At 71.0% G+C, this 57,671-nt stretch carries 30 protein-coding genes (1 of these 30 running past the window's edge); 19 read left to right on the top strand and 11 right to left on the bottom strand.

Going from position 1 to position 57,671, the window contains the following annotated elements:
* Positions 1-114: 114 nt before the first annotated feature.
* Both ACI3KY_RS09285 and ACI3KY_RS09290 read left to right on the top strand, forming a co-directional pair.
* Positions 115-27,189: a Calx-beta domain-containing protein gene (locus ACI3KY_RS09285; RefSeq protein ID WP_404929888.1), complete on the top strand. Its 27,075-nt coding sequence runs from the start codon at positions 115-117 to the stop codon at positions 27,187-27,189.
* 42 nt (positions 27,190-27,231) lie between these two features.
* The gene (locus ACI3KY_RS09290; RefSeq protein WP_404929889.1) at positions 27,232-28,659 is read left to right on the top strand and encodes a CCA tRNA nucleotidyltransferase; all 1,428 of its coding nucleotides are present in this window, start codon (positions 27,232-27,234) and stop codon (positions 28,657-28,659) included.
* 32 nt (positions 28,660-28,691) lie between these two features.
* On the opposite strand, the gene ACI3KY_RS09295 is transcribed toward ACI3KY_RS09290, so the two are convergent.
* Both ACI3KY_RS09295 and ACI3KY_RS09300 read right to left on the bottom strand, forming a co-directional pair.
* Entirely contained in the window at positions 28,692-29,228 is a 537-nt protein-coding gene (locus ACI3KY_RS09295) for a hypothetical protein (RefSeq protein ID WP_404929890.1), read from the bottom strand.
* Between the two features lie 23 nt (positions 29,229-29,251).
* Entirely contained in the window at positions 29,252-29,680 is a 429-nt protein-coding gene (locus tag ACI3KY_RS09300; RefSeq protein ID WP_404929891.1) for a helix-turn-helix domain-containing protein, read from the bottom strand.
* Between the two features lie 162 nt (positions 29,681-29,842).
* Between ACI3KY_RS09300 and ACI3KY_RS09305 the strand changes: the two genes are divergently transcribed.
* The 7 genes from ACI3KY_RS09305 (at position 29,843) to ACI3KY_RS09335 (ending at position 36,384) form a co-directional block, all read left to right on the top strand.
* Positions 29,843-31,045, top strand: a complete 1,203-nt coding sequence (locus tag ACI3KY_RS09305) for a globin domain-containing protein (protein ID WP_404929892.1) — start codon at positions 29,843-29,845, stop codon at positions 31,043-31,045.
* A 14-nt stretch (positions 31,046-31,059) separates the two neighbouring features.
* On the top strand, positions 31,060-31,857 hold the full coding sequence (locus tag ACI3KY_RS09310; protein ID WP_404929893.1) for a DivIVA domain-containing protein: 798 nt from the start codon (positions 31,060-31,062) through the stop codon (positions 31,855-31,857).
* Positions 31,858-31,908: 51 nt separating this feature from the next.
* Complete coding sequence (locus ACI3KY_RS09315) at positions 31,909-32,283, top strand: group 1 truncated hemoglobin (RefSeq protein WP_404929894.1); 375 nt, start codon at positions 31,909-31,911, stop codon at positions 32,281-32,283.
* Between the two features lie 104 nt (positions 32,284-32,387).
* Positions 32,388-33,761: a transcriptional regulator gene (locus ACI3KY_RS09320; RefSeq protein ID WP_404929895.1), complete on the top strand. Its 1,374-nt coding sequence runs from the start codon at positions 32,388-32,390 to the stop codon at positions 33,759-33,761.
* A 117-nt stretch (positions 33,762-33,878) separates the two neighbouring features.
* Entirely contained in the window at positions 33,879-34,115 is a 237-nt protein-coding gene (locus ACI3KY_RS09325; protein ID WP_404929896.1) for a hypothetical protein, read from the top strand.
* A gap of 135 nt (positions 34,116-34,250) precedes the next feature.
* Positions 34,251-35,801: an aldehyde dehydrogenase family protein gene (locus ACI3KY_RS09330; protein ID WP_404929897.1), complete on the top strand. Its 1,551-nt coding sequence runs from the start codon at positions 34,251-34,253 to the stop codon at positions 35,799-35,801.
* 190 nt (positions 35,802-35,991) lie between these two features.
* Positions 35,992-36,384 (top strand): DUF779 domain-containing protein, encoded by a 393-nt coding sequence (locus ACI3KY_RS09335; RefSeq protein WP_404929898.1) that lies wholly within the window; start codon positions 35,992-35,994, stop codon positions 36,382-36,384.
* Here ACI3KY_RS09335 and ACI3KY_RS09340 read toward each other — a convergent pair.
* From ACI3KY_RS09340 to ACI3KY_RS09365, 6 genes are all read right to left on the bottom strand, one after another.
* A complete protein-coding gene (locus ACI3KY_RS09340; RefSeq protein WP_404929899.1) occupies positions 36,381-36,986 on the bottom strand; it encodes a response regulator in 606 nt (201 codons plus the stop codon). The two genes, ACI3KY_RS09335 and ACI3KY_RS09340, sit on opposite strands and share 4 nt — an antisense overlap.
* Positions 36,983-38,170: a sensor histidine kinase gene (locus ACI3KY_RS09345; protein ID WP_404929900.1), complete on the bottom strand. Its 1,188-nt coding sequence runs from the start codon at positions 38,168-38,170 to the stop codon at positions 36,983-36,985. The genes ACI3KY_RS09340 and ACI3KY_RS09345 overlap by 4 nt, the downstream gene beginning before the upstream one ends.
* A gap of 181 nt (positions 38,171-38,351) precedes the next feature.
* Positions 38,352-39,185: an ABC transporter permease gene (locus ACI3KY_RS09350; RefSeq protein ID WP_404929901.1), complete on the bottom strand. Its 834-nt coding sequence runs from the start codon at positions 39,183-39,185 to the stop codon at positions 38,352-38,354.
* Positions 39,182-40,123 (bottom strand): ABC transporter ATP-binding protein, encoded by a 942-nt coding sequence (locus tag ACI3KY_RS09355; RefSeq protein ID WP_404929902.1) that lies wholly within the window; start codon positions 40,121-40,123, stop codon positions 39,182-39,184. The genes ACI3KY_RS09350 and ACI3KY_RS09355 overlap by 4 nt, the downstream gene beginning before the upstream one ends.
* Positions 40,124-40,366: 243 nt before the next feature.
* Complete coding sequence (locus ACI3KY_RS09360) at positions 40,367-40,855, bottom strand: FBP domain-containing protein (protein ID WP_404929903.1); 489 nt, start codon at positions 40,853-40,855, stop codon at positions 40,367-40,369.
* Between the two features lie 332 nt (positions 40,856-41,187).
* Positions 41,188-42,411, bottom strand: a complete 1,224-nt coding sequence (locus ACI3KY_RS09365) for a hypothetical protein (RefSeq protein ID WP_404929904.1) — start codon at positions 42,409-42,411, stop codon at positions 41,188-41,190.
* A 196-nt stretch (positions 42,412-42,607) separates the two neighbouring features.
* Between ACI3KY_RS09365 and ACI3KY_RS09370 the strand changes: the two genes are divergently transcribed.
* The 9 genes from ACI3KY_RS09370 to ACI3KY_RS09410 all read left to right on the top strand — a co-directional run bounded on the left by ACI3KY_RS09370 (position 42,608) and on the right by ACI3KY_RS09410 (position 53,913).
* Positions 42,608-43,873 carry an ABC transporter substrate-binding protein gene (locus ACI3KY_RS09370; RefSeq protein ID WP_404929905.1) on the top strand — a complete coding sequence of 422 codons (1,266 nt, stop codon included), beginning with the start codon at positions 42,608-42,610 and terminating at the stop codon, positions 43,871-43,873.
* Positions 43,874-43,987: 114 nt separating this feature from the next.
* Positions 43,988-44,938 carry a carbohydrate ABC transporter permease gene (locus ACI3KY_RS09375; RefSeq protein ID WP_404929906.1) on the top strand — a complete coding sequence of 317 codons (951 nt, stop codon included), beginning with the start codon at positions 43,988-43,990 and terminating at the stop codon, positions 44,936-44,938.
* Positions 44,935-45,897, top strand: coding sequence for a carbohydrate ABC transporter permease (locus ACI3KY_RS09380; protein WP_404929907.1), 963 nt, complete (start codon positions 44,935-44,937; stop codon positions 45,895-45,897). Before ACI3KY_RS09375 ends, ACI3KY_RS09380 begins: the two co-directional genes overlap by 4 nt.
* 2 nt (positions 45,898-45,899) lie before the next feature.
* Positions 45,900-47,861, top strand: a complete 1,962-nt coding sequence (locus ACI3KY_RS09385) for a hypothetical protein (protein WP_404929908.1) — start codon at positions 45,900-45,902, stop codon at positions 47,859-47,861.
* Entirely contained in the window at positions 47,854-48,645 is a 792-nt protein-coding gene (locus ACI3KY_RS09390) for a ribonuclease activity regulator RraA (RefSeq protein ID WP_404929909.1), read from the top strand. Before ACI3KY_RS09385 ends, ACI3KY_RS09390 begins: the two co-directional genes overlap by 8 nt.
* The gene (locus tag ACI3KY_RS09395; RefSeq protein WP_404929910.1) at positions 48,615-49,556 is read left to right on the top strand and encodes an aldo/keto reductase; all 942 of its coding nucleotides are present in this window, start codon (positions 48,615-48,617) and stop codon (positions 49,554-49,556) included. The genes ACI3KY_RS09390 and ACI3KY_RS09395 overlap by 31 nt, the downstream gene beginning before the upstream one ends.
* Entirely contained in the window at positions 49,553-50,350 is a 798-nt protein-coding gene (locus ACI3KY_RS09400) for an amidohydrolase family protein (RefSeq protein WP_404929911.1), read from the top strand. Before ACI3KY_RS09395 ends, ACI3KY_RS09400 begins: the two co-directional genes overlap by 4 nt.
* A 170-nt stretch (positions 50,351-50,520) precedes the next feature.
* Positions 50,521-52,725, top strand: a complete 2,205-nt coding sequence (locus ACI3KY_RS09405) for an alpha/beta hydrolase-fold protein (RefSeq protein ID WP_404929912.1) — start codon at positions 50,521-50,523, stop codon at positions 52,723-52,725.
* 141 nt (positions 52,726-52,866) lie between these two features.
* A complete protein-coding gene (locus ACI3KY_RS09410) occupies positions 52,867-53,913 on the top strand; it encodes a LacI family DNA-binding transcriptional regulator (protein ID WP_404929913.1) in 1,047 nt (348 codons plus the stop codon).
* A gap of 203 nt (positions 53,914-54,116) precedes the next feature.
* Here ACI3KY_RS09410 and ACI3KY_RS09415 read toward each other — a convergent pair whose 3' ends face one another.
* The 3 genes from ACI3KY_RS09415 to ACI3KY_RS09425 all read right to left on the bottom strand — a co-directional run bounded on the left by ACI3KY_RS09415 (position 54,117) and on the right by ACI3KY_RS09425 (position 56,652).
* Positions 54,117-54,800: a GntR family transcriptional regulator gene (locus ACI3KY_RS09415; protein WP_404929914.1), complete on the bottom strand. Its 684-nt coding sequence runs from the start codon at positions 54,798-54,800 to the stop codon at positions 54,117-54,119.
* Positions 54,797-55,444 carry an SGNH/GDSL hydrolase family protein gene (locus tag ACI3KY_RS09420; protein ID WP_404929915.1) on the bottom strand — a complete coding sequence of 216 codons (648 nt, stop codon included), beginning with the start codon at positions 55,442-55,444 and terminating at the stop codon, positions 54,797-54,799. Before ACI3KY_RS09420 ends, ACI3KY_RS09415 begins: the two co-directional genes overlap by 4 nt.
* Positions 55,445-55,617: 173 nt before the next feature.
* Positions 55,618-56,652, bottom strand: a complete 1,035-nt coding sequence (locus ACI3KY_RS09425; RefSeq protein ID WP_404929916.1) for a hypothetical protein — start codon at positions 56,650-56,652, stop codon at positions 55,618-55,620.
* A gap of 30 nt (positions 56,653-56,682) precedes the next feature.
* Here ACI3KY_RS09425 and ACI3KY_RS09430 point away from each other — a divergent pair, with 30 nt between their 5' ends.
* A protein-coding gene (locus ACI3KY_RS09430; protein WP_404929917.1) for an acyl-CoA dehydrogenase family protein crosses the window boundary here: on the top strand, positions 56,683-57,671 show its 5' portion. 211 nt of this gene lie beyond the right edge of the window; only the first 989 of its 1,200 coding nucleotides appear in the window; it begins with the start codon at positions 56,683-56,685; its stop codon lies beyond the right edge, outside the window.

The raw sequence follows: 57,671 nt of genomic DNA on the forward strand, positions 1-57,671 counted from the left end.
GCGTCCGACCCGGTGCCCGTCGTCACGGAGCCGACATCCGAACCGGCGCCCGTCGCGACCGAACCGGCACCCGCCGAGACGACCGACCCCGCGCCGGTCACGACCGACGCCCCCGTGGCCGACCAGACCACCGGCCCCGCCACCGACGGGCTCACCGTCGACCCGGCGGCGACGCAGCCTGTCGAGCAGGCGGCATCCCTCATCGTCACTCCGCTGGCCGTCGTGAGCCCGTGGTCGGTCTCGATCTCGGGCATCGTCACGGTGACCCTCGACGGCACCGACATCGTGATCGGGGCAGAGCGTCGCGCCCTCGACACGATCGGCTCGCTCACGATCGCCGGATCGAACGGCGACGACACGCTCGTGTTCGACGCCGCGGCACTCGCGGCACTCGCCGGCCTGGGCATCGCCATCTCGTTCGACGGCGGCGCGGGCAGCGACAAGGTCACCGGCCCGTCGGGCACCGTGCACTGGACCATCACCGGAGCAGGCGCGGGCGTGCTCGCCGCCGGTGGCGCAGCCGTCGGCTTCACCGGCGTCGAGCGGCTGCAGGGCGCGGGCAACGACACCCTCTCGGGCGGCTCGGCCGACGCGCAATGGATCATCGACGGACCCGGCTCGGGCCTGACGGCGGACATCGCCTTCGGCGGCATCGATGCCGTGGTCGGCGGCAGCGGGGCCGACGCGTTCGCGGTGCGGGCGACCGGCTCGATCGCCTCGATCGCGGGCGGCGGCGGTGCGAACACGCTCGTCGGTCCGGACGTCGCGAACACCTGGACCGTGACGGGAATGGATGCCGGCACCCTGGGCGCGACCGCCTTCACGGGCATCGGCACCCTGGTCGGCGGCACCGCGAACGACACCTTCAAGGTCGGCAGCGCCGGTGCGCTGTCGGGCGGCGTCGAAGGCGGCGCGATCGCCGACACGTCGACGCCTCCCGTGGACGTGCTCGACTTCTCGGCCCGCGGCGGGCAGATCGTGGCGATCCTCGCCGGCGGCGCCGTCGACATCGCGACCGCCTTCTCGACCGCGACCTCGGGTGCCCCGCCCTCGGGTACGGTGCGGCTCGACACCCCCGTGCAGAATCAGGCGACCCACGTCGTGATCAGCACGACCGACGCCGCGGGCGCGTCGGTGGCCGCATCCATCGATCGCATCGATGCGGCGAACGGGGGCGGAGAGCTGCTCATCAGCGGCACCGCCGATCCGTCGGCGTGGCTCCTGTTCCGGGTGCTCGGCATCACCGCGCCGGGCCTGCCGGGCGAATCGCGCACCGTGACGGTGCAGGTCATCGCTGCCAGTGCCGCGTCGCCCTTCGCCGGCGGTGCGGACGTGACCCTGTCATACGTGCCGCCCGCCAACCTGGTGTCCGGGTTCGGCACGTTCTCGGGCATCGACAGGCTCGTGGGCTCTGCGAGCTCGGGCGACAGCATCCGCGGCCCTCCCGACGCGAGCGTGCGCTGGAGCATCACCGGCGCGAACTCCGGCACCGTCGCCGGCATCGACTTCTCGTCGATCGAGAACCTCGTCGGAGCGGCGAACAACGCCGATGTGTTCGAGGTCACCACCGGTTCGATCGGCTCAGTGGCCGGCGGCAGCGGCGGCACCGATGTCCTTGTCATCTCGTGCCTCTCTTCGTGCGGCAGCATCACCGCCGCCCTCTACAACGTCAGCGGGATGGATGCCGCCGGCACCGCCTCGCTCTTCGGCCGCACCATCGCGTACAGCGGCCTGGACGCGCAGACCCCCATTGCCTACGTGGGCGGCACGGCGGCCGACCCCGACACGGTGCGCATCACCGGCACCCCGTCGAACGACACCATCACCATCTCGGCGCACCCCACCGACCCCGACCGCATGCGCGTCGACTACGGCTCGCGGGGCTGGGCCGACGCGATCACCCACGTGGTCGCCACGGTGCTCGAGTTCGTCGTGCCGAACACGTCGCTCGTCGTCGAGGGCCTCGACGGCGCCGACATCATCGTCATCACCGGCCTCGCCGCCGGGTGGGTGAGTGGAGCGACGTTCGTCGTCTACGGCAACCGCCGCCTGAGCGATGCGATCCCGATCTTCGTCGACGACCCCGAGGCCGACAGCGTCACCTTCACCGGCGACGTGTCGACCAACGACGGGGTGATGGAGATCTACGCGGCCCACATCACGGTGGACGCGGGTGTCGCGATCGACACCGGCGCGGGCTGGGTCACCTTCCGCGTGCGGCAGATCGGCAGCGCGTTCGCCGAGAACCTCTCGCCCGGCCGTGTGAGCGACCGCAACGTGTCGATCACGATCGGCGACGGCGCCACGGTGCACGCCACCGGGATCTTCTTCATCGCACAGGCGGAGGACCGCAGCCTCGTCGAGTATCTCGGCGTGAGTCGCGAAGTCGCGAACTTCGTGCTCAACCCGCTCACCGACCTGCTGGGCAGCATCATCGCGCTCCCGGTCAAGGTGCTCGTCAAGCAGTCCACCGCCACCATCACGATCGGGGTGGGCGCCCAGCTCATCGGTGACGACACCGTCGGCATGTACGCGACCGCCGTCGCCGTCGCCGGCGGCACCGTGCGCGGCAGCCTCGTGAGCGTCGGGTTCGTCCAGGCGGCCGCGACGGCCACCGTCACGGTGAAGCAGAACGCGCTCATCACCAGCACCGCGGCGATCGTCATCACCGCCACCGCGAACGCCGGCGCCTCGATCAGCGCGTCGACCGAAAGCGAGCTCGAGAGCCTGGCCGACTTCGGCGGCGACCAGGTCGCCATCGCGGTCGCGGTGAGCAACGCGGTGTCGAACTCGCACATCCTCATCGCCCAGGGCGCCGTGATCGAGGCCGGCAAGACCGCCAACATCATCGCCGGCGGCGCGGTCGAGTCCGAGGCCGAGGCCGAGTCGGGCATGTACGCCGACGGCTCGGCGGGGCTGGCCTTCAGTATCGAGCTGTCGAACGCCGACATCACGACCGTCGTGAACGGCACCGTGATCGCCCACATGACGCCGTGCGAAGACGTCACCGGGACGCTCACCGGCTGCTCGACCGTGAAGATCGAGATCGATCCGCTCGTCGCGAACCTCAAGGACGTCGGCTACGTCGACTACGCCAACGACCGCATCCACGTCGGCATGCACGGTCTGGTCACCGAAGACGTCATCACCTACACCTCGCGTCGCGGGAGCAACATCGGCGGTCTCGTCGACGGTCGCACGTACTTCGTCATCTGGATGGCCGACGATGTGACGACCCTCGACCTGAACGAGTCCGAGTTCATCGCGCTGGCGGCATCCGAGCAGGCAGCCGTGCGCGCCGCCACATGCAGCGCGGGCGAGGACCACGCGGACTACCTTCTCTACCTCGTGTGCCTGCAGCAGTACACCGTGGATCTCACCCAGGCGGGGTTCCCGGCGACCACCGACAACACACGCGAATTCACCGCCGCCGACGTCGACGCGGCCACCGACACGGTGACGCTGCACTGGACCGGCGGAGTCTTCAACACCTTCGAGCTCGGCCAGGCGGTCGTCTACCACCAGAAGGGCACCACGAAGATCCAAGGGCTCGACGACGGCGCGACCTACTACGTGATCGCCAGCACCAGCCAGACCAACCTGCAGGGCAACACGCGCTTCACCGACGCCCAGGTGATCGGGCTCGCCGAGAGCGAGAACGAGGCCCGCGCCGGCGTGTTCATCGACATCGGCCCCGCCCAGGCGGGCAGCTACTCGTTCTCGGCCAAGCACGTGCTCGACACCGGCTTCGCGACGGGCGTCGGCATCCTCGCCAAGCTCGACGCGAAGGACTCGTCGAGTGCGGGAGCGGGACTCGCCGACACCGGGCATCCCGTGACCTGGTGGGCGAAGCTCAAGGAGCTCTTCGGCTACAGCTACGCCGACCAGCTGTTCACCTCGCTCACGTCGAAGTTCGCATCGACCGCACCTGCCGCCGGCGTGAGCTCGCCGCCGGCGCTGAGCGTCGCCGGCGCGCTGGCTTTCATCTCGGGCGTCCACCACGTCGAGACGACGATCGGCGCCACGGCGGTCGTGAAGTCGGGCGAAGACCTCGAGATCAAGGCCACCATCGCGCAGGGCTACACCATCAGCGCGAACAGCAGCATCGAGCCGCAGACCGACGACGCCGGCAACCTCGCCGGCTCGAGCGCCGACACCGCCATCAGCGTCGCAGCCTCCATCGCCGTCTTCGAGAACACGGCCATCGCGACGGTCAGGACTGGGGCGAAGGTCGACGGGCTTCGCGCGACCCGCGTGATCTCGGACGTGAGCTACCCCTTCCTGGTGCGCTTCGACGAGTACATCCCGCTGTCGTGGAGCGAGTTCATCGACCGGTTGCGCACCGAGGGCCCCGCGGCCGTGCTCAAGTACCTCAACGGCACGCTGGGTCTGCAGGGCATGTTCAACGCCTGGACGACCGCCACGGCCACCGCCGACATGATCGCCCTCGCCGGCTCGCTCACGGTGCTCGTGCTCACCAACGTCTCGACGGCGACGGTGCAGGGCGGCGTCGACATCAACCAGAACGAGAAGTGGCGCTCCACGGACGCCACGGACCCCGAGGCGATCAACGCCACGCACTACAACAACAGCGGCGAGCAGACGGTGTCGGTCGAGGCGACCAACTACCAGCAGCTGCTGTCGATGACCGGCAACTTCTCGCTTCCCGACCTCGATCTCGACACGCGCGACGCGAAGTTCCAAGAGCGGCTGAAGACCCCGGCTATGAGCGGCGGCGGCGAGAAGGGCGGCGCGGGCGGCGCGTTCCTCATCTTCGTGCAGGACAACACCACCCACGCGATCGTCCAGGACGGCGCCCGGATCTTCAGCGGCTTCGACGGCGGCTTCAACATGAAGGCCGAAGAGGCGCTGTTCCACATCGACCTCGTGCAGTCGGGCAGCAACGGGGGCGCGTTCACGATCTCGGGATCGGTCGCCTACGTCGGCCAGCGCAGCGACACCCTGGTGCGGCTCGGTGCGAACGCGATCGTGCGCGGCCGGGACGTCCGCCTGTACGCCGGCGACCTCACGACGCAGGTGACCTGGGTCGGCGCCGTGGCCTTCGGCACCGGACTCGGTGTCGGGTTCTCGCTCGCCGTCAACGACCTGCACCGCACGACCAAGGCCGTCATCGGGGATCCGGATGCCTCGACCTCGACCGCCGCGACCGCGCGGTCGGATGCGAACATCGTGGTGTCCGGCGTGGTCGACGTGCTCGCGAAGATCGACGGCGACCTGTGGGCCTTCACCGTGGCGGGCGCCTTCTCGGGACCTGCGGCACCGAAGCCCACCCCGCCGGCGGGGACGTCGCCCCAGCCGCTGCAGCTGCTCGGCGGAGCTGGACAGCCGGCCACCCAGTCGCAGGCCGCGGTGGCCGCCGCGGTGGCCGTCAACGTCGTGGTCGACACGGTGCAGGCCTCGATCGCCGACGCGGGTCGCCTCACTGCGGGCAGCGTCAAGGTGACCGCGGTCGACGACTTCTGGCAGCGGGCCATCACCGGCGGCGCCGCGCTCGTCGCAGGTGCGAAGACGAATGCCGCGGCGCTGGCGGGCGCCCTCAGCGTGAACCTCATCGACGCCACGACTCGATCCTTCATCGTCGCCACCGACATCACGACGACCGACGGGTCGCTCGTGGTGCAGGCTACGCGCACGGGTGACCTCTTCAGCCTCTCGGCCGGGATGGCCGCGGCAGCGGGCACCGAATCGGTGTCGATCGCCGGATCGTTCTCGTTCAACACCGTCTACGGCACCACCGAAGCCGTCGTGCAGAACGTCCGGGGCACGATCGCCGCCGACGTGGTGGCAGCCGGTCACGACGGCACGCGCATCGTGGCGGTCGGCGGGGGCATCGGCTTCGGCGGCGCCGTCGGCATCGGCCTGGGCCTCGCACTGAACCTCCTCGGCACGGAGGCGCGCCCGCTCATCTCGAGCGCCCGCATCTCGGGCTCGACCCTCACCATCGGCGGCAAAGTGCTGTCGGTCACGGCGAAGAGCCTCAACGATGACACCGGCCAGCGCATCTACGCGATCGGTGCGGGCGTCGGGCTGGCGGCCGACGCGAAGGCGCACATCGGCGGCGCCTTCCAGTTCGCCGTCAACATGCTCGTGTATCGCACGGTCGCGGAGATCACCCGCAGCACGATCCTGCGGACGCCGGACTCCACGAACACCCTCGACGTCACCGTCACCGCGACCGACGACTCCGGCATCGTCGCCATCGGCGGCGCGATCGCCGTGACGACCGGCAACGCGCTCGGCGCGGCCGTCGGCTACAACGAGGTCCAGGGAGACGTCCGCGCCCGTCTCGACGACGTCGACCTCACCACCAACGGCAAAGTCACGGTCGAAGCCACCTCTCGGGCAGAGATCGGCGGCGTCGCGGTCGGCGTGGCAGCCTCGGCGGCGACCGGCAACAGCCTCGCCGCCTCGGGGTCGCTCCTGATCAACATCATCGACAACCGCATCATCGCCGAGATCGTCGACACGGTGTCGGCCTCGCCGATCGGGGCGTCGGTCATCGATGCGCAGGGTCCGGTGTCGGTGAATGCGACCGACGCGTCGCTCATCGTGTCGCTCGCGGGCGGCGTCGCCCTCGCGACCGGGGGCCCGGCCGTCGGCGCCGCGATCAGCTACAACCTCATCTCGAACGTCATCTCGGCCCGTATCGACGGCGTCTCGGTCTTCGCGCGGGGCGCGGCATCCGACATCACGGTCGCCGCCCGTTCGACCGCCACGCTCGTCGCGATCGCGGTGGGCGGCGCGCTCGCCGGCGACAACGGCTTCGCGATCGGCGGGGCGATCACGGTCAACTCGATCGCGAACACGCTCACGGCGGTCATCGCCCACAGCCCGGCGGTGCAGGCCGGTCGCGACGTGCTCGTCACGGCGGCCGAGTCGGTGACGCTCATCGTCGTCGCCGGCGGCGTCGGCATCGCGTTCGGCGGCGTGGCCGTCGGCGCGTCGTTCGCCTACAACTTCATCGGGGGCAGCTTCGACGCCGCCAACCCGGACCACACCAACAGCGACACCGCCACCGTCGACGGCGAGCTCGACCAGATCATCGCCGCGATCGACGACGCGCAGGTCACCGCGGGCCGCAACATCGTCGTGACGGCCGGCTACCTGCCCGCGAACACGGGAGTGCCGAGCGGCGTCACCCTCGACATGGGCACCGGCACGCCCCTCGCCATCGCGATCCCGGGTGATCCCAGCACCGAGGGCAGCCCGGCCTTCACCTCCACCATCGTGAGCGTCACGGTGGGCGCCGCGGGCGGCAACGACCTCGCGGTCGGCGGCTCGATCTCGATCAACGTGATCATGCACGACATCGTCGCCCGGATCACCGGCAGCCGGCCCGTCGCCGCGGGCGGCAGCATCCTCGTCGCCGCATCGGACGACCTGACCGCCGTCGCCGTCGCGGGCGGGATCGGCTTGGGCGACAACGCCGCCGGCGTCGCCGTCCCGCTGCAGATCGACGTGAGCACCGTGCACGCCTTCATCGGCGACGGCGCGGTCGTCGACGCCCGCGGCAGCGCCGCGCTCGCAGTGCCGGACGGCCGTGGCCAGACGGTCGTACGCCGCGGTGTCGCGGTGGTCGCGACCGCGACCGAGGACGTCGTCACGGTCGGCATCGGACTTGCGGGCGCGGGCGAGGTCGCCGGTGCCGGCGGCGGCGCGGTCACCGTGATCGACCGCGAGACGCACGCGTGGATCGGCGCCGGCGCCCGCATCAACACGACGGCAGGCATCGAGAACGTCGCGCAGGACGTGCTCGTGCTCGCCTCCGACCGCACCCTGCATGTCGCGGTCGCGGGTGCGGCGGCCGGATCGGGCAGTGTCGGCATCGGGGCGGGACTCACCGTCGCCGTGCTCACGAAGAACACGCAGGCGTGGATCGGAGCCGGGGCCGACGTGCAGGCGCAGGGCGACGTGCGGGTGATCGCCGTCTCGACCGAACTGGTCGTCGGCGTCGCGGTGGCCGGCGCCGTGAGCGGCGACGTCGCCGTGGCCGGTGCGGGCGGTGTGTACGTCATCGATGTCACCACCCGGGCTGCGATTGCCGGCACCGACGCGGGCGCGACCCCGACGACGGTGCGCGCCGACGGGAGCGTGCAGGTGGCGGCATCCTCGGCTCTGCAGGTCGACGTGGTGTCGGGCAACCTCGCCGTCGGCATCGAGATCGGCGGCGTCGGCGGCGCCCTCGTCGTGCCGGTGGTGACGAAGACGACGGATGCCACGATCGGCGCCCGCGCGGTGATCGTGGCCCGCGGCCTCCGGCCCGGGATCACGGTCGAAGACGGACTGTCGGAGCTGCTCGCGGCGAACGCCTGCAGCGGCGGTACCCGCGACCCGCATCAGGTGACCGCGCCGTGCCTCACCGCCCAGGACGTGGGCTACGACCAGTCGCAGCACGGCAGCGACACCTCTCAGAGCCCGCTCACCTCGCCGCAGCTCACGAAGGACCGCACCGTCCAGGAGCACGCCCGCACCGGCTTCACCGGTGTCGCGGTCACCGCGCTGAGCCACGACGACATCGGCGCGTTCGGCATCGGCGCCTCGGGCGGCCTCTTCGTCGGGGTTCAGATCTCCGCGCTCGTCCACGTGCTGAACGCCACCACGAACGCCGAGATCGACGACCTCGCGCAGGTCTCTTCGGGCGGCGACGTGCTCGTGATCGCGGCGAACGACTACCAGCTGCTGGGCATCGCCGGCGGCGCGTCGGTCGGCGGGGTCGCCGCGACCCCCGGCATCCAGGTCGCCGTCGTCACCGTCGACACCACCGCCCGCATCGGCAAGAACGCTGTGGTGACGGCCCAGGGCGACGTGATCGTACGAGCCGCAGCGAGTGAGGAGACGCTCGTCATCGTCGTGGCCATGGGTGTCGGCGCCACCGGCTTCGGAGGCGCGGTCGGCGTGCTCGTCATCGACGCCACGACCTGGGCGTCGATCGACGACGGCGCCGTCATCACCGCGGGAGGCAGCGCGCTCGTCAGCGCCTTCGACGCCACCGGCATCGACCTCATCACGATCGGCGCCGGCATCGGCCTCGGCGGAGCGGGCGCCGGTGCAGGCGTCGGTGTCACGGTGCTCACGAAGTCGACACGGGCCTGGATCGGCGCCGCCACCGTCGACGCCTCGGGCAACGGCGCGGCGATCGACGTGTACGACGGCACTCTCGGCGCCGACGGGGCATTCGGCCACACCACTGCGACAGGCGTGGTCGTGACCGCCGTCAGCAGCGAGGACGTCGTGTCGGTCGCGGTCGCCGCGGGCGGGGGTTTCGCCGCCGGCATCGCGGGGGCCGTGACCGTCGAGGTGATCAACGCCGACACGCGGGCGTACATCGCCGGCGGCGCCCGCATCAACACCGCGACGCCGAACGCCTCGGCGACCCAGGACGTGCGGGTCGCGGCCGTCGACGACCTGACGGTGCTGGTCATCGCGGGCGCGCTCGCGATCGGCATGGTCGGGCTCGGCGGCGGCGTCGACGTGGGCGTCGTGAACAACGACACCACGGCGTGGATCGCCGGCGCCGACGTGCGGGCCGAGCGCGACATCGCCGTGGCCGCCCTCGCCGACCGCCACATCCGCACCTACGCGCTCAGCGCGTCGGGCGGGGCCGCGGCGCTCAGCGCGGCGATCTCGGTGTGGGTCATCGCCGGCGACCTGGTCAGCACCTACGCGTACGCCGACAAGGACGAGAACGGCAACGCGACCAACCCGACCTACGACGCCCTGGGGGACAAGGGCGCGGGCGCGACGCTGGCGAACGCCGACGCGCTCATCGGGGGCGGCTCCGCGTCGACCGAGATCGGCAAGGTCGGCGGTGCCGGTCACGGCCGCGCGAACGCGGGAGTGCTGCAGAGCGCCGCCACCTCGGCGAACGGCTCGCTCAGCGGCGCGTCGCCCGCGGGCAAGATCGGCGCGGCTCGCACCGCACCGGCTCCTGAGGCCGGCATCCCGGCGGGTACGGCGGCGTTCATCGGCCGCAACGCGACACTCACCGCCGGGCGCGACATCCGCGTCGACTCCCGCAGCCGCCTCGACCTCACGCAGGTGACCGGCGGCTTCGGCTTCGGCGCATTCGGCGGCGGCGTCTCGGTCTCGGTGCTCACGGTCAACGAGAACGTCACGGCCTTCGTCGGTTCGGGCGCCACGCTGCAGGCCGGCCGCGACGTCGCCGTCGCAGCGCATCTGCGCGACGCGATGAACGTGCTGGCGATCACGACGGGCCTCGCGCTCCTCGTCGGCATCGGCGTGACGGTCGCGGTCGTCTACGACGGCGGCACCGCCGCCGCGTTCCTCGAAGACGCCGTGGACGGGGACGGCGTCACCATCCGCAGCGCGGGTGCCGTGAGCCTCACGGCGGTGAAGGAGTTCCTCCTCACCATCTCGGCCTACGCCATCGGCGGCTCGTTCGTCGTCGGCGCCGGTGCGGGCGTCGTCGTCGTCACCGACGAGGGCAGCGCCACCGCGTACCTCGGCACGAACTCGCGCATCGGCCAGCCCAGCAGCCCGGTGGCATCGGTGTCGCTGTCCGCCACCCACACGGCGAGCGTGCATGAGTTCGCGAACGCGTCGGTGAACGTGCTCGCGGTGGGCAACGGCGGCATCGGCGTCGGCATCGCCGCGGGCGTCCTCGTCATCACGATCGGCGCCTCGGGCGCCGCCGTCGGGTCGGCCGAGGTGCGCCGCGGCACCCTGATCTACGCGACCGGCACGGTGCGGGTGGCATCGGCGTTCACCCCGACCGTCGTCGCGCACGCCGCCGGCGGTGCGGGCGGGGGGCTCGTGGCCGTCGGAGCAGTCGTCGTGCACGTCACGATCGCGGGGCTCGTGCTCGCCGCCGTGCGCGACGCGGTGCGGATCGAGGCCGGCGCGCTCGAGGTGTCGGCCACCGACACCGTCGACGCCAGCGCCGAGCTCGTCGCCGTGGCGATCGGCATCTTCGGCGGATCGGGCGCCCGCGTCGACGTCGACGTCGACGTCGACACCCACGCGCTGCTCGGCTCGGCCACGGGCGCCACCACCACGATCGCGATCGGCGGGGCGATCTCGGTGCTCGCCACCTCGACCCGCACCCTCTCGGCCTACGCACACGGCGGTGCCGGCGGCGCCGCCGCGGTCACCTTCATGATCGCCAGTGCCGCCCTCACCGGATCCACCCACGCCGGCATCCTCGGCAACACGGTCATCGTGCGCGCACTGGCGGTCGCCGTCATCGCCGACCTGCGCTCGGCGACGGCGACCGCCACCGTCGTCGTCGGCTCGGGCGGCCTGATCGACGTCCGCGGCACGGCGGCGTACGCCACGACGAAGCCCGTCGTGCGGGCCTGGATCGGCGACGGCGTGATCATCGGCGACGTGAGCGTTCCGTCGGCGCCCGTGCCGATCACCGGCGGCGTCACGGTGGCCGCCCGCGCCCGCGCCGAGGCCGACGCCACGGGCAACGCGTTCGGCGGCAGCGGCGTCGGCGTCGGCATCCCGTACGCACGCGCCGAACTCGGCCCCGACCTCGACGCGTACCTCGGCACCGCGGGCGCCACCGCGCGCACCGTCATCTACGCGGGCGGCACCGTGCACGTGGAAGCGACGCTCAAGGACGACGCCGGAGCATCGCAGCCCGTCACCGACCGCGTGACCGCCGTCGACGCCTCCAAGGACACCGTCACCTTCACCTACCCCGGCGTCGTCGAGGGCAGCGTCGTGAGCTACCAGGCCACCGCCGACGGGATCCTCGGCCTCAACAAGGGTGCCCGGTACACCGTGATCGACACGGGCGTGGCCGGGCAGATCCGGCTGGGCGCCATCTTCGACGCCGCCGCGATCGACCCCGTCACCGAGATCATCACGTTCGGCGCGGCCCACGGGTTCAAGAACGGCGATTGCGTCGTGTACGACGCGCGTGGCGGTGCGTCGATCATCGCGGGCGCCGGCGCCACCACGGGAACCTGCGCGGGAGCCGGCCGGTTCTACGTCCGCCGGATCGACGACTTCCGCATCAAGCTCATGACGACGTATGCGGCGGCCACCGCCGCGACCGAGACGCCGCTGGCTCCCGCGATCGCCGACGGCCGTCTGCAGGATGCCACGCTCGGCGCCCTCCCGAACGGCACGGCCGTGCAGTACCACGCGTCCTTCGTCGCCGACTTCATCGCAGCAGGCGTCGACGTGACGGTGCACCAGGTGGAGGATCCCCGCGACCCCACGAAGAAGATCTGGGCGCCGGTGACGACGACGACCGCCGACAACAAGACCGTCGTCGCGCACGTGGCCGGGGCGAACAACATCTTCCTCGGCATCGAGCTCACCGCGGCGCTGCACACGGGTGACGCCGTCGTCTACTACGGCACCGGCATCACGGGGCTGCAGAACGGCCACACCTACTACGTGATCGTGCAGGCGAACGGACTCATCCAGCTCGCCGACAGCCACTGCCACGCGGTCGGCTGCACCGACGATCCCGCGCATGCGCTCGACATCGCGCCCGGCGCGAACGAGAACGTCACCGTGTCGCTGCAGAAGGCGCTGCCGGGACTCCGCGACGGCTACACGTACTACACGGTCGACCGCGCCGCCGACGGGTCGAGTGTCGCACTCGCGGCCTCGGCGGGCGGCACCGCGATCGCCCTCGGCGACGCGGCCGCCGCCATCCACCGCTTCGGCATCGTGCAGGTCGACCTCAAGGCGGGCTCTGGCAGCCAGGTGGTCTACGCGCACCTCACCAGCCCGTCGCTGCCGGCCGGCATCCACACGCTCGGCGGCCCCGGCGGCGAACCGCTGGCCGATCTCGCACCCGCCGCGGGCGACGGCGCCTCGGGGGCGACCGTCAACGGAGGCTCGGTCGGCATCATCGCCGACATCTCGGTGCCGAGCGCACGCATCGACGGCACCCCGACGGTGAACGCGAGCCTCGGCACGGTCATCGTGCGGGCGGGCCAGTCGGTCGAGGTGGTGGCATCCAGCCGCACCCGCGCGGTCGCCTACGCCAACAGCGCCGGCGCAGGCGGCGTCGCCGTGGGAGAGGCGCACGCCGACACCGTGTTCGACACCGCCACGACCGACGTGTCGATCGCAACCGGCGCCGACATCCGCGCCGGGGCGGATGTGCTCGTCGCCGCCTCTTCCGATCACCGCATCTCGGCCAGCGCCACCTCGAAGGGCGGCGGCGTCATCTCGGCCAAGATCGCCGAGACGACCGCGCGCATCGACAACGACACCACGGCGACGATCGGCGCGAACGCCGTGATCGTCGCCGGGCACCACATCATCGTGCGCACCGATCTCGCCACGAACGGCAAGACGCTGTCCGACACCGAGTCATGGGGCATCGGGGCGGGCGCGGATTCCGACAACACCAACGACGACCGCGGCGTGCGGATCGGATCGTCGACGGATGCCTCGACCTCGCGCGTCGTGATCGGCTCGGGTGTGCGCCTCACCGGCGAGACGGTCGACCTCGACGCGTTCGTGTCGCGCATCACCGCGAGCGCCACGGCGAAGGCGCTGGGCGTCAACCCGATCCTGCTGGGCGTCGCGACGGCGTTCGCCAACGCCGAGGTGGACCTGTACCTCACCGTCGCGGTCGAGGTCGCCGGCGGCGGAACGATCATCCGCGGCGACCGCGGCGTCGACCTCAAGGCGCACACCGCCGGCATCGTCATCGAGCGCAACGCGATGCGGCTCGCGGTGGCCCTCATCCCGCCGCAGCACGCCGAGAACAACGGCGCGGGCCGCATCGACACCACCGTCGACACGGCCAAGGGCGCGCTGATCATCGCCGGGGCGCGGCGCACCGACCCGGCGTCGGGGCTGGCCGCGGCATCCGATCCCGGTCATGTCGCGCTGTACGTGCTCTCGACCAACGCGAGCGTCACCTACTCGAACCCCGACACCGACAGTGACCGCTACCGCGACGGCGACGGTTCGCCGTTCGGCGAGGCGCGCCTCATCCAGTGGGATGCCGACGTCATCGTGCTCGGCGGACTGAACGGCGCGCCGCTGCTCGTCGTCGGCGCCGACGGCCGAGTCATCGCCGTCAATGCGATCACCATCAACGGCGGGGTCGCCCCGCAGGTCGGCGACCTGGTCGATCCTGACGGCGACGGCGCCTACGTCATCGACCCGATCCGCAACGACGGGTACGCGAACGTGCTGTTCGAGGCCAAGTGCACGCCGACCGACGAGGTGTCGTGCTCCATCGAGAACGGCGAGGGCTACGCGTCGAGCGTCGACGGCCGCGCGAACGACCCGTGGCCGACGTTCGAGTTCCGCGACACGCTCGAGTCCGTGATCATCGTCGACCGGTCGGGCAAGAGGGTCACGATCGGCGACATCGACGTGGTCAACGCGTTCGGCTCGTGGCCGTACGTCGTGCTGCGCTCGTCGGGAGGCGCGCTGGAGTCGCACGTGGAGCTCGAGTTCGATCTGCGGCACGCGGCAGCCCCGAGCCTCGTCGACATCGAGAAGCGCGGCGACAACGACGTGCTGCTGAACGGGCACATCGACAACCCGGTCGGCCTCACGCGCATCGTCAACCTCTTCGGCGACATCCTGGCGTCCTCGTCACTCACGATGATCGTGACGAACCTGCTCGACATCGAGGCGACGCAGGGCACGATCGGGTCGGCGCAGCGCCGCCTGCCTGTCGACCTGGTGCGCTTCACCGCCCGCCCGAGGCTCGATGCGCCCACCGCGTCGGGGCCGCGCGACCCGCGACTGGCCGCCGTCGCCGGCATCGACGCGTACCTGAGCCTGCGCGGTGTCGACCGCACGCAGACCGGTGTCACGTCGATCGAGGTGACGCTCGACCTCGTGCGCGCCGGGCGCGACGTCGACCTCGAGCTGCGCACCGGCATCCGCCAGGGCGCATCGACGCGCACCGCCGACGTCAACGTGCAGGTGCCCCTCGAGGTCTCGATCTGGGCGACGGCCCGGCCGCACCGTCACCACTTCCGGGGCGTGAACAATGCGCTCGGCGCGTACGATCCCGCCCGCGCCGGAACGTCCGACTTCGTCGACCCGGCGATCGACGTCGCCGGCGCCGATGTCGAGATCGACAGCGTGTACCGCCTGCTGGCCCGCAACGCCCCGCGCGTGCGCACCGAGGTGCCGGTGGGCGGGTCGAGCGACACCATGTTCCTTCCGCTGATCGTGGCCGGCTGGTTCGTCGTCTTCGACGACGCCCCGCTCGCGCCCGGCACGCCGGGTGTCGTGGCGGGCGACCACCTCCGCATCCGCGACACCGAAGCGCTCGCCGGCGGACCGGATGCGGTGGATGCCGGGACTCCGCCCCAGATCGATGTCACCGGCTTCATCGACCTGACGTCGGTGAGCGCGGGCGGCACCGGCACCGGCTGGGTCGACGTCGACATCGACGGCTCGATCACGCTCGAAGAGGTGGCCGACGACTTCCGCATCGGTCTCATCCGCTCGCGCACGTCGGATGTCACCCTGGTGGCGGCCGCGAGCATGCTCGACGGCGACCCGGGCGACGCGGCCACCAACCCGGCCGACCCGCGCGACGTCGAGGGCGTGAACATCACCCTCACCGCCAAGACCGGGTCGATCGGCACCGAGGCGGATTTCCTGGAGATCAACCTGCTCGACACCGTGGGCGTCTCGCACACGCCGGTGAGCGGCATCCTGAACGCCACTGCCGCCCGCGGGGTCTACCTGTTCGAGACGATCGGCGACCTGCGCGTCGGCCTGGTCACCTCGAACCAGCTCGACGCGACGAAGGTCACGGACGTCTCGCTGGTCACCGGCGCCGGCTCGATCGTCGACGGACAGTCGGATGCCGCGGCCGACGTCGTGGCCGAGCGCATCGACCTGCGGGCCACGGGCGGCGGCATCGGCACGATGCTGAAGGACCTCGACGTGAACACATCGGCGATCAGCGGCACATCGGGCCGCCTCTACGCCTCGGCGGATGCCAGCGTCTTCGTCACCGAGACGGACGGCGACCTGCGTCTGCTCGCCGCCACCTCCCGCGACGGCCACGTGCGCCTCACGACGCCCGATGCCAACGGCGTGCGCGGCCCCCCGTCGACCGGCACGCAGGACCTCATCCTCCTCGTCAGCGGCACGAGCCTCGTCAGTCAGGGGCAGCCGCGCAGCACGACGCCCGACGCCGCCGACACCGCGACCGCGACGCGCACCGGCATCTGGGCCAAGCTCGACATCTCCCTGTGGGTGGGCGACGACCTCCTCGCCCCGGCGGGCTCCGACATCGTCGCCGGCCGCACCATCTACATCCACGGCGATGCGAACCGCGGACCCGCCGCCCCGACGGCGACCGATCCCGATCCGCTGGGCACGCCCGTCGCCGCGAACGCCGACACCCACTCCGACCTGGCCACGGCCCCGGCGGGCTTCGGCACGACGATGACGTTCGCCGGCCGCCTCGGCGGCGTCTTCGACCTCGACGGCGGCTCCGACCGCACGAACGGCGCCCTCGTCTTCGGGCACATCGACGTCGATCACTTCGACTTCGTCGCGACGCTGATCGGCACCGCCGTGCACGTCTACGGCAGCCAGAACCTGTCGGCGACCGACCGCACGGTCTGCGCCCCGGCGGTGCTCCAGGTCGGCTGCGGCGACGGCGAGGACGCCTTCCGCGTTCTGGCTCTGCGCACGCCCGATGACCCCGCCGCCCACACCCTCACCCTCGACGGCCAGCAGGGGACCGACTCCTACCGGGTCGAGACGACGACCGACGTGCAGCGCACGTACATCGTGAACCTGCTCGACACGGGGGCACCCGCCGACGGCGCCGACGTCGCGACCGTCGTCGGCACCGGCGGAGCCGACGTGTTCCTGCTGCGCCGGGTGTCGTACATCCCCGGTGAGAGCGCCCACAGCCCGGCCTTCGTCGCCCTCGTGCACGGCACGGCCGACGGCCTGCGCGCAACCCCCGCGAGCGGCACCGGCGTCGAGCGCATCAACTACGACGCCGCGCTCAACGGCCGCCTCTCGGTCGAGTCCGGCGCCGGCGACGACCTGTTCGCCGTCGACGACACCAGCACCACGGTGACCCTCGACGCCGGCGCGGGCGACGACGAGTTCCAGATGGGCCAGCTGTTCGGCACGCCGCGGGGCGCCTCCGCAGGTCTGCGGCCCGAAGACGTGTTCCCGCTCCTCATCGCCACGACCCGCGGCTATCTGAGCCCGGGCATCAGCGCGCCGCTCCTGGCGCTCGGCGGTGCCGGCAACGATCAGTTCACCGTCTACTCGAACCGTGCCGAGCTGCGCCTGGAGGGCGAGGACGGCAACGACCTGTTCGTGGTCCGCGCGTTCGCCCTCGCGGCGACCGACGCCGACGGCACGATCATGCGCGACGGGTCGGGCGCGGCGGTGCCGCTCATCGGCATCTCGACCGCCCACCCGCTCGACATCCGCGCCGGCGGCGGCGACGACGAGGTGCAGTACACGATGAACGCGCCCGTCTCGATCGACGGCGGCGGCGGGTACGACAAGCTCGTGATCCTCGGCACCGAGTTCGCCGACGATATCGTCATCACGGCATCCGCGATCTACGGCGCCGGACTCACCGTGCGGTACACGACCGTCGAGTCGGTCGAGATCGACGGCCTCGAGGGCGCCGACGAGTTCTTCGTGCAGTCGACCTCCGGTGGCGTCTCGTACCGCGTGATAGGCGGGCTCGGCAGCGACCGCATCAACATCGCGGGTGACATCTCGACCGACATCGTCGTGCGCGACATCGAGGGCGCCAGCGGTGCGATCGACCATCTCGTCACGTCGGGCGACGTCGACTACGACGGCATCGCCGCCCCCGGCATCGACCTGCACGTCGCCGGCACCAACGAGGGCCTCGTCGTCATCACCGAATCGGGCGGCGGCACGGCGGTCGCCGAGGGCGGCGGATCGGCCGCGTTCGACAGCTACACCGTCAAGCTCTCGCGCCGGCCCGTCGGCACCGTCTACGTCACGGTCACCGCCGCGCTGCCGGGCGTCGCCGAGCGGCTCGCCGCGCTCGCCGGCGACTCCGTGTGGCTGTGCGCGGGCAGCACCGCCCAGTGCGACGACGCGTTCGCCGAGTTCCGCCGCCACCTCGTCGAGATGGGCACGGTCGGCGACCCCGGTCTGCGCGCACTGGTGCTCACGTTCGACGCCTCGAACTGGAACCTGCCGCAGACCGTCCACGTCTACGCCGTCGACGACCTGCGCCCCGAGGGCGACCGCACGGTCGCGATCAGCCACACCACGTGGGCTGTGGATGCCGCCGACCGGGCCGCCGGCTTCGACGGCGCCGCGGTGCGCAACGTCGAGGTGCTGGTCCGCGACAACGACATGCCGGGCGTGACGGTCATCCAGGTGACCCCGGGGACCACGAACGAGGACCGCTCGACGGTCGTGCTCGAGGGTGCGAACGGGTTCTCCGACGAGATCCTCGTGGGCCTGTCGGCTCCGGCCGCCGGCACCGTGAAGGTGCGGCTCGATCTTCCTGACGGCCGCGTCCGCCTGGAGAGCAGCGACGGCCGCTTCGACACCGCGACCCGCACGATCACCTTCGCCGCCGGCGACATGACGCCGGTGCGCATCCGCATCGTGGCGATCGAAGATGCGGTCCGTCAGGACCCGACGTGGGTGCGCCTGATCGCTCACCTGCTGTCGGCGCCCGCCGGCTACGCCTTCGACGACCGCATCGTCTACGTCGACGTGCGCGACGACGACTCGGCCGGCGTCATCGTCACCCAGAGCGACGGGTCCACCACCGTCGTCATCGGCGGCACCGGCGACGACTACACGATCCGGCTCACGAAGCAGCCGACCGCCGACGTGCAGATCGCGATCCTCACCGACGGCCTCACCGACGTCGTCATGGGCGGCCGCATCACATGGCGCGCGATCGGCACCGACGGCGCGGGTCTGTACACCGGCGCCGTGACGATCGACGCGGCCACGCGTCGCATCACCCGCACCGACGGCGGCAGCTTCCTGGCCGCCGGATTCCTCGAGGGCATGCGCATCTCGCTCGACGGCGGCACGACGTACTTCAAGATCGCGGTGATCCGCGGCACGAACGCGACCCACGACGACGTGCTCGAGCTCACTGCCGACGGCACGCTGGTCGGCGCAGCCGGCACCGTCACGATCCGGCGGGTCGCGGCATCCCTCACCTTCACGTCGTCGAACTGGGCGTCGCCCGTGACCGTCGGCGTGGTCGCCGACCCGCAGTTCGCCGTGCCGCTCGTGCGCGAGGGCGTCAAGACCTTCGCGACGCAGCCGCACCTGCTGTCGCAGCTCGTCGGACCGGTGCAGGTCGAGGGCGGCACGACGCGCGCCGACCGGTCGCTGCGCCCCGGCATCAAGCTGCCGGGCGAGACCGACGGCCCGCTGCTGGGCATCGGCAGCGCCGCGTCGCTGCCCGAGAGCCAGAACATCGACATCCTGAGCATCTTCGACGACTCCAGCGTGCAGGACCACGTGCGCACGCTCACCTCGACGAGCCTCACCGGCACGGGACTGCCGGCCGGCTTCACCGTCGCCGGGGGCACCGCGTTCGGCGAGCCGGCCGTGGTCGCCGGGGGCATCTCATGGGGTCGGGTCGAGTTCACGACGGGCGCCGGCGGTGCCGTCACCGGGATCGACGCCGACGCGAACCTCTCGACGATCGAGGTGCTGAACCTGCTGCTGGGCACGGGCAACGACCGCCTGACGATCACCGGCACCCTGCAGCAGGCCCTCGAGGCCGACGGCCGCCCCGCCGCGTACGGCGTGCTGACGGTCGTCCACGGCGGCGGCAACCAGCTCGTCGGCGGCGTGGTCGGCGGCGACACGATCATCGTGACCGGCGGCGCCGGTCCCACCTCGCCGCTGGTCATCTACGGCGACACGTCGCAGGACGGCGTCTGGTACTCGGGCCACGCGGGCACGCAGGATCGTGGCGACTTCGGCGCGCAGCCGGTCGATCAGTTCCCGAACGTCCCCGACGAGGACGAGCGGTTCTGGCTGCCGCTCGCGAGCCCCTACGCGCACGCCGGCAACGACGTCATCGACGCCAGCGCCCTGTTCGCCGGGGCGGACCTGCCCACGATCGGTGTCGTGATCTACGGCGGCGCCGGCAATGACACGATCATCGGCACGCAGACGCACGACTACCTCGCGGGCGGCTCGGGCGACGACACGATCCTGGGCCAGCGCGGCAGCGACCAGCTCTACGGCGACTCCGGCGTCAACGTCGACATCCGCACGCGGCGGCTCGACATCCCGACTCACAGCGTCAGCGTGCACCCGATGGCCGACGGCCTGGTTCCGGGTGACGACGTGCTGCATGGCGAGGGCGCGGGCAGCGCGAGCGCGGGCGGCGCCGGTGCCTTCGACGACGTGATCTTCGGCGACCACGGCGTGGTGACGCAGGCCGTGACGCTGGAGCGCACCGACTTGCTCGGCCCGCCGGTGTTCGTGCGGCTGCTGACGGCGCGGCTCGTCACCGCCGTCGCGACCGCCGAGCCGCAGGCCGGGGGCGACGACGTGATCTCGGGCGACGTGGGCGACGACCGCATCGGGGGCGGCAACGGCGACGACGCGATCACCGGCGACGCCGGGGCGGACACGATCTTCGGCGACCACGGTCGCATCGACTACGCGACCCCAGACGGGCTCCGTCACCTCATCACGACGACCGACCCGCTGGTGGCGGCGGGGGACGACACCATCTCGGGCGGCACCGAGCGCGACGTGATCCTGGGCGGCAACGGCGCCGACACGCTCCGCGGCGACGCCGAGGCCGACATCATCCTGGGCGACCACGGGCTCGTCCGCGACGGCACCGCGACCGGCACCACCGACGGCACGTGGGACCTCATCACCACGACCGACCCGAACCAGGGCGCCGGCGACCTCATCTCGGGCGGCACCGAGAACGATGTCATCCTCGGCGGCACGGGCGGCGACACCGTCAGCGGCGACGCCGGCAACGACCTGATCTTCGGCGACCACGGCAAGGTCGAGTCGACCGTCGCGTACAACGGCGTGGTCGGCATCTTCCTCGAGCTGCTGCCACTGAACATGCCGCTCGCCGCCCACCCGTTCCGCTGGACCTCGATCGACACTCAGGTCGCCGACGGCGGCGACGGCGACCTCCTCCGCGGGAACGCCGGCGAGGACGTCATCATCGGCGGCCAGGGCGCCGACCGCATCACGGGCGGCGACGGCGACGACGACCTCATCGGCGGCCACAACGTGGCCGGCGGAGCGGACACGGGCGACTTCATCGACGGCGGGGCGCAGAACGACGCGATCGCGGGCGACAACGCGAACCTGCTGCGCACCGGCGACATCTCGAGCCGACGGTTCCAGGTGCTCACCGGCACCGGGATCTACGCGCAGGACACCGGGTGCGCGAACGTCGCCGGCGGCACCTGCGGCACGAACCCGGCGAACTCCTCCGACGACCCGCGGGGCGCCAAGGAGCGCGACGTCATGCTGTTCGACCACGACACGTCGACGCAGCCCGGGGTGTACGGCGACGACGTGATCGCGGGCGGTGCCGAGGACGACCTCATCTTCGGCCAGCTCGGCGACGACTGGATCCAGGGCGACGGCTCGGCGATCGACGACTCCGGCGCGGTCACCGTCGATGTGCGCACCACCCGCCAGTCCGCCGAGGACTGGGCAGGACCCGGGCGCGACGGTGACGACTACGTGGAGGGCAACGGCGGCAACGACGTCCTCTTCGGCGGCCTGGGGCGTGACGATCTCATCGGCGGCAGCTCCGAGCTGTTCAGTCTGACGACCGCCGCGCGCCGCCCCGACGGTGCGGACACGATCTTCGGCGGCGCCGGCATCCGTCTCGTCCGCAACAACTACGGCGACCTCGAAGAGGGCGGACACGCCGCCGACAGCGACGTCATCCTGGGCGACAACGGCAACATCCACCGCCTGGTGCGCGTCGTCGCCGGGGCCGCAGACGCGAACCCGTACACCCCGAGCACCGCCTTCCTCACCTTCACCTACGACACCTACGCCGGCGCGGTGCGGCTGCTCCCCCGCGCCTACACGTTCCTCGACTACACGCAGGGTTCCGGCGCCGGCATCGGCGCGGCGGACCTGATCCACGGCGAGGACGGCGACGACACCATCCACGGCCAGCTCGGCGACGACGTGCTCTACGGCGAGGGCCAGGATGACGACATCTACGGCGGATGGGGCAACGACCGCATCTACGCCGGCACCGGAGTCGACGGCGTCATGGGCGACGACGGCAAGCTGCAGACCAGCCGCAACGGACTGGCCGAGCCGCTGAACAACGTGAACACCGCGGATGCTCAGCAGTACGTCTCCATCCCGGGACCGTTCACCGGCGCCGAGGTGTACGTCCTCGGCGAGCTGCTCAAGCGCGCCGACTTCGCGACCTGGATCGAGGGACCCGTCAACAACGACGTCATCTACGGCGGCCTGGGCGACGACTTCCTGCACGGCGGCGAGGGCAGCGACTCGATCTCGGGCGCCGAGGCGATGCAGGCGTTCTACAACAGCGACCTCCGCATCGGCGTGCGGACGCGGCTCGCGACCGAGCTGCCGACGGTCGACACGAACCCGCTGCACTACGACGCCGACACGACGATGTTCGCGCAGTACGACGCCGACGACCCGCGCTCGATCATCCCCGGCTTCCTCTTGAACTTCGACGCCTACGTCCTCGACGAGGCGACGGGCCTGCCGATCGACATCGACGGGGTCAGAGTCAAGAGCGACGACGGTCGCGACCGCATCTACGGCGACCTGTGGCACGACTGGCTCGTCGGCGGCACGAACTGCGACTGGCTCTTCGGCGGGTTCGGCGACGACCTGCTGCAGCTCGACGACAACCTCGAGACGGCGGGCGGCGCCAACACGGATCCCGAGAACGACGACCCGCGCTTCCGCGACGGCGACTTCGCCTTCGGCGGCGCCGGCCGCGACGTCCTGATCGGCAACACGGCCCAGGACCGCATGTTCGACTGGGGCGGCGAGTTCAACAGCTTCATCGTCCCCTTCAGCCCCTTCGGTCTCCCCACCGTCAACCGCGTCTTCAGCCCGAACGCCCGCGACTTCATCCGTGCGCTGTCCGAGGCGGGCGGCTCGGACGAGGGCCCCGGTGTGCCGCCGGGTGAGCCGTACGACGAAGAGGCCCTGGTGGAGCCGAGCGACGGCGACCTGTGGCAGGAGCAGCACGGCGGCCCGCGCGACCCGCAGCCGGGCAACCTCCCGGGCGTCGGTCGTGACGACGTCGGTGGTCCGAACCTTCACTGCCCGTGCGACGGGCAGACCATCCTCCGGGTCGTCAAGTACGTGAACGGCGAGGACGCGAACGAGTCCGGTCCGACGGTCGCGGTGGGGTCCACCGTGGTGTGGACCTACACCGTGACCAACCCGGGCTCGATCCCCATCCGCCTGACGCGCATCCTCGACGACGCCGGCACGCCCGCCGACCCGTCGGACGACTTCGTCCCCACCTACCTGTCGGGGGACACCGACGGCGACGGCTTCGTCGACCCGGGCGAGACGTGGCTCTTCCGCGCCGAGGGGATCGCCCGCGCCGGCCGCTACATGAACGTCGTGATCGTCGAGGGTGTCGGCGACACCGGCCACTCGGTCCGCGACAGCGATCCCGCCGTCTACAACGGCCTCACCGGCCCGGGCGATGTGCTGCTCTTCGTCGAGAAGGCGGTCAACGCCGCCGATCCGCTGCATCCGACACCGACGGAGGATGCCGACACGGCGACCGGACCGGTGGTCACCGCCGGATCGCAGGTCGTGTTCACCTACCTCGTCACCTCGCTCAACGGCTGGGTGGCCGGCATCACGCTCGTCGACGACAACGGCACCCCCGGAGACCCCAACGACGACTTCGCACCGACCTACGTCTCGGGCGACACCGACGGCGACGGCATCCTGGATCCCGGCGAGGTCTGGGTGTACCGCGCCGTCCGTCTCGCGATCGTCGGCCAGTACACGAACAAGGCCACGGCGGGCGGCACGGGCGGCGGGCGCGCACTCGTGGCCACCGACACGGCGAACTACTTCGGCATCCCGGTCGGCCAGACCGTGCTCTTCGTCGAGAAGGCCGTGAATGCGGTCGATCCACTGCACCCGACGCTCGCGGAGGACGCCGATTCGCCGACGGGCCCGAGGGTCGCGGTCGGCTCGCAGGTCATGTTCACGTACCTGGTCTCGGCGGTCGGCGGGCCGGTCGCGGCACTCACGCTCCGCGACGACAACGGCACGCCGTTCGACCTCACCGACGACTTCACCCCGGTGTACCTCTCGGGTGACACCGACGAGGACGGCATCCTCGACCCGGGCGAGGTCTGGTTCTTCCGCGCCGTCCGTGCGGCGATCCTGGGCCAGTACACGAACATCGCGACCGCGCGCGGTGCTGCCGGCGACACGCCCCTCGTGGCGACCGACGCCGCGAACTACTTCGGCGTCCCGGTCAGCGACACGGCGCTGTTCGTCGAGAAGGCGGTCGACGCGGTCGATCCGCTGCACCCGACGTCGGCGGAGGACGCCGACATCGCCACCGGGCCGAGGGTGATCATCGGGTCGCAGGTCGTCTTCACCTACCTGGTCTCGGCCGTCGGCGGCCCCGTGTCGGCCGTGAGCCTGCGTGATGACAACGGCACACCCGGCAATCCGGGCGACGACTTCACCCCGGTGTACGTCTCGGGCGACACCGACGGCGACGGCATCCTCGACGTCGGCGAGGTCTGGCTCTACCGGGCGGTCCGCACCGCGGTGCTCGGCCAGTACACCAACGTCGCCACCGTCCGCGGTTCGGCAGGCGGCCTGGCGCTCGACGACACCGATGTCGCGAACTACCTCGGCATCCCGGTGGCGCTCGTGTCGATCGAGAAGGCGGTCAACGCCGCGTCGCCGCTGGGCCCGACCGCACAGGACGATGCCGACACGGCCGTCCTCGCCAAGCGCATCGCCGTCGGCTCCGCCGTCGTGTGGACCTACCTCGTGCGCAACCTCACGACGTTCAGCCTCCACGGCGTCACCGTCGTCGACGACAACGGCACCCCTGACGACGCGAGCGACGACTTCACTCCGGCGTATGTGTCGGGCGACACCGACGGCGACAACGAGCTCGATCCCGGTGAGGTGTGGCTCCTCTCCTCCGCCGGCGTCCGGGCCTTCGCGGCACTGGCCGGCCTGTACGGCAACACGGCTACCGTCACCGCCTACGACCAGGCGGGCGCGACCGCCACGGCTCGCGACTCCGCCTTCCACTTCGGCGCGATCGCCCGTCCTGAGATCGTGAAGTACGTGAACGGACAGGATGCCGCGACCGCACCCGGACTGGAGCAGCCGGTCGGCGCCACGGTGACGTGGACGTACACCGTGACCAACCCCGGCAACATCGCGCTGGCGATCACCGTGCGCGACGACAACGGCACGCCGCTCGACCCGTCGGACGACTTCACCCCGACGTACCTGTCGGGCGACACCGACGGCGACGGCCTGCTGGACCCGGGTGAGACGTGGCTCTATCGCGCCACCGGCGTCGTGGCGGCCGGCGCCTACGTCAACGTCGCGACCGTCGTCGGCACCGTGCCGGGAACGACGATCACCGGCAGCGACACCGACGACGCGCATCACGTCGGGGTGGTGGTGCCGCCCACGGGCATCGTCGTGATCAAGCGCGCGAACGGTCAGGATGCCGACACCGCCGCCGCGGCCGTGCGCGTCGTACCCGGATCCACGATCGTCTGGACCTTCGAGGTGCGCCTCATCGACGGCTCGCTGCCGCTCGGCGGCATCGTGCTCGTCGACGACCGCGGCACCGCGCAGACCGACGACGACGTGACGCTCGCGCTGCTGAGCGGCGACGACGACCTGAACGGCATCCTCGATGCCGGTGAGGTCTGGCGCTACAGCTGGACCACCGTCGCCACGGCGGGCGCCTTCCGCAACGTCGCCACGGTGAGGGGCGCCGACCGCTACGGCCGCGTGTTCACCGACGACGATCCGGCTCATGTGTACGGTGCGGTCGTCGGCATCGATGTCGAGAAGGCGATCAACGCGGCCGACGCCTGGCATCCGACGGCGCTCGAAGACGCCGACACCAGCGGGCCGCAGCTGCTGCCGGGCACCACGGTGACCTGGACCTACCTCGTCCGCAACACGGGCAACACGCCGCTGACGGTGAAGCTCGTCGACGACAACGGCACGCCGGGCAGCACCGCGGACGACGTCGCGCCGACCCTCGCCGGCGGCGACACGAACGGCAATGGTCTGCTCGATCCCGGCGAGGTGTGGCTGTACCGCTACGGCAGCACCGTCCGCGCCGTCGACTACACGAACACCGCCACCGCGACCGGCACCGACCTCGTCACCGGACAGACCACGGCCGATCGCGACGCCGCGGTCTACCGCGCCGCCACCGGCGGGGCCGAAGGACACACACCCGGCTTCTGGAAGACGAACGCGACCAACTGGGGCGCCGTCGCCTGGCCGCGCCTGCCCGACGGGTCGCTGCTGTACAGCCCGACGCAGACGGTGAGCAGCATCTTCTCGGCGGCGACCGGCGCGTACGGATCTCAGACGCTGCTGCAGGCGCTGGGCGGCAACGGCGGCGGCGTGACCGCTCTGCTGCGGGCAGCCGTGTCGGCGCTGCTCTCGTCGGCGCACCCCGACATCGCGTACCCGATCACCACCGCCGAGCTGATCGCCCGCGTGAATGCCGCGCTGGCGAGTGGCAGCGCGGCCCAGGTGAACGCGCTCGCCGAAGAGCTCGACCGCTACAACAACTACGGCTCGGACGTCGACCAGCACGGCAACGCGACCGGGTCACGGCTGTTCGACGCCGCGGAGACCGTCACGGCGCCGGTGCCGCCGACGCTGAGCGTGTCGGATGCGACCGTCGTCGAGGGCGGCAAGGGCACGACGGCGCTGGCGACGATGACGGTGTCGCTGTCACAGGCATCCGCCCTGCCGGTCACCGTCACCTTCACCGTCGTCGGCGGCACGGCGTCGGCCGGAAGCGACTACACCGGGCCGATGGTGGTCACGCTCACCTTCGCTCCGGGGCAGACGACCGCCACCGTCACGTTCACGATCATCGGCGACCGCACCAAGGAGGCGAACGAGACGGTGCTCGTGCAGCTCTCGAACGCCTCGGGCGCGACGATCGGCGACGGGCAGGGCACGCTGACGATCGTGAACGACGACTGACCCGGACGGGAGCGCGAGGGCGGGCTCGGTAGGCTGGAACCCATGCTCAACATGGCCGAGGGCGTGGCACGCCTCGGCGCGCTCGCCGAGTCCCCCGTCGTCGCGACGCTCGCACGCGCCTTCGCCGACGCCGGCTTCGACCTGGCGATCGTGGGGGGTCCCGTGCGCGATGCGCTCCTCGGCCGCCGCACGAACGACCTCGACTTCACGACGAACGCGCGGCCCGACGACATCCTCCGCATCGTGAAGCCCGTCTCGAGCGCGCAGTGGGACATCGGCCGTGCGTTCGGCACGATCGGGGCCCGGGTCCGCGGCGAGCAGGTCGAGATCACGACCTACCGGGCCGACAGCTACGACGGCGTGACCCGCAAGCCCACCGTCGAGTTCGGCGACACCATCGAGGGCGACCTCGTGCGCCGCGACTTCACCGTCAACGCCATGGCGCTGCGGGTACCGGGGCAGACGCTGGTCGATCCCACCGGCGGTGTCGAAGACCTGCTTCACGGCATCCTCCGCACTCCCGCCGACCCGGCCGTCAGCTTCGGCGACGATCCGCTGCGCATGCTGCGAGCCGCCCGCTTCGCCTCCCAGCTGGGCTTCGCGGTCGATCCCGCCACCGAGGCGGCCATGGCCGAGCTGCGTCGCACGCTCGAGATCGTGAGCCCGGAGCGCATCCAGGCCGAGCTCGTCAAGCTGCTGTCGACCGACGACCCGGTACGCGGCATCCGTCTGCTCGTCGAGACGGGACTGATGGGCGAGTTCCTTCCGGAGATCCCCGCGCTGCAGCTCGAGGTGGACGAGCACCACCACCACAAGGATGTCTACGAGCACTCGCTGACGGTGCTGCGTCAGGCGATCGATCTCGAGAAGGCGCGCAATCCCGGTGCCCCGCCCGACGTGCCGCTGCGGGTGGCCGCCCTGCTGCACGACATCGGCAAGCCCGCGACGCGGCGCCTCGAGCCCGGTGGTGGTGTGACGTTCTACCACCACGACATCAAGGGCGCGCGGCTGGCGCGCAAGCGGCTGCAGGAGCTGCGCTTCGACAGCGCCACCATCGCGAGCGTGACGCGGCTCATCGAGCTGCACCTGCGCTTCTTCGGCTATTCGGAGGGCGCCTGGACCGATTCGGCGGTGCGCCGCTACGTGCGGGATGCCGACGCCGAGCTGGACCGCCTGCACATCCTCACCCGCGCCGACGTGACGACCCGCAATGTGAAGAAGGCCACGCGCCTCGCCCGGGCCTACGACGACATCGAACGGCGCATCACCGAGCTCGCCGCCCAGGAGGAGCTCGACGCGATGCGGCCGGAGCTCGACGGCAACCGCATCCAGCAGGTGCTCGGCATCCCGCCCGGCCGCGAGGTCGGCGAGGCCTACCGGTTCCTCCTCGACCTGCGCCTCGACGAGGGCATCTTGGGGACGGATGCCGCGGAGCAGCGCCTGCGGGAGTGGTGGGCCGCCCGCTCCTGAGCCGGTTCGCGATTCCCGGGCGGTGCGTGACGTCAGCGCGACAGTGCGCGGAGGTGCGACGTGACGCGCTCCGCGAACGCGGGGCAGTCGGCGGCTGCGAGAGCGGCGGCGAGCGGCTCGGCGACGCGCCGGCGCGTCACTTCGCGCACGGCCTCGGGCGTGGCGTCGTCCGTCAGGCAGAGGAAGTCGTCGGGCGTGCAGATCTCGAACGGCAGGCCGTCGCCGTCCTCGCCCGGGACGGCGCTCGACGAGAGCAGCAGCTGGGCACCGGTGGTCCGGGCGGCGGCGACGGCACAGCCGCCCTCCGGGCGGCCGACGCGGGGATCGGCAACCGTGTCAGCACCCGCCAGGACCTCGTCGAGGCTGGCGGTGACCAGAGCGATGCGTCGCGGGATCGCCGCCTCTCGCGCGGCCGGATCCCGGCTGTGCCACAGACGCACGGCATCGGCCACGACGGCCGGTGAGGAGTGGAGCTGGAAAGCGTCGGTCTCGTCGCGCAGCAGCGCCAGCCAGTCGTACGGGGTGCGCGAGGCGAGGACGTCGGCGTCGACGAACACACGTTGCAGCACCAGGTCAGGCTACTCGCCGCCGGCTATCGATCCGCTCCGAATTCGTCGTCCAGCTCGCGGAGGGCCTCCAGAGCCGCCCGGCGCTCGTGCGCGCGCCGTCTGCGCAACGCCAGCACGTCGCCGGTGCGCAGCCGCGTGTGCGTTCCGACCTGCCGGGAGGGCAGCTCGCCGCTGCGCACCAGCTTCATCAGCGTGGGTCGCGAGACGCCGACGAGCTCAGCCGCGACGGTGGTGGTCAGCTCCTCCGGCAGTGCGGCGACGGCGAAGTGGTCCCGCCCGAGCCCGCGGAGCACCTGGAACAGGAAGCTGCTGAGCTCCGCCGAGACCGCCGTCGCCGAGCCGTCGTCGGCCGTCAGCGCGAAGTGCGGCGGGCCCGGGTCATCCGCATGCCGCAGGAGGTCGGCGGCCTGCTCGCGCAGGCGCTCCTCGACCAAGACTGTCCCGTTGGTCAACACCACGGTCATAAGGCCCCCCGACCCGTGACGCGCCACCGTTCCGGCGCTGTACGCCGCCATAGTATCCGGTTGCACTTGCACGTGCATGCTTTGCAGATACATGTGGAACGCGCTAGCGTCGGCCGATATCGACCGACCGATGGATGGGACACGACACTGGTGGATGCGGTAGCGCTCAAGCGGACCTGGGCTCAGGTCGCTGCACACGGGGACGCGGTACCCGGGTACTTCTACGCGCACCTCTTCCTCGCCCACCCCGAGACGCGTGATCTCTTCCCGGTCGCGATGGCGGCCCAGCGAGACCGGCTCGTCAAAGCGCTCGGCCACATGGTGAGCAACGTCGACCGCGTCGGCGACGTCGTCGGCTATATCGAGGACCTCGGCCGTGACCACCGGAAGTTCGGCACCATCGCCGGCCACTACCCCGCCGTGGGCGCGTCGCTGCTCGCGACGCTCAAGCACTTCCTCGGTGCCGCGTGGACCCCTGAGCTCGCGGCCGACTGGGCGGAGGCCTACGGCCTGATCGCCACGACCATGATCACGGCGGCGGAGGCGGTCGAATCCGAGCCCGCGACCTGGTCCGGTGAGGTGGTCGAGACCGAGCGGCGGGGGATGGATGTCGGGACCGTCACGATCCGGCCCGACAACAGGTATCGCTTCCAGGCGGGCCAGTCCCTCGCGATGGAGATCCCGCAGCGCCCGCGTCAGTGGCGCTACCTCTCGCCGACGCACGCGCCGCGCGCCGACGGCACGATGACCTTCCATGTCCAGCTGGTCGCCGGCGGCCAGGTCAGCGGAGCGCTGCTGCGCGACGTGAAGCCGGGTGACCGGGTGCGGCTCGGCCCGCCCATCGGCGAGCTGCTGACCCTGCGCTTCGACAGCGAGTGGCCAGACCTGCTGCTGATCGCCGGCGGCACCGGCCTCGCCCCCCTGCTCGCGGTGCTCGACCAGGTCGCCGGGCGCCACGCCGCACGGGGCAGCGGACCCCGTGTCGCGCTGTACCACGGGGCGCGGCATCCGTGGGGGTTCTATGCGAAGCCCGAACTCGATCGGTACGCCGACGCATCGTGGCTGGACGTCACCTACGCGGTGTCGGACGACCCGTCGTTCCCGGGTCGCCGCGGACTGATCGGCGACATCGCGGCCGCAGACGGCCCCTGGGACGACCGCCTCGCGATGGTCTGCGGCTCACCGCGCATGGTCGACCACACGACCGCCGTCCTCCGCCGGGCAGGGTTCGACGAGCACAGCATCCGCAGCGAGAAGTACGAAGACCCGTTCACCCAGCAACCCCGCACCACCGGCGATCCGGCAGCCTCCCCCGAACTCGTTCAGCCGGGCATCGCGCGGGGAATCCAGTAGAGGGCAGAAGCGAAATGACCGCGACCGAATCCGTATCCATCACACCGGAGCTGCTCCGCGGAGTGTCCTTCGCGGAGGAGCGCCACGGCTACGCCCGCGCCGAGGTCCAGGCGCTGCTCGCAGCCGCCGCCGACGCCCTCGAGGTCTCCTGGCGCGACAATGAGGCGCTGACCGCCAGCGGCGTGACCACCGAAGAGGGCGAGATCTCGAGTCGCGCGGTGCTGCTCCTCAGCAGTGCCCAGCGCATCGCCGACGACGCCGTGGCTGAGGCGGAGTCCTACGCCAAGGACCTCATCGAGACGGCGCGCAAGCAGTACCGCGAGATCATCGAGCGCGCGCAGCACGTCGCCCACTCGATCGAGAAGCAGGCTGCGGCTCACCCCGGAGCGATCGCTGAGGCCGCCGCTGCGCAGCCGGCGCAGGTCGCGGCACCCGCGCCCGGCGGCCGGCCGGCAGAGCCCTGGGCCGACAGATCGCCGTCGTTCGCGTTCGCCACCGACGATCTCGCCGCCGCCGGACCGGCATCGCCGGACGACGTCGTGCGCGCCCGTCAGTTCGCCCGCATGGCCACCGCTCAGGTGCACTCGCTGCTCGAGTCGATCGAACGCGAGCTCGGGCGACTGGGCGCGACCCCCGCGCAGACACCGCCGCAGGCCCCCGCGCCGTCCTCGGCGCAGCCTTCCGCCTCGCCGGTGCCCGCGCAGCCGCCCATCCCGCCGGCACCCGCCGTCCCGGCCACGCAGGAGCAGTCCGCGACCGACGATCAGCCCTCGAACGATCGCCCGTGGCGACGGGGCAACGCCGGACGCTGACCCTTTCCCCCGATACAGCCCTCCCGAACCCCTCTCGATCGGAGCACCCGCATGACCGACACCACCGAAGCCACCCTGTACCAGCGCCTGGGCGAGGGCGACGGCATCGCCGCCGTCGTCGACAACATGTACCGGCGCATCCTGGGCGATGAGACGCTCGCGCCGTACTTCGCCGGCACGCGCATGGTCGATCAGAAGCGGCACATGGCCCTCTTCCTCGCCGCCGCCGCCGGTGGCCCGAACGGCTACAAGGGCCTCGACATGAAGGCCGCCCACGCCGGGCGCGGCATCACCGACGCCGACTTCGACCGCGTGATCGGCCACGCCGCCGCCGCGCTCGCCGAGGCGGGCGTCGATGAGGAGACGATCGGTCAGGTCGCCGGTGCGCTGATGCCGCTGCGCCCCGAGGTCACCACCGCGGGCTGAACGACCGGGGGTCCACCGACGACGATTGTGCCGAGGGACGGATGCCGCGGCCCGCGGCGGTCCTACACTGGACGCACGCTCCACCGACGTCGATCGGAGCCGCCGTGTCATCACCCTGGTCGCAGCGCCGTGAGGTGTCGCCCGAGACATCCCGTCTGCTGATCGAGCGCGCGCACGAAGAGCTGGTGTCGGGCAACGCCGCCGACCAGCGCCTCAGCGATGTCCGGACCCTCGTCCGCGAGTCCTGGCGCCGTTCGCTCGACAGCCTCGTCGGCGCCGAAGGGCTGCCACCCCTCGACCTCACCGCCGAAGAGCTCGAGGCATATCGCCGCGCGCACCCGCTCGCGGGCGTGATCGACATGGTGCGAGGGCTGCTGCTGCCCGGTGAAGCCTCCGAATCCGGCGTCGTCGTCGCGGTGGGCGACGCGGCGGGTCGGCTGCTCTGGATCGAGGGCGACCGCAACGTGCGGCGCCTCACGGGCGACATGGGCTTCGTCGAAGGCGCCAACTGGTCGGAAGACGCCGTGGGCACTTCCGCACCGGGCACCGCGATCGCGCTCGACCGGTCGGTGCAGATCGCCGGCGCCGAGCACTTCAATCGGCTCGTCCAGCCGTGGTCGTGCAGCGCCGCCCCCGTGCATGATCCCGAGACCCGTCGCATCCTGGGCGTCATCGATGTCACGGGCGGCCTCGAGGCCGTGACGCCGCAGGCGCAGCTGCTGGTGGATGCCACCGCCCGGGCGATCGAGGGAGAACTGCTTGTCGCGCGGCTCCGCGCCCGCGCCGTCGAGGGGCAGGCTCTTCCCCACGGCGCCACGCGCCGCCGTCCGCCCACGCGGCGCGTCGAACCCACCCGGGCGACGCTCCGGGTGCTGGGACGGGACCGCGCGCTGATCGAGGTGGCGGGCGCGGGGGTCGAGACGCTGTTCGAGCTCGGTCCCCGCCACGCCGAGCTGCTGCTCATGCTCGCCGTGCACCGCCAGGGGCTGTCGGCCGAGCGATTGGCGGAACTCGTGTACGGGGAGCCGGGCGACGGTGCGCGCGGGGCGGGTGCGACATCCGTCACCCTCCGCGCCGAGATGGTGCGCCTGCGCCGTGCGCTCGCGGCATCCGCGCCTGCCCTCGTGCCGGAGTCGCGGCCCTACCGTCTCGGCGTCGAGATCGAGACCGACGCACAGCAGGTGCTGTCGCTCCTCGACCGTGGCGCGCATCGCGTCGCCCTCGCCGCCTACCGGGGCGATGTGCTGCCGGACTCGGACGCGCCCGGGGTCCAGGAGTTCCGCGACACCGTCCGCGTCGCGCTGCGTGAGGCGCTCATGGCCGAGGCATCCGTCGATGTCCTGCTCGCGTTCGCCGAGACGGATGCCGGAGCCGACGATGTCGAACTGCTGAGGCTGTGCCTCTCGCTGCTGCCGGCACGGTCGCCCCGTCGAGCCGGTCTCGTGGCGCGGATCGAGAAGCTCGAACGCGATGGCTGATCGACCGGGAGGTCACGTCTCCGAAGACGAGAGATCGAAAATCGCTAGCTAAACTAGCAACATGGGCGTAGCCTGCCGGTGACAGCACGCAGAGGTGCTGTCGGGGGAGGGAAAGAAATGCGCAAGAAGATCCTGATGACGGTCTGTGCCGCCGCTCTCGCCACCGCCGCTGCGCTGTCCGCGCCGGCGATGGCATCGGCGGAGGGCTACGGCAAGGAGATCAAGGACGGTTGCGGCGCGAGCTACGGCCAGCTCGTGTCGGCGGCCCGTGCCAGCGGCCATGTCGAGGGCAGCGTCAGCGGAGCGATGAACTTCGTCGACAGCGGCCTGGCGGCGGCCCACGGCTGCGGCTGACCGTGGGAACGCCCGCCGTGCTCTCGTGGGCGCGGCGGGCGTCTCCTGTCGGGCGCAACGTTCTGCAACCTCCTGCGTCGTAGCTTCTACGCATCGCGACGAGCACCGTCGCACAATGCGTCGAAGGAGACCATCATGACCATCGTCGAAGAGGGCGTCTCGAGCATCTACGCCGCCCCCGGGCAGCGCGGCTCGATCGCCGACTACCGCCCCCGCTACGGCCACTACATCGGCGGCGAGTTCGTCGAGCCGATCAAGGGCCAGTATTTCGAGAACATCAGCCCCGTCACCGGCAAGCCCTTCACCGAGGTGGGTCGCGGCACGGCCGAAGACATCGACCGCGCGGTGGATGTCGCGTGGAAGGCGTTCGAGTCCTGGAAGCGCACCACCCCGGCCGAACGCTCCGTCATCCTCAACAGGATCGCCGACCGCATCGAGCAGAACCTCGAGAAGATCGCCGTCGCCGAGACCTGGGAGAACGGCAAGCCCGTCCGCGAGACGCTGGCGGCCGACATCCCGCTCGCCGTCGATCACTTCCGGTACTTCGCCGGCGTGCTGCGTGGCCAGGAGGGCTCGCTCAGCCAGATCGACGAAGACACCGTGGCGTACCACTTCCACGAGCCGCTCGGCGTGGTCGGGCAGATCATCCCGTGGAACTTCCCGATCCTCATGGCCACGTGGAAGCTCGCCCCCGCGCTGGCCGCCGGCAACTGCGTGGTACTGAAGCCGGCCGAGCAGACGCCGGCGTCGATCCTGTTCCTCTTCGAGCTCATCGGCGACCTGCTGCCCGCGGGCGTCGTCAACATCGTCAACGGGTTCGGCATCGAGGCGGGCGCGCCGCTGGCGCAGCACAAGCGCATCCGCAAGGTGGCGTTCACGGGCGAGACGACCACAGGCCGGCTCATCATGCAGTACGCCTCGCAGAACCTCATCCCGGTGACTCTGGAGCTCGGGGGGAAGAGTGCGAACGTGTTCTTCGAGGACGTCGCCCGCGACACCGGCGACGCCTACTACGACAAGGCCCTCGAGGGCTTCACGCTCTTCGCGCTCAACCAGGGCGAGGTCTGCACGTGCCCGTCGCGAGCGCTCATCCAGCGCTCGATCTACGACGGCTTCCTCGGCGACGGGCTCGACCGCGTGGCGAAGATCGTGCAGGGCAATCCGCTGGACCCCGCGACCATGATCGGCGCGCAGGCCTCGAACGACCAGCTCGAGAAGATCCTGTCGTACATCGAGATCGGCAAGGCGGGTGGCGCCAAGCTCCTCGCCGGGGGAGAGCGCGTCGACCTGGGCGGCGACCTGTCGGGCGGCTACTACGTCGCCCCGACGGTGTTCGAGGGCTCGAACGACATGCGCATCTTCCAGGAGGAGATCTTCGGCCCGGTCGTCTCGGTGACCTCGTTCGACGACTTCGACGACGCCATCTCGATCGCCAACGACACGCTGTACGGGCTCGGCGCGGGTGTCTGGAGCCGCTCGGGCGACACCGCCTACCGCGCCGGGCGCGCCATCGAGGCGGGTCGCGTCTGGACGAACACCTACCACCAGTACCCCGCGCACGCGGCGTTCGGCGGGTACAAGCAGTCGGGCATCGGCCGCGAGAACCACCTCAAGATGCTCGACCACTACCAGCAGACGAAGAACCTGCTCGTGTCCTACGCCGACGGCGCGATGGGCTTCTTCTAAGCCGGCCGATCAGGCCGTCGCGTCCCGGAGGGGTCCGGCGCGGCGGCCTTCCCCGGGGGAGCCGGTCGCCGGCCGCTCACCCTCGGCATCCATGTCCCCCTTCCCGCCCGTGACGTCCCGGACTCGGCCGGCAGCGCCCTTCGAAGCGATCGAGATCGGGACACGGACAGAGAGAGGCGAGGCGATCGCCATGACCCGGATACGCGCACACTCGCGGGTGGCGGTGACGGATGCCGCGGCATCCCTTCTCCGCCGGCTCACGGCCGAGCACGGCCCGCTGATGTTCCACCAGTCCGGCGGCTGCTGCGACGGCAGCGCACCGATGTGCTTTCCGGTGGGGATGTTCGTCACGGGGCCGTCGGATGTGCGGCTCGGCGAGTTGGACGTGGGTCTGGGCGACCCGCTGGAGGTGTTCATCTCGGCGGCGCAGTTCGAGTACTGGAAGTACACGCACCTCACGATCGACGTCGTTCCCGGCCGCGGCGCCGGGTTCAGCGTGGAAGGCCCGACCGGCAGCCGCTTCATCATCCGCTCGCGGATGCTCGACGACGCCGAACTGGAGCACTTCGGCCTGCGCGGCTAGAGCCAGCCGTTCTCTTCCGCGATGCGGGCGGCGTCGGCGCGGTTGCGGCCCTCCGTCTTGCCGATGGCGCTCGACAGGTGGTTGCGCACGGTGCCCTCCGACAGGTGCAGCATGCGGGCGATGTCGGCGTTCGAGCCGCCGGTGCGGGCCGCGGCCAGCACGTCGGTCTCGCGCTCGGTGAGCGGCGACGCGCCCTGGGCGAGCGAGTCGGCCGCAAGAGCCGGGTCGACGACCCGCAAGCCCTCCGCGACGCGGCGGACGGCGTCGGCGAGCTGGGCGGCCGGTGTGTCCTTGACGACGAAGCCCGACGCGCCGGACCGCATGGCGCGGGCGAGGTACCCGGGCCGCCCGAAGGTCGTCACGATCAGCACCCGGCAGGCCGGGAAGGCGGCGTGCAGCGCGGCCGCCGCGGCGATGCCGTCCATCCCCGGCATCTCGATGTCGAGCAGGGCGACGTCGGCTGCTGCGGCCTGGGCGGCCGCCACGACCTCGTCACCGCGGCCGACCTCGGCGACGACCTCGATGTCGGGCTCCAGCCCGAGCAGGGCCGAGAGCGCTCCGCGCACCAGCGCCTGGTCGTCGGCGATGAGCAGGCGGATCACAGCGCCACCTCCAGGCGGAAGCCGCCGAGATCGCTGCGGCCGACCGAGACACGTCCGCCCGCGGCATCCACTCGCTCGCGAAGACCGGCGAGACCGGTGCCGCCGCCCGCGCCGCCCTCGCCCTGCGCGGCCGGGACGAGAGGCCCGACGCCGTCGTCCTCCACGACGATGCGGCGTGGCTCGAGCCGGATGCGGCAGCGGTGCGCCTTCGCGTGCCGCACGACGTTGGTCACTCCCTCGCGCACGACCCAGCCGGCGAGCTCCCGATGCTCGGGCGCGACGGCATCGGTGGTCGCCGGCGCATCGAGCTCGATGTCGACGGCCGCGAGGGCGACGCGGGCAGCGGCGAGTTCGCCGCTGATGCTCACGCCTCGAAAACCCGCGACGGTGGCGCGCACGTCGGCCAGTGCCCCGCGGGCGAGCGCCTCGACCTCGGCCAGTTCGACCTTGGCGCGCGCGGGATCGACGTCGACGAGCCGCCCGGCGAGCTCGGTCTTGACGGTGATGACGGTGAGCGAGTGCCCGAGGATGTCGTGCACGTCACGCGCGACGCGGCCACGCTCGCGCTCGGCGGCGAGACGTTCCACCTCACGCTGGGCCATCCGCATGCGGGCGAGCGAATCGATCGACCGCATGAACGCGGCCATCATCAGGGAGATCGAGGCGATGATCGCCGGCACCCACAGCACGTCGGCGTTCCAGCCCACGTCGATCACGTCGAACAGCAGCGCGAGCGCGGCGAGGCTGAAGATCGACATCCACGTCACGCGCCAGGGCAGCAGGGCCGTCGCGATCAGCACGCCGACGTAGGTCCACAGCGAGCCGATCCCCCAGCCGAGCCAGGGCCACATCGCGAACGACAGGGCGAACACCGCCAGGATCGGCACCGCTCGCCACCGGAGCGGGATCGTCCAGCTGATCGGCGTCGCGACGAGGAAGGCGACCGCGTAGCCGCACAGCACGGCGATGCCGATCGCAGCTGACGCCGTCGACTCGGCGGCCCCCACGATCTCGGTGCCGGCGCTGAACATCCACAGCAGCGACACGCCGCCGCCCATGTACCACCGCAGCGCGGGCATCGACCAGAGTACCGAGGGCACCGTGTATCCGTCGACCGGGCGACTGCCGCCGGGTCGCATGATCCACAGCGGCCCCCACCCCTGCCTGTCGGAACGGTCGCTCACTGCCTCACCTCGTCTCTCACCCTAGAACGCCCTTCTCCGCTGTCGCGCTCCGCGTCGAGCCAGGGGATTCCCGTCGAGACCGGTGACGTCGCCCTCGGTCTGGCCGAAAATCCCCTGCTTCGGCGCACGGGAGCGCTGACGGATGCCGGCGGCCAGGGCCGCCGGCATCCGCTTCCTGTCCTCACACGCGCTTCGTGTCGCGGCGGAAGAAGAACACGGTGCCGGCGACGAAGATGCCGAGCCACACGATCGCGTTGATGAGCGCCAGCGGAGCGAACGGGTCGCCCGTGAGCGGCTCGCGCGCGATCTCGCTGATGCCGTACACCGGCGTGAACCGGGCGATGACCTGCATGAAGTCGGGCATCGTGCTGATCGGGTAGAAGAGGCCGCCGAGGAATGAGAGCAGCACGATCGCGAGGCTCGTGATCTGTGCGGCGTTCTCGCCGGGAACCATGTAGCCGACCATGAGCCCGAGCGTCGTGAACACGGCGCCGGCGAGCAGCCAGGCGGCCAGTCCGGTCGCGATCCACTGCACCGGTGTGAGGTCGATGCCGCTGATGGCACCGGCCAGGTACGTCGCGACGATCGCGAGCAGACCGAAGAGCATTCCGGCGATCATCTTGATCAGCACGTTCACGAGCGGGTTGAGCGGCGTGAGCCGCAGCTGGCGACTCCAGCCCTGCGCCCTCTCCACGGCGACGGCCGCGCCGGTCTGCGTGGCCGACATCATGGCGCCGTACATCGCCATCGACACCATGATGTACGCGGCGACCGACGGCCCGCCCTGCGAGAGGGGGGTGGCGGTGAGCTGCTGATCACGCATCGGCAGACCGATGATGACGAACATCACGACCGGGAAGGCGACGGTGAAGATGAGCGTGCGGCGGTTGCGCAGCTTGCGCTTCAACTCGATGACCAGGTACGTCAGGTTGAACCCGCCGAAGGGCGGTACGCGGCGCTCGAGCTGCACGCGATCGGCGGTCTGGGCGCCGGCGGCTGAGGTGGCGGTGGTCATGACTTGTCCCCTTCGGAGGTGAGGGCGAGGAAGACGCTCTCGAGGTTCTGGGCGGTGATCTCGACGTCGCGAGCCGCGGTGCGGGTGAGCAGATGGCGGGCGACGGCGTCGGAGTCCTTGGTGTGGATGGCGACGCGGTCGCCCTTGGTCTCGACGTCTTCGACGCCCGGGAGAGCGGCGATCGAGACCGGGTCGGCGCCGGGCAATGTGGCGTGCACGATTCGGCCCGAGACGAGGTTCTTGATCTCGGCCGTCGTGCCGTCGGCCACGATGCGGCCCCGGCTCATCAGCACGATGCGGTCGGCGTACTCGTCGGCCTCGTCGAGGTAGTGGGTCGCGAACAGCACGGTGCGGCCACGGGCGGCGTCGGCCCGGATGGCGCTCCAGAACGAGCGGCGTCCCTCGACGTCCATGCCGGTGGTCGGCTCGTCGAGGATCAGCAGGCCGGGGTCCGAGAGGAGCGCCATCGCGAACCGCAGGCGCTGCTGCTGGCCGCCCGAGCACAGCCCGACCCGGCGGTCGCCGATCTCGGTGATGCCGGCGCGCTGCATCACCTCGGCGACCGGGCGGGTGTCGGCGAACAGGCTCGCGGTGAGGCCGAGCGTCTCGCGGACGGTGATGTCCTTCAGCAGCCCGCCGGTCTGCAGCACCGCGCTCACCAGGCCGTGGGCGATGGCTGCGCGCGGCGACTCGCCGAACACCTGCACCGATCCGGAGTCGGGGTTCGAGAGCCCGAGCAGCATGTCGATCGTGGTCGTCTTGCCGGCGCCGTTCGGGCCGAGGAATGCGACGATCTCGCCGGGCCGCACCCGGAGTGTGACGCCGTCGACGGCGGTGACGGCGCCGAAGCCCTTGTGCAGCTCGGTCGCGTCGACGGCCCAGAGCGGGGCGGCGGTCGACGTGGCCCGCGTCGCCGTCGTGGTCTGTGTGATGTCCATGTCTCCATGGTCGCGAGGCCGGGCACCGACCCCCTCACACGCGCGTCACGACGTGCCCGTGACATCCGTCATGGGTGCCGGGTTCGGGGCGCCCGCCGCCCGTCCGTCCCGCCCAGGCCGACGGCATCCTTTTTCCGGGTTTGGGGCGCATGGCTCACGTTTGGGGCGCACGGCGTACGCCCCAAACGGACGCGGTGCGCCCCAAACCCGGAGTGGCCCAGGGCGCGGCCGGAGCCGGGCGCGTCAGGCGCTGTCGCGGATGTCGCGTGCGAAGCCCTCGGCGTGCGCGCGCAGCGCCTCCATCCGGCGCCGTCGGGCGGCAGCGACGTCGAAACCGAGATACGCGGGGGGCATGGGCCGGCGCGCGTTGGCCGAGCACTCGAAGTTCTCGCACAGCAGAGTGCCGACGGTGTCGCCGTTGCGGCCGGCCTTGCCGGCACGCTTCGCGCCGAACAGCACGACGTCGTTCGGTAGGGTGACGTCCTCGCACCACGAGCACTGCGCACGGGTGCGAGTGCGCTGCTCGGTCTGGCGCAGCAGAATGCCGACGGGCTCGTCGTCGACCGGCACCACGATGAAGCCGGCGAGCGGCTGCTTCGGGTCGCGCCAGCCGAAGTAGTCCAGATCCTGCCAGTTCACGCCGGCGAGGTCGGGGACGACGAGGGCATTGCGTTCGCGCAGGGAGGCGTTGACGAAGGACGCGCGGATGTCCTTCTGGGTGTAGGCGTGCATGATTCGATTCCTTGTTCACAGAGGGTTCGTCGCGATGCGACGGAGAGCGGATGCCGCGGACCGATGGTCCACGGAGAGTCGGCGGCGTCGCTCCTGGTCGAAGACCGGGCGACGCGTGCGGCTACCTCCGCTCGGCGCGAACAGCGCCGAGTACCCCCTCACGCCCGTGGGGCGTCGTGATCGTCGAATGCACGCCCGACAGCATACGCTCGTGCGCCTGGGCAGACGTCGGTATCACGTGCTCTCGCCGAGACCACACGCTGTGCGTGCGCGCGACGTGTGCACTCGACGAGAGCACATGATCCGCGCGGCGCCGGCGGGCCCAGACCCGCTCAGCGCAGGAGCGCGCCGCCCACCTGCACGACGATCCAGAACAGGACCAGCACGCCACCGACGACGATCGGCACCCACGGCACCCCGCGCTGCAGGCGGCGTCCCTGGGCGGCGACGCCGGGCGGTGGGCGGAGCGCATCCCGCGGCGGTGTGAAGGGGACGCTCGCTGCTGCCCCGCCGCCCGCCGGCGCGGCGGCCAGACCGGCGCCCGCGGCGAGTGCGGCAGCGCCCGGGGCCGCGGCATCCGGAATCATCCTGTCGGCGGCGAGCCGCTCGTCACGCCACCGCGCCCACTGCGCGAACTTGTCGAGGAGCGCCCCGACCACCGAGAACAGCCAGGCCCACGTCTGCGGGTCGAGGGTCGAGAAATCGCGCTTGGCATAGAGGAACAGCCAGTCGTCGACGATCTCGACGTCGAGGGCGGCGGCGTTGTCGATGAAGCGCGCCATGATGTCGGGCGTGAAGAGGTAGAGCGCGTCGCGCTCGTAGTCGGCCGGGCAGTAGAGCGAGAAGTACCGGTCGAAGTCGCCCTCGAGGCTGAGCCGCTGGTCCTTGTCGAAGGCGAGCGGCAGGTTCGACCCGAAGAGGCCGTTGTTGCTGGTCGCATCCAGCACGATGTGCGGCAGCGGGGTGTCGAGCTTCACCGCGACATAGCCCCAGTGGTGGGTCTGCTGGTTCTTGCCCGAACCGGTCGTGTACCGGTAGTTCGCGAACTCGACGAAGCGCGGGCGGTCGCCCCGCACGATGTCGGTCGAGTGCCGCGAGTTGCCGAGCGAGAAGATCATGCCCGGCAGCCCGGGGTTGTCGAAGCGTGGCACGTACTGCATCGCGTTGGCGCGCGCGAACCCGTCGAGGCGGTACATGCGGTCGCTGCCCGTGCGGGCGCCCCGGACGGACAGCGCGATGCCCACGGCCGCGATGATGCCGATCACGAGGATCGGGGCGAACGCGAAGAGGAGTGCCATCCCGCCTCCGCCCTCGGCGCCGATCGCGCTCACCGCCGTGGAGATCATCGTCACCGCGATCGAGCCGAACACGACCAGCACGACGACCGCGACGCCCACGAAGATCAGCACGCCGCTGAAGGGCGAGCTCTTCAGGCGACCGGTGCGGCGCAGCTCCTGCACGAAGGCCCGGGCTGCCCCCGGCGGGACGTTCTCCACGAGGGGACGCGCGTCGAACGGCAGGGACGAGGCGCCGGATGCGACAGAGGGAACGCTCACTCGACCACGCTACCCGGCACGTCCCGGGGTGTCGGGATCGTCTGGGTGCGGCATCCGTCCCCTGCTCGCCGCCGTCCGACGTCCCTAGCTGGCCCGGCGTAGAGTCCTGACAGAACTCGCGTCGGATCGTTGATAACCGATTATCGATTAGTGTAGGGTCGTCTCGTCCCGATGATGTGCCACGAGAGGATCGACGATGATCAGCAGACGTACCCTCACAGCTATCGGCGCCGGAGCGGCCGCCGTGACGCTCCTTGCCGGCTGCTCCTCCACTCCGAGCGGGGGTGAGGGTTCCGACGAGAACGTCGAGTTGCGCGTGCTGGTGAACGTGACGCCCAACCTCACCGAGGACTGGTGGAACGAGCTCGTCGCGCCCTTCGAAGAGGCGAACCCCGACATCGACGTCGTGATCGACAATCCCGGCGCCGAAGGCGTGAGCGCCGCGGTGCCGCGCCTGCTCGCCGCCGGCCAGGCGCCCGACATCGTGCAGTCGCTCGCGCCCACCCCCGACCTCGCCGAAGAGCTCGTCGACCTGTCGGAGTACGACTGGGCCTCCGGCGGGCCGCTCGCCGACCAGTACTCGATCGACGGCAAGTACTACATGGCGGGCGTCGGCGTGCAGCTGCAGAGCCTGTGGTTCTACAACAAGGACGCCTTCGAAGCGGCGGGGATCACCGAGCCGCCGACCACCGTCGACGAGCTCAGCGACGATCTCGCCCGGCTCAAGGACGCCGGCTGGACCGGCATCCAGACGGGTGGCGACTGGATGTCGAGCCACGCGCTGCAGACCCTCGCGCTGCCGTCCGTGGTCGGCGAGAACCCCGACTGGTACGCCGACATGAACTCCGGCAAGACCACGTTCTCGAAGAGCTACGGCGACTACACCGACCTCTACGCCGACTGGATCGCGAAGGGCTACACCAACGCCGACGCGCTGGGCGTCAAGTACCCCGACGCCGAGCAGAACTTCCTCGCCGGAAACACCGCTCTCTACCCGATGGGCAGCTGGTTCGTCGGCACCGAGGCGAAGGCCGAGAACCCGGCGCCGACCGGCGTCTTCCGAGGGCCGGCCGTCGACGGGGTGGACGATCCCGCCATGGGCGCGAACATCGCGAGTCCGTACGTGATCATGAAGGAGTCGAAGCATCAGGATGCCGCGGCCGAGCTGTTGGAGTTCCTCACCACCGACAAGGACGCGGTGCTGAGCCAGCTCGAGGTCGACGGCAACTACCGCGACGGCTATGAGTACGACATGACCGATCTCGGCACAGAGCTGCTGGCGATCGTGGCCGACACTCCGGCATCGGCCTACACGCCGACCGGCGGCGGCTATGGCGAGCGGAAGCTGCCCGACGGCTACTCCGGCGAGCTCAACACCCAGACGCAGGCCCTGCTCGGCGGCACTCCGGCCGACGACGTCAACGGGGCCATGGACGCCTGGTTCACCGCCAGCATCGACTGACAGAGGGCTTCCGCGCCGGCACTGCGCCGGCGCGGAGGCCATCGTCCCCCGTATCGACGACGACACGACACCCCGATGGCGACCACCACCTGACGGGCGGGAAAGCAGACTGAGATGGCCGACACCGTGGCCCGGCTGGCCGGCACCGCGAGAGCGCGAACGGAGGCGCCCGCCCGCCGCCGGCGCGCGTCATGGCAGGACCGCGCGGCCGGCGTGATCATGAGCGGGCCGGCGCTCATCGTCTTCATCGCGATGTTCATCGTGCCGATGCTGCTGGCGATCGTGCTGAGCTTCACCGACTGGAACGGCTACAGCCTCCACTTCGACTTCATCGGGTTCGAGAACTACGCCGATGCGTTCAAGAACCCGCGCACCATCGATGCGGCGGTGTTCACGGCGATCATCGCCGTGGTGGGCACGGTGCTGTGCAACGGGATCGGCCTGGCCGTGGCATCCCTCATCGCCGGCAACAGCCGCGGCAACACGGTGCTGCGCACGGTCTTCTTCTACCCGTACATCATCAGCGCGCTGATCATCGGATTCCTGTGGTCGGCGATGCTCGCACCGCAGGGCGCCGTCAATTCGCTGCTCGCCCAGTTCGGGGTGGCGCCGCTGCCGTTCCTCACCGACATGACCTTCGCGAAGGCCAGCGTGATCCTCACGATCGTGTGGTCGCACTTCGGCTTCAACATGATCCTGTACCTCGCCGGCATCAAGTCGGTGCCCACCGAGTACTACGAGGCGGCGACGGTCGACGGGGCATCGCGGTGGCAGCAGTTCCGCAACGTGACGCTGCCGCTCATCGCGCCCGTGCTCACGGTGAACCTCGTGCTGACGCTGGTGGGCCTGCTCAAGGCGTACGACATCGTGCTCGCCCTCACCGACGGCGGGCCGGCGGCGTCCACGCAGACGATCGTCTACCAGATCCTCAAGGACTCGTTCGCGCAGGCGCGACTCGGGTTCGGCGCGGCCCAGTCGGTCGTGCTCCTCATCGTGACCGCGGCGATCGGGCTCGCGGTGACCTTCGCGCGCCGCGGCGCCGATCGGAAGGCGAGCGAATCATGACGATCTCGACCGAGACGACCGGCCCGAACATCGCCGCCGAGGTGTTCCTGACAGACCCCGACGAACTGCCCCGGCGCAGGTTCGGCCGCGGTCCCCGCCGCCGCAGCGGGCCCGCCGCCGCCCGCACGCCGCTCGCTGCCACGATCGTGAAATGGGTGCTGCTGGGGGCCCTCGCACTGGTGATGCTGGTGCCGCTGTACATCCTGGTGATCAGCGCGTTCAAGCCGCAGGCCGACATCATCCTGCATCCGCTCGCGATCTCCCCCGACATGTTCACGTTCGAGTACCTCTGGAACGCGATCACGAGCGAGAAGTTCAACGTGGTCGGGGCCTACGGCATCACGCTCCTGTTCGTCGTGCTGGTGAACGTCTTCTGCATCGCGCTGTCGGCGCCGGTCGCCTACGTCATCGCGCGTGGACGGACGAAGTGGCACGTGGTGCTGCTGGTGGTGTTCGTGTCGGGGCTGTTCATCCCCGGTCAGGTCACGCTGATCCCGGTCGTGTTCGTGCTGCGCGTGCTGGGCCTCATCAACACGATCCCGGGATTCCTCCTCTTCGAGGCGGCCGCGACGCTGCCGGTGACGATCTTCCTGTTCGCCGCGTACCTGCGCACCGTTCCCCGCGACATCGACGAAGCGGCGGCCCTCGACGGGGCGGGACGGATCCGCGCGTTCTGGTCGTGCATCTTCCCGATCATGCGGCCGGTGGTCGCGACCATCGTCGTGCTCAACTCCATCGGCGTCTGGAACGACTTCGTGAGCCCGCAGATCATCCTCGGTCCTGGCTCGGGCATCTACACGGTGACCACCGGCGTCTATGCGGCGGTCGGCGAGTTCTCCACCGACTACACCGTGCTGTTCCCGACGCTGCTGCTCGCGATCGCGCCCGCCGTCGCGTTCTTCATCATCATGCAGCGGCACATCATCGGCGGCCTCGTCGCCGGGGCGACGAAGGGCTGAGCATGCCGGAATCCATCCCCGCCCGACCGCTGTCGTCGATCCCGGCATGGGCCGTGCTGCAACGCCGCCTGTTCGACGAGATCGAAGACGCTTGGCGTCTCTTCTCCGAGTCCTTCACGCGGCCCGACGGCGGCCTGCGGTTCGACGCGGTCTTCGAGGACCGCGACGGCGTCGACGACCTGTACGAGCCGTTCTTCAACTGGCCGGCGTTCTACCTGCTCGGCGGCAGCGACGACGTGCTCGCGGCGGCCAAGCACCATTGGGCGGGCGTGACGGCGCAACTCGCCGAGGCCGGCATGGTCACCGGTGAGTACGAGAACGGCTACGACTGGTTCCACCAGGGCGAGTCGCTCATCTTCTTCTACGCCCTGTGCGCCGCCGACCCGGCCGACCCGGTGGTCGCGGAGCGTGCGCGCCGGTTCGCCGAGCTGTACACCGACGATGCGCACGGCAACTACGACAGCATCCGCAACATCATCACCGCGCCCCACAACGGTGCGCTCGGCCCCCGCCCCGGATTGAGCGATCAGCCCGAGCCGTACTCGTCCGAGCGTCGGGAGATGCGGCCGTACGGCCTGCCGCTGCAATTCGTCCGGGATGTCGACGAGTGGGACGACCTGGCCGATCCGGCGCTCGCCGCGGCCATGGGCGAGGCGATGCACCGCGCGGCGGCGGGCGACGTGGCGGTGAACCTCGCCGCGACGAGCCTCGTCGCGAACCGCTGGCTGTACGACGGCGACGAGGCATCGGCCGCCTGGTTGCGCAGGTACGTCGACGGCTGGCGCGCCCGCGCCGCCGCGAACGGCGGACTGCTTCCCGACAACGTCGCGCCCGACGGCACCGTCGGCGGCCTGCACGATGGCCGCTGGTTCGGCGGTCACTACGGCTGGACCTGGCCGCACGGGCTCCCGTCGATCGGCATGGCCGCGGTCATCGCCGGCATCAACGAGTCCTTCCTCACCGGTGATGACGAGGCCCTCGATCCGGCCCGTGCCCTGCTCGACACGGTCCTCGACAACGCCATCGTCGCCCCGATCGCCGAGACGCCTTTCAGTCTGCGAGGCGGCTGGCTTGGGCGATGGGGAGCGGATGCCGCCACACCCGCCTTGCTGGTGCCCCACCGCTTCGGGCGGCACGGCTGGTTCGACTACGGCCCGATGCCGCTCGAGCTGCCGCTGTGGGTGTGGTGGTGGTCGCGCCGCGCCGACGACCTGGCGCGGGTGCGTCGCGCCGTCGCGGGTCTGCCGGCGATGGCCGAGCCGGTCAAGCCGTTCCGCGACAAGGCCGAGGCCGGGCATGAGGCGCCGTGGCTCGCATTCCTCGACGGCGACCTGCCCGACTACCCCGCGCGGGCGCTCGAGATGGCGCTGGGGCAGGTCGCGCGTCGCGTCGCGCTCATGCAGGGCGCGGCGACGGACCCGGATGCCGCGCACCTGCATTTCTGGCAGCGCGTGAACCCCGTCGTGACCGAGGTGCTGAGCCAGCTGGTCTCGGGCACGCCGCAGGTGCTCTACAACGGCGGCCTGCCTTTCGCCGCGGTCGTGTACGAGGATCCGGACGCCGGGCGCCCGGGGCTGCCGCCCGATGTCGCGGCCCTCGTGTCGCGCCTCGACGGCGACGACATCGACGTCGCTCTGGTCAACACGTCGACCACCCGCGCTCGACGCGTGGCGGTGCGGGCCTCGCGGTTCGGCGAGCGCCGCATCGGCTCGGTCACGGTGCAGACCGAGACCGGCGGCGCGTACCCCGGCCGCAGCACCGCGTACGCGTCCAGCCCGGGCGCGCCGGCGACGGTGACGCGCCGTCCGGCGACCGACGACGACGTGGTCCTGATCGTGCTGCCGCCTGCGCACCGCGCCGACCTGATCCTGCACACGGTGCACTCCGGCGTCGCGCCGCGGCACCGGCGCGCGGCATCCACTCTTCCCTTGTCTGTACCCGCCGAAGGAGTGCCCCATGTCTGATCCCGCTGCACCGTTCCCGCGACCGGCGTTCGAGTTGCCGGTGCGCGGCGGCGCCTACCGCCGCCCCGATCCGGAGACTCTGCGCGACCTCGAGCGGGTCTCGTCAGCGACCGCATGCGCCAAACTGCATGGAATGGGAATCACCCGGTCGTTCGTCGAGGGGCCCCGCCCGCTGGCGGAGGGGCAGCGGGTGGTGGGATCGGCGATCACGCTGCAGTTCATGCCCCAGCGCGAGGATCTCGCGTCGGGCCACGGTCAAGAATACGTCGAGCGGCATACAGCGCTGTGGCACGTGCTGGAAGAGGTGAAGCCCGGCGACGTCCTGGTGATCCAGGCGTTCGGCAGCAGGTACTCGGGCTGCATCGGCGACATCCTCGCGCGCTACTTCGTGAAGAAGGGCGGCGTGGGCATCGTGGTCGACGGGCGCATCCGCGATTCCGACCGCATCCGGGAACTGGGCCTGCCGGTCTGGTCGACGGGCACGACGCCGCACTACGCGTCGCAGACCGAGCTTTTCCCGTGGGCGTACGATGTGCCGGTCGCGGTCGGGGGTGCCCTGTGCATGCCCGGTGACGTCGTGATCGCCGACGGCGACGGCCCGGTCATCGTGCCCCAGGCGATGGCAGGGTCGGTGCTCGAGTCGGCGGCCGACCACGAGGACTGGGAGGCCTTCAGCCGCCGGCGCCTCGATGAGGGCGCGCGCCTCAGCGACTACTACCCGCTGACACCCGACTCGCGTGAGGAGTACGAGCTGTGGCGTTCCGCGCAGGCCTTCGCCCGCTGACGCCGACGCCCGGCGCCTCCGAGACCTTCGGGCTGGGCTGTGCGCCGATCGGCAACCTGTTCCACGCGGTCGCCGATGCCGACGCCGACGCGACAGTCGCTGCGGCGCTGGCCGCCGGCACCCGCTTCTTCGACACCGCCCCCCACTACGGCGCGGGCGCGAGCGAGGCCCGGCTGGGTCGTGCACTCGACGGCTTCCCGCGTGACTCGGTCGTCATCGCCACGAAGGTGGGCCGGAAGATCGTGGATGCCGGGGGCGAAGCTGTGCCGCCGGGCGGCGTCGGCGCCGATACGGTGGCCGACCTGTCCCGCGACGGCGTGCTGCGCAGTCTTGAGGGCAGCTTGAAGCGCCTGCGCACCGACCGCGTCGACCTGCTGTACCTGCATGACCCGATGGATGTCGACGAGGCGCTCGCGCACGTGATGCCGGAGCTGCTGTCGCTGCGCCAGCAGGGCGTCGTGCGGGCGATCGGCGTCGGAATGGTGTGGCCCGACCCGCTGACCCGGTTCGTTCGGGAGGCCGACATCGACGTCGTGATGATCGCCGGGCGCACCACCTTGCTGGACCACCGCGCCGAGCCCGAGCTGCTGCCCGCGGCTGTTGAGCGCGGGGTGGGGGTGGTGGCGGCCGGGGTGTTCAACTCGGGCATCCTCGCCGACCCGGTCGGCACGCCCTACTTCGACTACCGCGAAGCGTCGCCGTCGCTGCGCGCTCGTGCGCGGGAGCTGTCGGCGCTGTGCGATGCCCACGGGATCGACCTGCGGCATGCGGCCTCGCGCTACCCACTGCGCCTCCCCGGCGTCGAGGCGGTCGTCGTGGGTGCTCGCACGCCGGCCGAGGTGTACGACTTCGCAGCTGCCGAGCACGCGTCGATCCCCGACGAGTTATGGGCCCAGCTCGATCGCGCATGAGCATCGTCGACGCGCACATCCACCTCTGGGACCCGTCGCGGTCCTCGCTGTCGTGGTTCCGCGACGACATGGGCCTGCCGCGTGTGGCGTCGCCTGCGGCGTTCCGGGATGCCGCGGCCGGCGCCGCGCGTCCCGTCACGGCCGCCGTCGCTGTACAGGCCGGCGACACGCTGGCCGAGATGCAGTGGCTGCTCGAGGTCGCGGCCGCGGATCCTGTGGTGCGGGCGGTGGTGCTGCAGTACGCACCGGGGTTCGACGGCTGGGCCGGGCTCGCGTCCGACGTGCTGAACGACCGGGTGCGCGGCATCCGGGTCGCGACCCCGGGTGGCGCGGCCGACCTGTCGGACGTTCCCGGACTGGACGTGTTGTGCGAGGGCGCGGGCGCCTCGGGGCGCGTCGTCGAGTTGCTCGTGCGGCCTGCCCAGCTCGAGGCCGTGGCGCAGTTGGCTGGCCGGCATCCGCATACGACGTTCGTGCTCTGCCATCTCGGGCTGGGCGCCGGCGCACCGACGAGGGAGTGGGAGGAGTCGCTGCGGCGGTATGCCGCCGAGGCGAACACGGCGGCCAAGTTCTCGGGCCTCACGACGGCGCCGGACGACCACGAGCGTCTGGCCGCGCTCGCCGCGACGGCATCCGACGCGTTCGGCGAGCACCGGCTGATGTTCGGCAGCGACTGGCCGATGTCCGCCCGCGTCGATTCGTACGAGCGTCTGGTCGATCGCGTCGAGCGCGCATGGCAGGGGCGATCCGACGACCTCTGGGCAGCGGCATCCGTGCAGGTCTACCGACTGTGATCGGAACTGCCGCGCTATTGCAACGTTGTAGTACACCGGTGTAGCTTCACTCGTACTACACCGGTGTACTACTTCGCCCGCTCGGCCGCAGACGGCTGATCGCCGGGGAGCGCGTGCGCCGAGCAGCAGGGGCGCGGTTGCCGCTGCATCCTTCGAAGAAAGGCTGTTCAATGAAGAATGAAACCGGGGTTCGGTGGCCGCGTGGCCTACGAGCTCGGGCAGCGACGGGACTCGTTCTCGCTGCGTCGCTCGTCGCCCTGACGGCGGCCCCCGCCTCAGCCGCTCCTGATCCGTGGGAGTCGCAGTCGGGGATCTACCACCGCTTCACCGTTCCCAAGTCGAGCGTGCCGTCGAATGCCTGCGGCAACTCGACGGGTGCCGGCGCTGAGATCGAGGGCAATTTCGGGCCGTCGAACACGTGGTCGCGCATGGGGCTCGACGCGAGCGGCTCGAACTGTTCCGCCAACATCGGCCCGCTCGAGCCCGGCCTGTACTACTACCAGTACGTCGCCACCATGGCCGACCGATCGCGGGTCGCCTTCCGCAACGCCGACACGCCTGTCGAGGTCACATCGCACCCCGACTGGAACACCCTCTTCATCCCCGGCGACGAGGTCGCGTGGATGGACGACGTCGCGGCGGGCGGCGGCTCTGTCGACGAACTCACGTACCCGTCGCCGGTGACCCAGTCGGAGCAGTCGGTGGCTGTGTGGACCCCGCCGGGCTACACCACCAAGGCAGCCAAGGCGCTTCCCGTGCTCTACCTGCTCTCCGACCAGGGCCAGTCCTTCCGGGAGTGGCTCGAGCTCGGCCGCGCCCGCCAGATCCTCGACAACCTCGCGGTGAGCGGCGACCTCTCGTCGATGGTCGTCGTGATGGCCGACGCCGGTGACGCCGACCCGGAGGCGGAGCTCCTCGACGGGATCGTTCCCGCCGTCACGTCCGCGTACAACGTTTCGAGCAAGGTGAAGCAGACCGCGATCGCCGGCATCGGGCGCGGCGCATCGCAGGCTCTCGAAGTGGCGGCCGACGAGCCCGGTGTGTTCGGCTCCGTCGGCTCGTTCTCCGGCTACCTGTCGGACAGCACGGCGGTCACGGTCGACCTGGCTCGCAAGATCAATGCCAAGACCGATCTGCTGCGCTTCTACGTCGGCAACACGCTCGACCCGAACTACAACGGCACCTACGAGGCCATGACCGCCCTTCAGCAGGCGGGCGTGCGGCTCGAGTTCGACGGCGTGCACCCCGAGACCGGTGGCGTCTGGGACACCTGGCGTGAGAACCTGCGCGACTTCGCCTCGCGTGCCTTCCAGCCGAGCGTCAAGGACCACGGCCTCAGCGAGGGTCACCGACCGCTCACCGAGCCCTACACCGCACCCGCTGCGGGGAGCATCACGACCCCGAGCATCGACGAGAACGGCATGGTCACCTTCGAGACCGGCACCCAGTGGGCCGACGCGAAGGACGTCGTGCTGTGGGGCGACTGGGCTCCGAACGGGCAGTGGTTCCGCATCCCGCTCACCAAGGAGGGCGACCGCTGGCGGGCGACGATCGGACCGATCGACGGCTACTACTACTGGCGCTACGAGGTGAACGGCGTCGGGTTCCACGATCCTCAGGACACGACGAATGTCGTGAACGTCGAGAGCCAGCTGTTCGTCCCGGGTGGCGTGCGCACGCCACTGCTGGCGGATGCCGCAGCCGACGAGACCGGAGAGCTCGCGACGCTCAGCTACAGCGGTGCCTTCGGCGCCTCGAAGCTCAAGGTCTGGACGCCGGTCGACTACGACCCGGACCGCGCCGAGCCCTATCCCGTCCTGTACCTGTATCACGGCTTCGGGCAGAACTACGCGGCCTGGACCGAGATCGGCCGGGCGAGCCAGATCCTCGACAACCTCTACGCGCAGGGCAGGATCAAGCCCATGGTCGTGGTGATGCCGGGGTACTCGGGTGCGCCCTTCGACATCTGGAACGAGCTGTCGGGCAACGTGATGCCGCTGGTGAAGTCGCAGTACAACGTGTCGGATGACCCGGCGAAGCGCGCGATGGCGGGTCTGTCGTGGGGCGGGTTCCTCACCCACGGCACGCTGGTGAACCACCCGGGTCAGTTCGGCTACTTCGGGATGTTCTCGCCGCCGTTCACCGCCGCGACGCTCGATCCCTCGACGCCCGGAGGCCAGACGGCCATCGCGACGACGAAGTCGGTCACGCTGTTCGCCGGCGACGTCGACACGGGCGCGGTCAACGCGATCAACGGCATCGAGTCGTCGATGAGCGCCAACGGGATCCCGGTCGTGAAGACGGTGGTCCCCGGACCGCACGGCTTCGACGTGTGGTGGCAGGGTCTCATCGACTTCCTGCCGCGGCTCTTCTAGCCGATTCGACAGGTGCGGGGGCCGACCATCGTCGGCCCCCGCACTCGGCTGTCCGCGCTCCGGCCTGCCTCGGTCGGTCAAGCGGAGGCGAGGCGGCGCTGTAATACGCTGACCACTGACCCGACGGGAGGCGGTAGAGCCGTGGCACGCAAGGCGAGCGGGTCCGCGACGATCCGCGATGTCGCGGAGCTCGCCGGCGTGTCGATCAAGACGGTCTCGAACGTGCTGAACGGCTACCCGTACATCCGGCCGGAGACCGACGAGCGCGTGCGGAACGCGATCCGCGAGCTGCACTACCACGTCAACGTCTCGGCGCGGAACCTCAGCCGCGGGCGCACCGGCGTCATCGCCCTCGCGCTTCCCGCCCTGCGGGGCGTCTATTTCGCGGAGCTCGCCGACACCATCATGCGCGAGGCCGCCACGGTCGGCCTGACCGTCTTCATCCAGCAGACGAACGACGAGCGGGATCGCGAACTGAGAGTCGTGAACGGCAGCTATCGCTCGATGGTCGACGGTGTCATCTACTCGCCGTTGGCGTTGGGACAGCAGGATGCCGCGCTCTTCGACGTCGACTTCCCGATGGTGCTGCTCGGCGAGCGTGTCTTCGACGTCGGCGTGGACCACGTGACGATGCACAACGTCGACGGGGCGAGGGCTGCTGCCGAGCACATGATCGCGCGCGGAGCGCGCACCATCGTGCCCCTCGGCGCGAAGGAGGACCAGTCGACGAGCAGCGGCACGCTGCGCATGCAGGGCTTCCTGCAAGCGCTCGAGGAGCACGGGCTCGAGGTCGATCCCCGCGCGATCATCGGGGTGCCCGACTACTTCCACGCAACAGGTGCCGCGACCATGGCCGAGATCCTCGACCGAGGCGTGAAGCCCGACGCCGTCGTCGCCTTCACCGACACCCTCGCACTCGGCGCGCTCTCGACGCTGACCGACCGCGGCTTGCGGGTGCCCGACGACGTGCAGCTCATCGGCTTCGACAACATCGAAGAGACCAGCTATTCCAGCCCTCCCTTGACGACGATCGACCTCGGCCGCGAGGCCGTCGCCGCCGCCGCTGTCGCGCTCCTCGAGGAGCGCATCCGCCTACGTCTCGACGGCGTCCCGAAGGAGGAACAGCCCCCTCCGCGCAAGGTCGTCGTCGACTTCCGTCTGGTCGAACGGCAGTCGACGCGGAGCTGACGTCCGGGCCTTGCCGCGCATTCGGTGACCCGGCGTGCCTCTCGACAGCGCAGTGTTCGCAATCGTCGCGCCAGCCTGGTCACCGGCCCCGATCATGAGCGATCGGATGCCGCGGGCGGGACAGGCGCGGAGCGACGGAGAGCACTCCGCGACGCGCCAGCGGGTGGGGGGACAGCAGACGAACCGCAGGTGACCGAGCCCGGCTACGCGTCGGCGTCGTCGGTCTCGTCGGTCTCGGGCATCAAGGTGCCCGCGGCGTGCGCGTAGAACAGTCGCGCGGCACTGTCGGGATCGCCCGCGTCGAGCGCCACCAGCAGGCTGCGGTGCCACTCCGCGACAGTGTGCCAGTCGCCCGGGAACGACGGGTCGCCGAGCACGTGGAGTGCGCGCAAGCTGGGCTCGATGATGTCCCACATGCGCGGGAGGTAGACGTTGCCGCTCGCCTCGATGACGCCGCGGTGGAAGGCGAAGTCGAGCTCGCGGAAGGTGCCGAGGTCCTTGACCTCGGCTGCGGCGTGCATGTCGGCGATGAGCTGCTCGAGGCGTCCGTGGGCGTCGGCATCGAGGGCGCCGCAGGTCAGCCGGCCCGCGATCGATTCGAGCTCGGCGCGGGCGACCTTGGCCTGCGCGACCTCCTCGTCGGAGTAGCTCGAGACGAAGTTGCCCTGATGGCGCACGTGGGTCACCAGGCCCTCGTGGGCGAGCTGCTTGAGCGCGTCGCGCACCGGTGCCTGGCTCACCTGCAGCCGGCGTGCGAGCTGTGATTCGACCAGCTGCTCGCCGGGCACGAGCGAGCCCTCCTTGATCATCGTCTTGACGAGCTCGTAGATCTGGTCCGAGAGCAGACCGCGCTTGAGCTCGGTGACCGAGCTGAGCGCATCGGTCATGGCGACACCCCCGCGGTCTCCGCGCCGACCGGCATCAGCGACGCGTGGGCTCGGAGCCAGGCATCGGCGATGATCGCGGACCCCTGCGGGGTCGGGTGTACGCCGTCGGGCGCGATCGCCGACGCGCCGTTCTGTGCCGCCGCCGACGTGACGGCGTCGTGCAACTCGACCAGCGTCGCGCCGAAGCGCTCCGCGAGCCGCCGCACCGCGTCGCGCTTGCCGTTCAGGTCGTCGAGCCAGGCCACCTGGTCGTCCCGCACCGGCACGAAGAAGGGCTCGATGAGGACGAGGCGCTCGACGCCGGCATCGCGCGCGACCTGCAGCAGCCCCTCGACGGTGGCCTCGAAATCCGCCGCGGATGTGGGGTCGTCGCTGTCGAAGCGACGCCACATGTCATTGACACCGACGTAGACGGTGAGCACGTCGGGCTCCGTGGCGAGCACATCGTGCCAGCGTGCGGCGAGGTCCACCGCGCGGTCGCCTCCGATCCCCTGGTTGACGACGGTCATGCCGGCGTCGCTGTCGGCGACGGCCTGGGCGATCAGCGCGACGTAGCCGTCACCCAGCGACGTCGCGTCTTCGCGGTCGCGTCCGGCGTCCGTGATCGAATCGCCGGCGAAGACGAGAGTGGTCGTGCGAGGCATCCGTTCGGTCCCATCGTTGGAGCGTGTTCCGCCAGCCTAATCGATAATCGCTTGCAAGCGGCCCCGCGGCCTGCGGACCTCGGCGGAACACCGCGGCTGCCGTGAACATATCGTCTCGCGAGCGCCCTGGCGAGGGCCGACGTGCACGGCAATGACCCCGAGGGGGCGGCCCGTCACCGGTTGATATCGTCCGCGTCCCACGTCAGCATCGTGTCCTCGCGGATCGGCAGCGCCTCCAGCTCGGGGTGCGTGCACACGGCGCGCACGAACTCGCTCGTGCCCGCGACGATCGTCGAGTCCCAGTCCACTTCGGTCGCGATGGCGAACGCGTGGTCGGCGGGCCAGATCCAGCTCGGCGACGCCGTCCACTCCGGCGCGCGCTCGGCCCACGGCACGCGGGCCGCCCATTCCGGTGTCGTCAGCTCATCGAGCCGGGCGCGGAAGAGCACGTGCCCGCGGTTCGGAAGCGTCAGGCGCTCGCCGCGCGAGATCTCGTCCGAGAGCAGACCCGGCTGCCAGGTGGGCTTGCGGAAGACGTTGTTGAAGGGGTCGCCGATGCTCTGGCCGAGCATCCTCTGATGGTGCTCCGCGAGGGCGGCCTGCTCCGCCGCCTCGCGCATGGCCGCTCCGGATCCGGCTTCGGCGGCGACGCCGCCGTCCTCGAAGGAGGAGCGGTACCAGAGGGCGGTCGACGCCGACGAGGTGCCCATGGATCCGACGAGCCCGCCCCAGCCTTCCCACACCGCGACGAAGGCGTCGTCGGGAGTGGCGGTGTGCTCGGCCGCGACCGTCGCCAGGGCGGCGACCGAGACCGGGTCGAGACATCCTTCCCGTGGTTCCGAATAGCGCCAGCCGTCGGCGTCGACCGGATCGGACTCGCGCGCCTCACGGTCGCCGCGCACCAGCCGATGCCACTGGGCGCCGGCGTGCATGATCGTCCCGAACGCCGTCGCCGTGTCGGCCCAGCGGGCGCGTTCCGCGTCGACGGCGAGTTCGCCACTGGCGGCCGCCTGCCACTCGGCGAGACTCCACCCGGAGGGCTCGGCCGGCCAGGATCGCCCGACCGGCCGCTCACGCGTCACGAGGTGGAAGACCCGCGCGTACGCCGCGAAGCCGCGCGGCACCACGTCGTGCATCGTGCCGCGCCACGGCACGTCGATGCCGGCGTGCAGCCAGTCGCCCGCGGCAGTGTCGCCGGTCCACTCCATGCGCACACGCTACCGGGCAGAATCGGTGCCATGACCGAGGCCCGTACGAACCCCGACGATCTCGAAGCCCTGCGCGCGGCATCCGACGTCCTGGCCATCGATGCCCTCCTCAGCGCCGACGAGCTGGCCGTCCGCGACCACGTGCGCGCCTTCGTCGACGACGAGATCAGGCCCCACATCGCCGACTGGTTCGACCGCGGCCACTTCCCCGCCGAACTCGCACCCGCGCTCGGTCGCCTGGGCGTGCTCGGCATGACTCTCGACGGCTACGGATGCCCCGGCCGTAGCGCCGTCGAATACGGCCTGGCAGCGCTCGAGCTCGAGGCCGGCGACTCCGGCATCCGCACGTTCGTCTCGGTGCAGGGATCGCTCGCGATGGGCTCGATCCACCGCTGGGGCAGCGAGGAGCAGAAGCAGGAGTGGCTGCCGCGCCTCGCGGCGGGCGAGGCGATCGGCAGCTTCGCGCTCACCGAGCCGACGGCCGGATCCGATCCGTCGAGCATGAAGACGTACGCACGCCGCGACGGGTCGGACTGGGTCATCGAGGGTGCGAAGCGCTGGATCGGCCTCGCCTCGCTCGCGCAGGTCGTCGTCGTCTGGGCGCAGACAGACGAGGGCGTCCGCGGATTCCTGGTGCCCACCGACACATCGGGGCTCGACATCACCGTGCTCGAGCCGAAGGGGTCGATGCGCGCGTCGGTGCAGACCGAACTGCGGTTCGACGGCGTGCGGCAGCCGGCATCCGCTCTGCTTCCCGGTGCCCGCGGGCTGCGCGGGCCGTTCTCGGCGCTCAACGAGGCGCGGTACGGGATCGTGTGGGGCGCGCTCGGCGCGGCCCGCGACAGCTACGAGGCGGCGCTGCGCCACGCCCTGCGGCGCGAGCAGTTCGGGCGTCCGATCGCCGGGTTCCAGCTGACGCAGCGCAAGCTCGTCGACATGGCGGTCGAGCTGCAGAAGGGCGCGCTGCTCGCGCTGCACATCGGACGCGCGAAGGATGCCGGCACCCTGACGCCCGTGAT

Source organism: Microbacterium sp. ZW T2_14, from assembly GCF_044987405.1.
GTDB lineage: Bacteria > Actinomycetota > Actinomycetes > Actinomycetales > Microbacteriaceae > Microbacterium.

Bases quoted from the DNA above. Each gene is read 5' to 3' on its own strand.
- ACI3KY_RS09290 (WP_404929889.1), top strand. From the start codon at position 27,232: ATGCTCAACATGGCCGAGGGCGTGGCACGCCTCGGCGCGCTCGCCGAG.
- ACI3KY_RS09310 (WP_404929893.1), top strand. From the start codon at position 31,060: ATGACCGCGACCGAATCCGTATCCATCACACCGGAGCTGCTCCGCGGA.
- ACI3KY_RS09315 (WP_404929894.1), top strand. From the start codon at position 31,909: ATGACCGACACCACCGAAGCCACCCTGTACCAGCGCCTGGGCGAGGGC.
- ACI3KY_RS09325 (WP_404929896.1), top strand. From the start codon at position 33,879: ATGCGCAAGAAGATCCTGATGACGGTCTGTGCCGCCGCTCTCGCCACC.
- ACI3KY_RS09330 (WP_404929897.1), top strand. From the start codon at position 34,251: ATGACCATCGTCGAAGAGGGCGTCTCGAGCATCTACGCCGCCCCCGGG.
- ACI3KY_RS09335 (WP_404929898.1), top strand. From the start codon at position 35,992: ATGACCCGGATACGCGCACACTCGCGGGTGGCGGTGACGGATGCCGCG.
- ACI3KY_RS09350 (WP_404929901.1), bottom strand. From the start codon at position 39,185: ATGACCACCGCCACCTCAGCCGCCGGCGCCCAGACCGCCGATCGCGTG.
- ACI3KY_RS09355 (WP_404929902.1), bottom strand. From the start codon at position 40,123: ATGGACATCACACAGACCACGACGGCGACGCGGGCCACGTCGACCGCC.
- ACI3KY_RS09360 (WP_404929903.1), bottom strand. From the start codon at position 40,855: ATGCACGCCTACACCCAGAAGGACATCCGCGCGTCCTTCGTCAACGCC.
- ACI3KY_RS09370 (WP_404929905.1), top strand. From the start codon at position 42,608: ATGATCAGCAGACGTACCCTCACAGCTATCGGCGCCGGAGCGGCCGCC.
- ACI3KY_RS09375 (WP_404929906.1), top strand. From the start codon at position 43,988: ATGGCCGACACCGTGGCCCGGCTGGCCGGCACCGCGAGAGCGCGAACG.
- ACI3KY_RS09380 (WP_404929907.1), top strand. From the start codon at position 44,935: ATGACGATCTCGACCGAGACGACCGGCCCGAACATCGCCGCCGAGGTG.
- ACI3KY_RS09385 (WP_404929908.1), top strand. From the start codon at position 45,900: ATGCCGGAATCCATCCCCGCCCGACCGCTGTCGTCGATCCCGGCATGG.
- ACI3KY_RS09390 (WP_404929909.1), top strand. From the start codon at position 47,854: ATGTCTGATCCCGCTGCACCGTTCCCGCGACCGGCGTTCGAGTTGCCG.
- ACI3KY_RS09400 (WP_404929911.1), top strand. From the start codon at position 49,553: ATGAGCATCGTCGACGCGCACATCCACCTCTGGGACCCGTCGCGGTCC.
- ACI3KY_RS09405 (WP_404929912.1), top strand. From the start codon at position 50,521: ATGAAGAATGAAACCGGGGTTCGGTGGCCGCGTGGCCTACGAGCTCGG.
- ACI3KY_RS09415 (WP_404929914.1), bottom strand. From the start codon at position 54,800: ATGACCGATGCGCTCAGCTCGGTCACCGAGCTCAAGCGCGGTCTGCTC.
- ACI3KY_RS09420 (WP_404929915.1), bottom strand. From the start codon at position 55,444: ATGCCTCGCACGACCACTCTCGTCTTCGCCGGCGATTCGATCACGGAC.
- ACI3KY_RS09425 (WP_404929916.1), bottom strand. From the start codon at position 56,652: ATGGAGTGGACCGGCGACACTGCCGCGGGCGACTGGCTGCACGCCGGC.